The organism is Pelomonas sp. BJYL3, from assembly GCF_027257975.1.
In the GTDB taxonomy this organism is placed as follows: domain Bacteria; phylum Pseudomonadota; class Gammaproteobacteria; order Burkholderiales; family Burkholderiaceae_C; genus Roseateles_B; species Roseateles_B flavus.
Map to the genome: position 1 here is coordinate 55,685 of NZ_JANZKX010000007.1, position 54,904 is coordinate 110,588.

General features: G+C 69.6%; 51 protein-coding genes and 1 tRNA gene (2 of these 52 cut by a window edge). 34 read left to right on the forward strand and 18 right to left on the reverse strand.

Features of this window, described 5'->3' with window-relative positions:
- Nucleotides 1-39 carry the end of a hypothetical protein gene (locus O9Y01_RS19575; RefSeq protein WP_269633301.1) on the forward strand. 249 nt of this gene lie to the left of the window's left edge, so the window shows 39 of its 288 coding nt (coding positions 250-288); its start codon lies off the left edge, out of view; its stop codon occupies nt 37-39.
- A 136-nt stretch (nt 40-175) separates the two neighbouring features.
- Here the strand turns inward: O9Y01_RS19575 and fnr are convergent, their stop codons facing one another.
- A complete protein-coding gene (gene fnr, locus O9Y01_RS19580; protein WP_269633302.1) occupies nt 176-913 on the reverse strand; it encodes a fumarate/nitrate reduction transcriptional regulator Fnr in 738 nt (245 codons plus the stop codon).
- A 178-nt stretch (nt 914-1,091) separates the two neighbouring features.
- Here fnr and hemN point away from each other — a divergent pair, with 178 nt between their 5' ends.
- From hemN to icd, 3 genes are all read left to right on the forward strand, one after another.
- Complete coding sequence (hemN, locus tag O9Y01_RS19585) at nt 1,092-2,501, forward strand: oxygen-independent coproporphyrinogen III oxidase (protein ID WP_269633303.1); 1,410 nt, start codon at nt 1,092-1,094, stop codon at nt 2,499-2,501.
- A gap of 16 nt (nt 2,502-2,517) precedes the next feature.
- The gene (locus tag O9Y01_RS19590; RefSeq protein WP_269633304.1) at nt 2,518-3,237 is read left to right on the forward strand and encodes a sulfite exporter TauE/SafE family protein; all 720 of its coding nucleotides are present in this window, start codon (nt 2,518-2,520) and stop codon (nt 3,235-3,237) included.
- Nucleotides 3,238-3,485: 248 nt separating this feature from the next.
- Nucleotides 3,486-4,739: an NADP-dependent isocitrate dehydrogenase gene (gene icd, locus O9Y01_RS19595; RefSeq protein ID WP_269633305.1), complete on the forward strand. Its 1,254-nt coding sequence runs from the start codon at nt 3,486-3,488 to the stop codon at nt 4,737-4,739.
- Nucleotides 4,740-5,204: 465 nt separating this feature from the next.
- Here icd and O9Y01_RS19600 read toward each other — a convergent pair whose 3' ends face one another.
- On the reverse strand, nt 5,205-5,429 hold the full coding sequence (locus O9Y01_RS19600; protein ID WP_183104138.1) for a cold-shock protein: 225 nt from the start codon (nt 5,427-5,429) through the stop codon (nt 5,205-5,207).
- Between the two features lie 235 nt (nt 5,430-5,664).
- Between O9Y01_RS19600 and clpS the strand changes: the two genes are divergently transcribed.
- Nucleotides 5,665-6,033 carry an ATP-dependent Clp protease adapter ClpS gene (gene clpS, locus O9Y01_RS19605; RefSeq protein ID WP_269633306.1) on the forward strand — a complete coding sequence of 123 codons (369 nt, stop codon included), beginning with the start codon at nt 5,665-5,667 and terminating at the stop codon, nt 6,031-6,033.
- Nucleotides 6,030-8,363 (forward strand): ATP-dependent Clp protease ATP-binding subunit ClpA, encoded by a 2,334-nt coding sequence (gene clpA / locus O9Y01_RS19610; RefSeq protein WP_269633307.1) that lies wholly within the window; start codon nt 6,030-6,032, stop codon nt 8,361-8,363. The genes clpS and clpA overlap by 4 nt, the downstream gene beginning before the upstream one ends.
- 101 nt (nt 8,364-8,464) lie before the next feature.
- On the opposite strand, the gene O9Y01_RS19615 is transcribed toward clpA, so the two are convergent.
- A complete protein-coding gene (locus O9Y01_RS19615; RefSeq protein WP_269633308.1) occupies nt 8,465-9,133 on the reverse strand; it encodes an XRE family transcriptional regulator in 669 nt (222 codons plus the stop codon).
- Nucleotides 9,134-9,329: 196 nt separating this feature from the next.
- Here O9Y01_RS19615 and O9Y01_RS19620 point away from each other — a divergent pair, with 196 nt between their 5' ends.
- Together O9Y01_RS19620 and O9Y01_RS19625 are read left to right on the forward strand one after the other, a co-directional pair.
- Nucleotides 9,330-9,572, forward strand: coding sequence for a DNA-binding protein (locus O9Y01_RS19620; protein WP_332108761.1), 243 nt, complete (start codon nt 9,330-9,332; stop codon nt 9,570-9,572).
- A gap of 2 nt (nt 9,573-9,574) precedes the next feature.
- Nucleotides 9,575-9,820: a hypothetical protein gene (locus O9Y01_RS19625; RefSeq protein ID WP_269633310.1), complete on the forward strand. Its 246-nt coding sequence runs from the start codon at nt 9,575-9,577 to the stop codon at nt 9,818-9,820.
- Nucleotides 9,821-10,095: 275 nt separating this feature from the next.
- On the opposite strand, the gene O9Y01_RS19630 is transcribed toward O9Y01_RS19625, so the two are convergent.
- The 5 genes from O9Y01_RS19630 to O9Y01_RS19650 all read right to left on the reverse strand — a co-directional run bounded on the left by O9Y01_RS19630 (nt 10,096) and on the right by O9Y01_RS19650 (nt 13,393).
- Nucleotides 10,096-10,878, reverse strand: a complete 783-nt coding sequence (locus O9Y01_RS19630; protein ID WP_269633311.1) for a zinc-dependent peptidase — start codon at nt 10,876-10,878, stop codon at nt 10,096-10,098.
- Between the two features lie 2 nt (nt 10,879-10,880).
- Entirely contained in the window at nt 10,881-11,696 is an 816-nt protein-coding gene (locus O9Y01_RS19635; RefSeq protein ID WP_442952781.1) for a UDP-2,3-diacylglucosamine diphosphatase, read from the reverse strand.
- A complete protein-coding gene (locus O9Y01_RS19640; protein ID WP_269633313.1) occupies nt 11,677-12,183 on the reverse strand; it encodes a peptidylprolyl isomerase in 507 nt (168 codons plus the stop codon). Before O9Y01_RS19640 ends, O9Y01_RS19635 begins: the two co-directional genes overlap by 20 nt.
- A complete protein-coding gene (locus O9Y01_RS19645; RefSeq protein WP_269633314.1) occupies nt 12,180-12,767 on the reverse strand; it encodes a peptidylprolyl isomerase in 588 nt (195 codons plus the stop codon). Before O9Y01_RS19645 ends, O9Y01_RS19640 begins: the two co-directional genes overlap by 4 nt.
- An 80-nt stretch (nt 12,768-12,847) precedes the next feature.
- On the reverse strand, nt 12,848-13,393 hold the full coding sequence (locus O9Y01_RS19650) for a tetratricopeptide repeat protein (protein WP_269633315.1): 546 nt from the start codon (nt 13,391-13,393) through the stop codon (nt 12,848-12,850).
- Between the two features lie 125 nt (nt 13,394-13,518).
- Here O9Y01_RS19650 and cysS point away from each other — a divergent pair, with 125 nt between their 5' ends.
- The 7 genes from cysS to map all read left to right on the forward strand — a co-directional run bounded on the left by cysS (nt 13,519) and on the right by map (nt 20,578).
- The gene (gene cysS / locus O9Y01_RS19655) at nt 13,519-14,892 is read left to right on the forward strand and encodes a cysteine--tRNA ligase (RefSeq protein WP_269633316.1); all 1,374 of its coding nucleotides are present in this window, start codon (nt 13,519-13,521) and stop codon (nt 14,890-14,892) included.
- Complete coding sequence (locus O9Y01_RS19660) at nt 14,892-15,545, forward strand: DNA-3-methyladenine glycosylase family protein (RefSeq protein ID WP_269633317.1); 654 nt, start codon at nt 14,892-14,894, stop codon at nt 15,543-15,545. Before cysS ends, O9Y01_RS19660 begins: the two co-directional genes overlap by 1 nt.
- Nucleotides 15,546-15,663: 118 nt before the next feature.
- On the forward strand, nt 15,664-16,635 hold the full coding sequence (locus O9Y01_RS19665) for an acetyl-CoA carboxylase carboxyltransferase subunit alpha (protein ID WP_269633318.1): 972 nt from the start codon (nt 15,664-15,666) through the stop codon (nt 16,633-16,635).
- Between the two features lie 28 nt (nt 16,636-16,663).
- The gene (gene tilS / locus O9Y01_RS19670; RefSeq protein WP_269633319.1) at nt 16,664-17,998 is read left to right on the forward strand and encodes a tRNA lysidine(34) synthetase TilS; all 1,335 of its coding nucleotides are present in this window, start codon (nt 16,664-16,666) and stop codon (nt 17,996-17,998) included.
- 125 nt (nt 17,999-18,123) lie between these two features.
- Complete coding sequence (locus O9Y01_RS19675; protein WP_269633320.1) at nt 18,124-19,392, forward strand: aspartate kinase; 1,269 nt, start codon at nt 18,124-18,126, stop codon at nt 19,390-19,392.
- Between the two features lie 72 nt (nt 19,393-19,464).
- Nucleotides 19,465-19,557: transfer RNA gene (locus O9Y01_RS19680), tRNA-Ser, on the forward strand.
- Between the two features lie 226 nt (nt 19,558-19,783).
- On the forward strand, nt 19,784-20,578 hold the full coding sequence (gene map / locus O9Y01_RS19685; protein WP_269633321.1) for a type I methionyl aminopeptidase: 795 nt from the start codon (nt 19,784-19,786) through the stop codon (nt 20,576-20,578).
- Nucleotides 20,579-20,636: 58 nt separating this feature from the next.
- Here the strand turns inward: map and O9Y01_RS19690 are convergent, their stop codons facing one another.
- Both O9Y01_RS19690 and pdxR read right to left on the reverse strand, forming a co-directional pair.
- On the reverse strand, nt 20,637-21,938 hold the full coding sequence (locus O9Y01_RS19690; protein WP_332108762.1) for a sensor domain-containing phosphodiesterase: 1,302 nt from the start codon (nt 21,936-21,938) through the stop codon (nt 20,637-20,639).
- Nucleotides 21,939-22,231: 293 nt separating this feature from the next.
- Entirely contained in the window at nt 22,232-23,737 is a 1,506-nt protein-coding gene (gene pdxR / locus O9Y01_RS19695; protein ID WP_269633323.1) for a MocR-like pyridoxine biosynthesis transcription factor PdxR, read from the reverse strand.
- A gap of 99 nt (nt 23,738-23,836) precedes the next feature.
- Here pdxR and O9Y01_RS19700 point away from each other — a divergent pair, with 99 nt between their 5' ends.
- Together O9Y01_RS19700 and O9Y01_RS19705 are read left to right on the forward strand one after the other, a co-directional pair.
- Complete coding sequence (locus O9Y01_RS19700; protein WP_269633324.1) at nt 23,837-24,454, forward strand: FMN-binding negative transcriptional regulator; 618 nt, start codon at nt 23,837-23,839, stop codon at nt 24,452-24,454.
- 39 nt (nt 24,455-24,493) lie between these two features.
- Entirely contained in the window at nt 24,494-25,090 is a 597-nt protein-coding gene (locus O9Y01_RS19705; protein ID WP_269633325.1) for a GNAT family N-acetyltransferase, read from the forward strand.
- Between the two features lie 91 nt (nt 25,091-25,181).
- On the opposite strand, the gene O9Y01_RS19710 is transcribed toward O9Y01_RS19705, so the two are convergent.
- Nucleotides 25,182-26,867 carry an electron transfer flavoprotein-ubiquinone oxidoreductase gene (locus O9Y01_RS19710; RefSeq protein WP_269633327.1) on the reverse strand — a complete coding sequence of 562 codons (1,686 nt, stop codon included), beginning with the start codon at nt 26,865-26,867 and terminating at the stop codon, nt 25,182-25,184.
- A gap of 273 nt (nt 26,868-27,140) precedes the next feature.
- Here O9Y01_RS19710 and O9Y01_RS19715 point away from each other — a divergent pair, with 273 nt between their 5' ends.
- The 3 genes from O9Y01_RS19715 to O9Y01_RS19725 all read left to right on the forward strand — a co-directional run bounded on the left by O9Y01_RS19715 (nt 27,141) and on the right by O9Y01_RS19725 (nt 29,842).
- Nucleotides 27,141-27,923 carry an SDR family oxidoreductase gene (locus O9Y01_RS19715; RefSeq protein WP_269633328.1) on the forward strand — a complete coding sequence of 261 codons (783 nt, stop codon included), beginning with the start codon at nt 27,141-27,143 and terminating at the stop codon, nt 27,921-27,923.
- Nucleotides 27,924-27,926: 3 nt separating this feature from the next.
- Nucleotides 27,927-28,556 (forward strand): YceH family protein, encoded by a 630-nt coding sequence (locus O9Y01_RS19720; RefSeq protein WP_269633329.1) that lies wholly within the window; start codon nt 27,927-27,929, stop codon nt 28,554-28,556.
- Between the two features lie 152 nt (nt 28,557-28,708).
- A complete protein-coding gene (locus O9Y01_RS19725) occupies nt 28,709-29,842 on the forward strand; it encodes a PLP-dependent cysteine synthase family protein (protein ID WP_269633331.1) in 1,134 nt (377 codons plus the stop codon).
- Nucleotides 29,843-29,928: 86 nt separating this feature from the next.
- Here O9Y01_RS19725 and O9Y01_RS19730 read toward each other — a convergent pair whose 3' ends face one another.
- Nucleotides 29,929-31,188 carry an alpha/beta hydrolase family protein gene (locus tag O9Y01_RS19730; RefSeq protein ID WP_269633332.1) on the reverse strand — a complete coding sequence of 420 codons (1,260 nt, stop codon included), beginning with the start codon at nt 31,186-31,188 and terminating at the stop codon, nt 29,929-29,931.
- Nucleotides 31,189-31,535: 347 nt separating this feature from the next.
- Between O9Y01_RS19730 and O9Y01_RS19735 the strand changes: the two genes are divergently transcribed.
- Nucleotides 31,536-33,686 (forward strand): alpha-amylase family glycosyl hydrolase, encoded by a 2,151-nt coding sequence (locus O9Y01_RS19735; RefSeq protein WP_269633333.1) that lies wholly within the window; start codon nt 31,536-31,538, stop codon nt 33,684-33,686.
- Between the two features lie 99 nt (nt 33,687-33,785).
- Here the strand turns inward: O9Y01_RS19735 and O9Y01_RS19740 are convergent, their stop codons facing one another.
- From O9Y01_RS19740 to O9Y01_RS19755, 4 genes are all read right to left on the reverse strand, one after another.
- Entirely contained in the window at nt 33,786-34,811 is a 1,026-nt protein-coding gene (locus O9Y01_RS19740) for a hypothetical protein (protein ID WP_269633334.1), read from the reverse strand.
- Nucleotides 34,812-34,923: 112 nt separating this feature from the next.
- Nucleotides 34,924-35,319, reverse strand: a complete 396-nt coding sequence (locus O9Y01_RS19745; protein ID WP_269633336.1) for a hypothetical protein — start codon at nt 35,317-35,319, stop codon at nt 34,924-34,926.
- A gap of 69 nt (nt 35,320-35,388) precedes the next feature.
- Nucleotides 35,389-37,254: a B12-binding domain-containing radical SAM protein gene (locus O9Y01_RS19750; protein ID WP_269633599.1), complete on the reverse strand. Its 1,866-nt coding sequence runs from the start codon at nt 37,252-37,254 to the stop codon at nt 35,389-35,391.
- 199 nt (nt 37,255-37,453) lie between these two features.
- Nucleotides 37,454-37,810 carry an HU family DNA-binding protein gene (locus O9Y01_RS19755; RefSeq protein WP_269633337.1) on the reverse strand — a complete coding sequence of 119 codons (357 nt, stop codon included), beginning with the start codon at nt 37,808-37,810 and terminating at the stop codon, nt 37,454-37,456.
- 417 nt (nt 37,811-38,227) lie between these two features.
- On the opposite strand from O9Y01_RS19755, the gene O9Y01_RS19760 reads away from it, so the two are divergent.
- The 6 genes from O9Y01_RS19760 (at nt 38,228) to O9Y01_RS19785 (ending at nt 44,244) form a co-directional block, all read left to right on the forward strand.
- Nucleotides 38,228-39,184 carry a hypothetical protein gene (locus tag O9Y01_RS19760; RefSeq protein ID WP_269633338.1) on the forward strand — a complete coding sequence of 319 codons (957 nt, stop codon included), beginning with the start codon at nt 38,228-38,230 and terminating at the stop codon, nt 39,182-39,184.
- A 167-nt stretch (nt 39,185-39,351) separates the two neighbouring features.
- Nucleotides 39,352-40,611, forward strand: a complete 1,260-nt coding sequence (locus O9Y01_RS19765; RefSeq protein WP_269633339.1) for a glycosyltransferase — start codon at nt 39,352-39,354, stop codon at nt 40,609-40,611.
- 12 nt (nt 40,612-40,623) lie between these two features.
- Nucleotides 40,624-41,664, forward strand: a complete 1,041-nt coding sequence (locus O9Y01_RS19770; protein WP_269633340.1) for an amidohydrolase family protein — start codon at nt 40,624-40,626, stop codon at nt 41,662-41,664.
- Nucleotides 41,665-41,676: 12 nt separating this feature from the next.
- Nucleotides 41,677-42,873 carry a glycosyltransferase family 4 protein gene (locus tag O9Y01_RS19775; RefSeq protein WP_269633341.1) on the forward strand — a complete coding sequence of 399 codons (1,197 nt, stop codon included), beginning with the start codon at nt 41,677-41,679 and terminating at the stop codon, nt 42,871-42,873.
- An 83-nt stretch (nt 42,874-42,956) separates the two neighbouring features.
- Nucleotides 42,957-43,358, forward strand: a complete 402-nt coding sequence (locus tag O9Y01_RS19780) for a DUF4398 domain-containing protein (RefSeq protein ID WP_269633342.1) — start codon at nt 42,957-42,959, stop codon at nt 43,356-43,358.
- A 40-nt stretch (nt 43,359-43,398) separates the two neighbouring features.
- On the forward strand, nt 43,399-44,244 hold the full coding sequence (locus tag O9Y01_RS19785; RefSeq protein WP_269633343.1) for an OmpA family protein: 846 nt from the start codon (nt 43,399-43,401) through the stop codon (nt 44,242-44,244).
- 97 nt (nt 44,245-44,341) lie between these two features.
- Here the strand turns inward: O9Y01_RS19785 and O9Y01_RS19790 are convergent, their stop codons facing one another.
- Complete coding sequence (locus O9Y01_RS19790; protein WP_269633344.1) at nt 44,342-45,196, reverse strand: outer membrane protein; 855 nt, start codon at nt 45,194-45,196, stop codon at nt 44,342-44,344.
- A 319-nt stretch (nt 45,197-45,515) separates the two neighbouring features.
- Here O9Y01_RS19790 and O9Y01_RS19795 point away from each other — a divergent pair, with 319 nt between their 5' ends.
- From O9Y01_RS19795 to O9Y01_RS19825, 7 genes are read left to right on the forward strand one after another with little or no spacing between them, the layout of a single operon-like run.
- Nucleotides 45,516-46,886, forward strand: coding sequence for a glycosyltransferase (locus tag O9Y01_RS19795; RefSeq protein ID WP_269633346.1), 1,371 nt, complete (start codon nt 45,516-45,518; stop codon nt 46,884-46,886).
- A gap of 8 nt (nt 46,887-46,894) precedes the next feature.
- Nucleotides 46,895-47,485 (forward strand): hypothetical protein, encoded by a 591-nt coding sequence (locus O9Y01_RS19800; RefSeq protein ID WP_269633347.1) that lies wholly within the window; start codon nt 46,895-46,897, stop codon nt 47,483-47,485.
- Nucleotides 47,482-48,612, forward strand: a complete 1,131-nt coding sequence (locus O9Y01_RS19805; protein ID WP_269633348.1) for a glycosyltransferase family 9 protein — start codon at nt 47,482-47,484, stop codon at nt 48,610-48,612. Before O9Y01_RS19800 ends, O9Y01_RS19805 begins: the two co-directional genes overlap by 4 nt.
- A gap of 5 nt (nt 48,613-48,617) precedes the next feature.
- Entirely contained in the window at nt 48,618-49,616 is a 999-nt protein-coding gene (locus O9Y01_RS19810; RefSeq protein WP_269633600.1) for a glycosyltransferase family 2 protein, read from the forward strand.
- Nucleotides 49,613-50,788, forward strand: coding sequence for a glycosyltransferase family 9 protein (locus O9Y01_RS19815; protein ID WP_269633349.1), 1,176 nt, complete (start codon nt 49,613-49,615; stop codon nt 50,786-50,788). The genes O9Y01_RS19810 and O9Y01_RS19815 overlap by 4 nt, the downstream gene beginning before the upstream one ends.
- Nucleotides 50,712-51,662: a glycosyltransferase gene (locus tag O9Y01_RS19820; RefSeq protein ID WP_269633350.1), complete on the forward strand. Its 951-nt coding sequence runs from the start codon at nt 50,712-50,714 to the stop codon at nt 51,660-51,662. The genes O9Y01_RS19815 and O9Y01_RS19820 overlap by 77 nt, the downstream gene beginning before the upstream one ends.
- Nucleotides 51,659-52,699 carry an NAD-dependent epimerase/dehydratase family protein gene (locus O9Y01_RS19825; protein ID WP_269633351.1) on the forward strand — a complete coding sequence of 347 codons (1,041 nt, stop codon included), beginning with the start codon at nt 51,659-51,661 and terminating at the stop codon, nt 52,697-52,699. The genes O9Y01_RS19820 and O9Y01_RS19825 overlap by 4 nt, the downstream gene beginning before the upstream one ends.
- Here the strand turns inward: O9Y01_RS19825 and O9Y01_RS19830 are convergent.
- Nucleotides 52,639-54,904, reverse strand: the 3' portion of a protein-coding gene (locus O9Y01_RS19830; RefSeq protein WP_269633352.1) for a hypothetical protein. 338 nt of this gene lie beyond the right edge of the window; 2,266 of the gene's 2,604 nt are visible here — the last part of the coding sequence; its start codon lies beyond the right edge, outside the window; the stop codon is at nt 52,639-52,641. The two genes, O9Y01_RS19825 and O9Y01_RS19830, sit on opposite strands and share 61 nt — an antisense overlap.

The following is a 54,904-nucleotide window of genomic DNA, read 5'->3' on the forward strand; positions in this document are numbered from 1 at the left end:
GAGCCGGCACCTGGCCAGCCGCGGCGCTGGCCGCACTGAGGGTCAGGTCTTGCCTTTGCAAAGGCGCTGACCGGCCGCCGTCCGGCGCCATTGGCCGCACCAGAAGCAAAAAGCCCGCTGCGTAGCGGGCTTTGCCATCATCGAGCAGGCGCAGGGCCGCTCAAGTGAAGTGCACTCAGGTGCAGTGCGCGGTGTTCACCAGCTTCTGCAGGCCGTCCTGGTTCAGGATGCGGATCTGGCGCTGCTTGACCTCCAGCAGACCTTCGTCCTGGAACTTCGAGAAGGTGCGGCTCACCGTTTCCAGCTTGAGGCCCAGATAGCTGCCGATCTCTTCGCGCGTCATGCGCAGCACCAGGGCCGAGGCGGAGAAGCCGCGGGCCTGCAGGCGCTGCGTGAGGTTCAGCAGGAAGGCGGCCAGGCGTTCCTCGGCGCGCATGGAGCCCAGCAGCAGCATCACGCCGTGATCGCGCACGATCTCGCGGCTCATGATCTTGTGGAACTGGTGCTGCAGGTCGGTGAACTCGCGGGAGAGTTCCTCGAGCTGGCTGTAGGGAATCACGCAGACCTGGCTGTCTTCCAGGGCGACGGCGTCGCAGGAATGGCGGTCGTTGCTGATGCCGTCCAGGCCCAGCAGCTCACCGGCCATCTGGAAACCGGTGACCTGGTCACGACCGTCCTCCGAAGACACGCAGGTCTTGAAGAAGCCCGTGCGGACCGCGTACAGCGACTGGAAGGCATCGCCGGTGCGGAACAGGGTGTCCCCGCGGGAGACGTTGCGGCGCGTGGCCACAAGGCTGTCCAGCTGGTTCAGGTCCGACTCTGACAACCCGACGGGCAGGCACAGCTCGCGCAGATTGCAGCTGGAGCAGGCGACCTTGAAGGGCTCGATCTTGATCGGGGTCTGGGTGTTCATAGGGCTCATTATGGGCTGGGACTGCCGGGGCGGCGAGGAGATGTCAATGGCCGTCTCTGCTTCAGGGCAAAGGACTGCCCTGACGCTCCTCAAGGCTGTAGCCATTGTTTACCCGCGTCAGTTGATCAAGCTTGACACAGGTCAATCAGTGCTTGTGCAGGCTTGGCACAGTGGCGGCATGGAAACCATCAATACTGCCGCCCTGCCGGGCATCACCGAGGATGTGTTGCGCCGCTTCGATGTGTCCGGTCCGCGCTACACGTCCTACCCGACGGCCGACCGATTCGTCGAGGCCTTCTCTGTCGAGCAGTACAAGCAGGCCCTGAACCAGCGGGCCGACGGCGGTGTGGTGGGCGGGGGCGCGCCCCTTTCCCTGTATATCCACATCCCCTTCTGCGAGTCGGTCTGCTACTACTGCGCCTGCAACAAGGTCATCACCAAGCACCATGAGCGCGCGGCGGAGTACCTGGAGGTGCTGGTCCAGGAAATGGACCTGACAGTGGCCGAGCTGCGCCGGCCGCAGTCCATTTCTCAGCTGCATTTCGGCGGCGGCTCCCCGACCTTCCTCAACGACGACGAGCTCACCGGGCTGATGGACGCCATCAAGCAGCGCTTCAAGCTTGCGCCAGGCGCCGAGGTGTCCATCGAGGTCGATCCGCGCACCGTCACCGAGGCCCGCCTGAAGCACCTGCGCCAGCTGGGCTTCAACCGCCTGAGCTTCGGCGTCCAGGACTTCGACCCGGAAGTGCAGAAGGCCGTTCATCGCGTGCAGAGCTACGAGATGGTCGAGAGCCTGATGCAGCAGGCCCGCGCCTTGGGTTTCGAGTCGACCAACGTGGACCTGATCTACGGGCTGCCGCAGCAGACGCCGGAGAGCTTTCTGCGCACCATCCAGCAGGTCGCGACGCTGCGTCCGGACCGCATCGCGCTGTACGGCTACGCTCACCTGCCCACGCGCTTCAAGCCGCAGCGCCGCATCGACGCCAGCCAGCTGCCGGTGGCCGCGTCCAAGCTGACCATGCTGTCCACTGCCCTGAGCGGTTTCGTGGGCCATGGCTACGCCTACATCGGCATGGACCACTTCGCGCTGCCCAATGACTCGCTGGCCGTGGCCAAGCGCCAGGGCCGCCTGCACCGCAATTTCCAGGGCTACAGCACGCAGCCGGACTGCGACCTGATCGGCCTGGGCGTCTCGGCCATCGGCCGCGTGGGTGCCACTTACAGCCAGAATGCCAAGACCCTGCCCGAATACTACGACGCCATCCGCCAGGGCCAGCTGCCCATCCAGCGCGGTCTGGCGCTGAGCCGCGACGATCTGGTTCGCCGGGCCATGATCATGGCGCTGATGTGCCAGGGGCGGGTGGAGTTCGAGTCCATCGAGCTGGCCCACCTGATCAAGGTGCGCGAGTACTTCCGTGCCGAGTTGGAGCAGCTGGTGTCCATGCAGGAGACGGGTCTGGTCGTGGTGGAGCCCGAGGCCATCCAGGTGACGCCGCTGGGCTGGTACTTCGTGCGTGCCGTGGCCATGGTCTTTGACCGCTACCTGCAGGCCGACCGCACCCGCGCGCAGTTCTCGCGCATCATCTGAGGCTACAGTCCTCCCCATGGAAGCAGCCCTCGTCGGTTCAGCCCTGCTGATGGGCTTGGCCGGCACCCCGCACTGTGCCGTGATGTGCGGCGCGCCCTGTGCCGCACTGAGCCAGGGCTCGCCGCGCACGGCCGCGCATCTCGGCTTCCAGCTGGGTCGCCTGCTCAGCTATGGAGCGGCCGGTGCGGTGGCGGCGTCCAGTGTGTCGCTGATGGCGTACTGGGGGCAGACGGTGGCCCTGCTGCGGCCCCTGTGGCTGCTGCTGCACCTGGGCGCCCTGGCGCTGGGGATCTACCTGCTGTGGAAGGCTCGGCAGCCGGCCTGGCTGTCGGCCCTGGGTCGCGAAGGCAGCCGCGACGGTGCCATCCCGCTGGCGGCGCTGGCGGCAGGAGGTCCGGCGTTGAGCGCGCCGCAGCGTCCGCGCTGGCGTGCCGCGCTGGCGGGGCTGGGCTGGGTGGCCTGGCCCTGCGGCCTGCTGCAATCGGCCCTGCTGCTGGCCGCCCTGGCCAATGGCGCGCTTGGCGGTGCCGCGGTGATGGGCGCCTTCGCCGTCAGCTCAGGCCTGGGCCTGGCCCTGGGGCCGGCCATCCTGTGGAAGCTGCTGGGGCTGGGGCAGGTGGAGGAGGGCCGCGGCATGCGCTGGGCGACCCGCCTGGGCGGCCTCGGTCTGGTGCTCAGCGCTGGCTGGGCCCTGGGGCATGGGGTCTGGGCGCAGATCCAGGCCTACTGCGCCTGAATGCGGGCATGCGCATCAAACAAGGCGTATCTGCACGCATCTTGCGCGCAGGGCGGCCGATGGGCGGCCTCGTGCAGCGCCGGTGCCGGCTTGCGCGGCGGCCTCCAGCCTCACTGCGGGTGAAACCGCATTGAAACGCCAGACTGCAAGGCGTATCAGGCCCATGAAAGCTCTGCTGGCATAGAATCGATTTCTTTATGGCGGCACCCCGCCGCATCCAACCTCGCGACTAGCGGAGACGACTACACATGTACCAACACATCAAGGTGCCCGAAGGCGGGCAGAAGATCACGGTCAACGCCGACTTCTCCCTGAATGTGCCCGACCAGCCGATCATTCCCTACATCGAGGGTGACGGCACGGGGTTTGACATCACCCCGGTGATGATCAAGGTCGTCGACGCAGCCGTGGCCAAGGCCTACGGCGGCAAGAAGAAGATCCACTGGATGGAGATCTACGCCGGCGAGAAGTCGACCAAGGTCTACGGCCCGGACGTCTGGCTGCCCGAAGAGACCCTGCAGGTCCTGAAGGACTACGTGGTCTCCATCAAGGGCCCGCTGACCACCCCCGTCGGTGGAGGCATCCGCTCGCTGAACGTGGCCCTGCGCCAGGAGCTGGACCTCTACGTCTGCCTGCGCCCGGTGCGCTACTTCAAGGGCGTGCCTTCCCCCGTGAAGGAACCGCACAAGACCGACATGGTCATCTTCCGCGAGAACTCGGAAGACATCTACGCCGGCATCGAATTCGAAGCCCAGAGCGACAAGGCCAAGAAGCTGATCGCCTTCCTGCAGAACGAGTTCGGCGTCAAGAAGATCCGCTTCCCCGAGACCTCGGGCATCGGCATCAAGCCGGTCTCCAAGGAAGGTACGGAGCGTCTGGTCCGCAAGGCCATCCAGTACGCCATCGACAATGACAAGCCCAGCGTGACCATCGTTCACAAGGGCAACATCATGAAGTTCACCGAAGGCGGCTTCCGTGACTGGGCCTATGCCCTGGCACAGAAGGAATTCGGCGCTGAGTTGATCGACGGCGGCCCGTGGTGCAAGTTCAAGAACCCGAAGACCGGCAAGGACATCGTGGTGAAGGACTCCATCGCCGATGCCTTCCTGCAGCAGATCCTGCTGCGCCCCGCCGAGTACTCGGTGATCGCCACGCTGAACCTGAACGGCGATTACGTGTCTGACGCCCTGGCTGCGCAGGTTGGCGGCATCGGCATCGCCCCGGGTGCGAACCTGAGCGACTCCGTCGCCATGTTCGAAGCCACCCATGGCACCGCCCCCAAGTACGCCGGCAAGGACTATGTGAACCCCGGTTCCGAAATCCTGTCCGCTGAAATGATGCTGCGCCACATGGGCTGGCTGGAAGCCGCTGACCTGATCATCTCCTCGATGGAAAAGTCCATCCTGTCGAAGAAGGTCACCTATGACTTCGCCCGCCTGCTGGACGGCGCCACGCAAGTGTCGTGCTCCGGTTTTGGTCAAGTCATGATTGACCACATGTGATGGCTGCGGCGCTCGCGCCGCATGTGACATCAAGGCACCTTCGGGTGCCTTTTTCATGGGTGGTACGCGCGAGGCCCTGGCCTGTAGCGGGGCGGTAGCGAGGGCCGTCCCTGATGCGGCCAGGGGCGCGCTCCTGGCGTCGCATGGGGCGGCGGACAAGCACCGCTAGCGCGCTCCTGGGGCCAGGGCGCGCTGTGGTGGCTTGAGGGCCGGTCTAAGAAATTGACCAACGAGGCTCGCCAAGGAGCTCACCTATGAGCTCACCAACGAATTCCACCGCCGGATATCACCCACGAACAGGCCAACGAACAAGCCAACTAGGCGGCCAACGAGCCAGCCCGTTAAATCGGCCGACGAACCTGCCTCAGAGGCGGCAGGGTGCCGTGCTGCGACGCTGGCGGCTCGGTGTGTCGGGCCTGCCGCCCGGCGCGAGCCGGGCGTGGCGCAGGTGTTGGATCGAGTGAATCAGCCGGCTGCCGCCTCTCCGCCGATGGGCGTGATGTTCTGGGCCAGCTGACCCTTGGGGCCGGCGACCAGCTCGAAGCTGACCTTGCTGCCCTGCTTGAGGGTGCGGAAACCCTCCATCTGGATCGCCGAGAAATGGGCGAACACGTCTTCGCCGCCTTGTTCCGGTTCAATGAAGCCAAAGCCCTTGGCATCGTTGAACCACTTTACGGTTCCTTGTTGCATTTTCCTTCTCCATCCCGGTGTCTATCGCACCGAGGCGGATTCTCAAAGCTCTGTCGCCTGCGTGTCAATTCGGGGCCTCCCCCGAGGTGCTGAGGGTCTGAAACGGGGGCGGCCGTGGCATTTGGCGCGAATATGGGGGGCAGGGCCCCGCACATCACTTTTTCAAGCCGGGGTCCTTGAATCATGATCAAGCCAGCGCCATGTGTGGCCATATGGCTCTCTATAGAATCGGTCCATGCCAGATCTTCCCAACCAGCCCCCTGTGCCGCCGGGCCAGCCACCCGGCGCGGTGCCGGGCCGTGACGATGCGGACGGGACCGTCATCCTCGAACGAGTTCCCCAGAAAACCGAGCCGCCGCGCCTCTACCAGGTGCTGCTGCTCAACGACGATTTCACCCCCATGGAGTTTGTCGTGATGGTGTTGCAGGAGTTCTTCCGCCATGACCTGGATACGGCCACCCAGATCATGCTCAAGATCCATCACGAAGGCCGCGGCGTCTGCGGTGTCTTCACCAAGGACGTAGCTGCGACCAAGGTCGAACTGGTGCTGGCCGCCTCCCGGCGTGCCGGCCATCCCTTGCAGTGCATTATGGAGGCCGCATGATTGCCCAAGAACTTGAAGTCAGCCTGCACATGGCCTTCGTCGAGGCGCGCCAGCAGCGCCACGAATTCATCACCGTCGAGCACTTGCTGCAGGCGCTGCTGGACAACCCGTCCGCCGCGGAAGTGCTGCGTGCGTGCTCTGCCAACATCGACGATCTGCGCAAGAGTCTCTCGCAGTTCATCAAGGACAACACGCCCACGGTCGGTGGCACCGAAGAGGTGGACACCCAGCCCACGCTGGGCTTCCAGCGCGTGATCCAGCGCGCCATCATGCACGTGCAGTCCACGGGCAGCGGCAAGAAGGAGGTGACCGGTGCCAACGTGCTGGTCGCCATCTTCGGCGAGAAGGATTCGCACGCCGTCTACTACCTGCACCAGCAGGGGGTGACGCGCCTGGACGTGGTCAACTACATCGCCCACGGCATCAAGAAGAGCGAGCCGCCCGAGCCTCCCAAGGGTCAGGAGGGGCAGGGTGGCGGCAGCGAGACCGAACGCGAAGAGGGCGAAGGCGCCGGCGCGGGCGGCAAGGGCTCGCCGCTGGAGCAGTTCACCCAGAACCTCAACCAGCAGGCCAAGGACGGCAAGATCGATCCCCTGATCGGCCGCGAAGCCGAGGTCGAGCGCGTGGTGCAGGTCCTGTGCCGCCGTCGCAAGAACAACCCGCTGCTCGTGGGTGAAGCCGGTGTGGGCAAGACGGCCATCGCCGAGGGCCTCGCCTGGCGCATCACCGAGGGCGACGTGCCCGACGTGCTGGCCGAGGCCCAGGTCTACGCCCTGGACATGGGCGCTCTGCTGGCCGGCACCAAGTACCGCGGCGACTTCGAGCAGCGCCTGAAAGCTGTGCTCAAGCAGCTCAAGGACCAGCCCAACGCCATCCTCTTCATCGACGAGATCCACACCCTGATCGGTGCCGGTGCGGCCTCGGGCGGCACGCTGGACGCCAGCAACCTGCTCAAGCCCGCGCTGAGCTCCGGCGCGATGAAGTGCATCGGCGCGACCACCTTCAGCGAGTACCGCGGCATCTTCGAGAAGGACGCCGCGCTGTCCCGCCGCTTCCAGAAGGTCGATGTGGCCGAGCCCTCGGTGGAGCAGACCATCGAGATCCTCAAGGGCCTGAAGTCCCGCTTCGAGGAGCACCACAGCGTGAAGTACGCGCTGGGTGCCCTGCAGGCGGCGGCCGAGCTCTCGGCCAAGTACATCAATGACCGCCACCTGCCGGACAAGGCCATCGACGTGATCGACGAGGCCGGTGCCGCCCAGCGCATCCTGCCCAAGAGCAAGCAGAAGAAGACCATCACCCGCGCCGAGGTCGAGGACATCGTCGCCAAGATCGCCCGCATTCCGCCGGCCAGCGTGTCCAGCGATGACCGTGGCAAGCTCAAGAGCCTGGACCGCGATCTCAAGAGCGTGGTCTTCGGGCAGGACCCTGCCATCGATGCGCTGGCCGCCGCCATCAAGATGGCGCGTTCCGGCCTGGGCAAGCCGGACAAGCCCATTGGCAGCTTCCTCTTCTCGGGTCCCACCGGCGTGGGCAAGACCGAAGTGGCCAAGCAGCTCGCCTACATCCTGGGCATCGAGCTGATCCGCTTCGACATGTCCGAGTACATGGAGCGTCATGCGGTGAGCCGCCTGATCGGCGCGCCTCCGGGCTATGTGGGCTTTGACCAGGGCGGCCTGCTGACCGAGGCCGTCACCAAGAAGCCGCACAGCGTGCTGCTGCTGGACGAGATCGAGAAGGCCCATCCGGACGTCTTCAACGTGCTGCTGCAGGTCATGGACCACGGCTCGCTGACGGACAACAACGGGCGCAAGGCCGACTTCCGCAACGTCATCATCATCATGACGACGAACGCGGGCGCCGAGATCATGAACAAGTCCACCATCGGCTTCACCACCCAGCGCCAGCAGGGTGACGAGATGGCCGACATCAAGCGCCTGTTCACGCCCGAGTTCCGCAACCGGCTGGACGCCATCGTGTCCTTCCGCGCGCTGGACGAGGAGATCATCCTGCGCGTGGTGGACAAGTTCCTGCTGCAACTCGAAAGCCAGCTGGCCGAGAAGAAGGTGGAGGTCACCTTCACCGACGCGCTGCGCAAGCAGCTGGCCAAGAAGGGCTTCGACCCGCTCATGGGCGCGCGCCCCATGCAGCGCCTGATCCAGGACACCATCCGTCGTGCGCTGGCGGACGAACTGCTCTTCGGCCGTCTGGTCGATGGCGGCCGCCTGACGGTGGACGTGGATGCAGTCGGCGAAGTGCAGCTGGACATCCTGCCCAATGGGAAGAAGTCGGACAGCAAGCCGCCCAAGGCCGAGGCGGCGACGGCGGGCTGAGCCCCGCCGGGATTCCGCCGCGGCAAGAACGCGCCCCTCGGGGCGCGTTTTTCATTGGGCGAGCCGGTCTGTCGGTGCCAGTGCCGGGGCCGCCGCCGGCCTCACCATTCGTGCAGGGAGGCCACGACGCGGCCGATGACCTCCAGCTCCGGCGTGCGGGCCAGGTCCACGTCATAGGCTGCAAAGGAAGGGTTGGCGCTGGTCACGCGGAGGATGCCCGCGGGCAGCATCTGGCAGTACTTCACCAGCAGCTCCTGACCCTGGCGCAGCACGTAGACGAAACCGCTGCGCGGCCGGCGATCCTGCTGGTCGACCAGGACCAGGTCGCCGTCGAAAAGCACGCTTTCCATCGACGAGCCCCGCACCGTGACGACGCTCAGCTGCGGCGCGGAGAGATGGCGCGCCTCGAGCCAGTCCTGGCTGAAGCACAGACCGGTGGCCTCGTAGGGTGCGCCATCTTCCTTGAGCGGTGCCGTGCCATCGCGGCCCTGGGCCTCCAGCGCAGGGATGCGGACAGGGCGGTCCGCACTGCTGTCTTCCCGGCTGCCCGTGACCACGTGCAGCAGGTCCATGCCAAGGGCAGCCGCCTTGCGCAGATAGCGGGCGTCCGGCATGCGGTCGCCGGCCTCGTAGTTGAACTGCGTGGTCTTGCTGACACCCACGGCCGCGCCGAAGTCTGCCTGCACATAGCCCAGGCGTTGGCGTTCCGCGCGGAGGCGTTCGCCAATGCCAACATTTGTGGAGTCCTGGTCGGCGTCGGTGTTTTTCACTGTGATTTGACGGTGAATGGTTTGCGGCAGTGTCGCATCAACAAACGAGGATGACCAGCTGTCATTGTTTCCTCAATTGAGGGGATACATCGTCCATTGATTTCACAGATGGAAACATGTACTCGCGTTTATGCCTAGCAATTTCTATTCGTTGAAATACCATAGACCTCCATTCAACAAGGTTTCATTGGCCATCATGGACGATCCACAAACGGATGGCCTGGGTGCGGAAGGTGGAAAGCGGTATCTGCACGCCCAGGCCTCGCCTGCAGCTGCCAAGCGCACGCTTCAGCGGGAAGGTCTCACCCTCAGCGAATTCGCCCGCATGCACGGCTTCAAGTACCGCACGGTGTCGGAGGTCATCCGGGGGGTCAACAAGGGCCTGTACGGCGAAGGGCACCGCGTGGCCCTGGCGCTGGGCCTGAAGCAGGAGCGCTGACCATGGACACCTGCCCCTTGCCGGCCACCCAGCCCTTGCGGATCGACCGGCAGGTGCTGCGTGTGGCGCATGCCTATGACGTCCTGCCCTTCGAGGTCTTCCAGCATCTGCGCTGCGTGCTGGCAGGCGACCACAACATCGCACAGGCCCTGGAGACGGCGCGCGAAGTGGTGGCGGTGCTGTCGCCCGAGGACCTGGCCTTTGTCCTGGCGCGTCTGCTGGTCTGCACGTCGGATACGCTTGACTAGTCCCGTCGGGCGGCCCCGGCTGGGTCTGGGGTGCCGTGAGGGGGCAGTGGGGGAGTATGTGCCGCGACGTCCAGGTGGCCCTGGCGTGGTCTCTGCGGCCGGGATGGAGGTGCGCGCCTGTGCCTGTCCAGAGGAGGGCTGAGCAATGGTGAGAGGGTCTGGTGCCAGCGCGCGTACCTCCATCCCGGTCGCCGGAGCCCCCGTGGGGGCGGGTGGTCTCGGCAATGAATGGCGCGGAGCCTGGAGGCGCCCCGGGTGCGCGTGACGCGCGCGGCTCAGCCCGCTGCCGGGTCCTGGCGGTAGTAGCTTGTGAAGAGCGCATACAGCGCCGGGTGCTCCTGCCGCATGCGGACGGCCTCCACGAAAAAAGCCTCCGAGGCCACAGCGAAGAACTCGTCCACCGACTCGACGCCGTAGGGATCGATCAGCGTGTCCTCGCCGGCCTCGACACGCTCGCAGAACTGCTCCCAGGCGGGGTCGATGACCTCGATCCAGGCCTGAGTGGCCTCTGCGGACGGCAGGGCGGGGATGCCATCGATGGCGCCATTGCTCATGTCCAGCACATGGGCGAACTCGTGGATCACCACGTTGTAGACCGGGCCGGCGCCCAGTGCGGGGTCAGGCTGGAGTTCGCTCCAGGCCAGCATCAGCGGGCCGCCCTCCATGGCCTCGCCGGCCAGTTCCTCCTCATAGTGATGGACCACCCCGTCCTCATCCATGAACTCGCGCGTGGCCCTGACCTGGGACTCGTGCATCACGATGCCCACGAAGCCGTCATAGACCTCCAGGCCCAGGGCCAGGACGGGCAGGCAGGCCTGCGCGGCGACGGCCACGGCGACCTCGTCGCTCACCTCGAAACCGCCCGCACCGTGGAATTCCTTACGGGCCAGGAACAGTGAGCTGAGGCGTCGCAAGGTGCTGAGGTCGGCGCTGCTGCGGCGGGCGATGAAGGGGTAGCGCGCCAGCGTGAGCGCCCACAGGGCATCGGGAATGGCGTGGCGCGCCAGTTGGCGGCGCTCGCGCCTGTCCTGCCAGGCCTGCAGCAGTCGGTGCAGCATGCTCAGGTGCAGGCGGCGGCCAGGGGCCATCGCTGCAGGCCCCGGGCGTCCAGGCGCAGCACTTCGGCGCGAGGCGCCGGTGCCTCCAGGTCCCAGTCGCTCAGGACCTCGCGGCTCAGGCCCTCGCCCAGCGCGTGTGCCGCCGGGCGGTGGGTGTGGCCGTGGATCAGGATCTGGCAGGCCTGCGCGCGCAGCGCGGCGCGCACGCTGTCGGCATCCAGGTCCGCCCACAGCTCGGGGCGATCCGCATGCCCCGCCTTCTGCGCCATGCTGCGTTCGCGCAGGCCGCGGGCGATGTCCCGACGCTCCTGCAGCGGCCTGTCAAGGAAGGCCTGCTGCCAGGCCGGGCCGCGAACCTGGGCGCGGAAAGCCTGATAGTCGCGGTCCTCCAGGCACCAGGCGTCACCGTGGCTGAGCAGGTAGCGCTGACCGAAGGCCTGCAGCACGCAGGGGTCGGCGAGTCGGGTGAATCCGGCTTCGCGGGCCATGGCGGCGCCCAGCAGGAAGTCGCGGTTGCCGGCCATGAAGAAGAGGGCGGTACGGGTCGAGGCCTGCGCGAACATCGCCAGCAGGCCGGCTTCAAAGGGCTGGTGCCGGGCGTCGTCGCCGATCCAGACCTCGAAGATGTCGCCCAACAGGAAGACGGCATCGGCCGGCGTGTGGCTCAGGTAGTGAGCCAGCGCCGCGCGTGTGCCGGGGGTGTTCTCGGCCAGGTGCAAGTCCGAGATGAGGTCGACCGCCCGCCACGTGGGCGGGGCGATCCACTCGCCTGGCAGGGCATCCAGGCAGGGCAGGGGGTCAGCCCTGGACTTCAACAGCCTTCTCGATGACCACGGCTTCCTTGGGCACGTCGCCATGGCCGTTCTTGTTGCCGGTGGCGACCTTCTCGATCTCGGCCACCACCTCGGCGCCCGCGACCACCTTGCCGAACACGGCGTAGCCCCAGCCGGAGGGCGACTCGGACTTGAAGTCCAGGAAGTCGTTGTTCACGGTGTTGATGAAGAACTGGGCCGAGGCCGAGTGCGGCGCGTTGGTACGGGCCATCGCGATGGTGTACTGGGCGTTCTTCAGGCCGTTGTTGGCTTCGTTCTGGATGGGCGCATCGGTAGGCTTCTGGTCCATGTCGGCGGTGAAGCCGCCGCCCTGGATCATGAAGCGCTTGATCACGCGGTGGAAGATGGTGCCGTCGTAATGGCCCTTGTTGACGTAGTTCAGGAAGTTCGCAACGGTGACGGGGGCCTTGACCTCGTCCAGTTCGAGGCGGATCACGCCCTTGTTGGTGGTCATTTCGACAAACTTGCTCATGGCTTGGACTCCACAGTGGCCTTGTTGATGAAGATGGGGGTGGTCGGCAGGTGCTGGAACATGCCCTGGGCGGCGACCGGCGTGGCGCGGATCTTGTCCACGACCTCCATGCCCTCGATGACGCGCCCGAACACGGCGTAGCCGCGGCCGTCGCGGGTGTTCTCGGCATCCAGGCCGCTGTTGTCGGCCACATTGATGAAGAACTGCGCGGTGGCTGAATCCGGGAAGGCGGCGCGGGCCATGGAAATGGTGCCGCGTTCGTTCTTCAGGCCGGACTTGTCTTCCAGGGGGATGGCAGGGCGGGTGGGCTTCTGCACCAGCTTCTCGGTGAAGCCGCCGGTCTGGATCATGAAGCCGTCGATCACGCGGTGAAAGATCACGCCGTTGTAATGGCCGGCCTTCACATACTGCAGGAAGTTGGCGACGGTCTTGGGCGCCTTCTCGGCATCCAGCTCGATGCGGATGTCTCCCTGGCTGGTGGCCAGCTTGACGACCTGGGCCTGGACGCCCACGGCGGCCAGCAGAAGGGTGCAGGCGGCGAGCAGCCGGCGCGGATGGGAACGAAGCGGGGTGGCAAAGGCCATGGTGGCAGGACTCCCTTGACGAGCTTCCAGGGTGGAGAGGACCAGGGCCGCCCATGGGCGGCCAACCGGCGCATTCTCGCTCAGCGGGCGGGGGTGTTCAGACCGCGCAGCAGTTCCTGCGTGCGGCGCAGCTTCAGGCCGGCATTGACCGAGCTCTGCGGGCCCGGCTTTGCCGCGACGGCGTAGGCGCGCGCGGCCAGCTGCAGCAGCACATCCCCCAGGTTCTCCTGGGCCTGGACATGCTCGGGCTGCAGGCTCACCGCGCGTTGGAGGGCCTCCTGGGCCGCGTCGATGTCACCGCGAGCGGCCAGGATGACCGCCAGGTTGTTGAAGGGATCCGCCAGGTCGGGGAAATCTTCGGTGAGGCGTCGCAGCTGCGTCTCGGCCTGCGCCGTCTCGCCGGATTCCATGCGCATCAGCGCGAGGGCAAAGCGCATGCGGGCGTTGTTGGGGTCCTCGACCAGGGCCGTCTCGAGGGTCTTCTTGGCCTCGGCCTGATGGCCCTGCAGCCATTGCTGCTGGGCCTTCTCCAGCTCGCCGGCTGCCAATGCCGGGGTGCTCCAGGCGAGGCCGGCGGCCATCAGGAGGGCGAGGAGTCGGGGCAGGGCGGGGTGGCAGGACTTCATGTGTTGGGGCGGAGGTGGCGGGAGCCCAATCGGTATACTGAACGATTCTATAAGCTGGCCCTGCACAGCCTTGCACCTCCCGGTGAAGGCCCTGTCCGGCGTCAACTCTTTCGCCCTGCGAGTCCATGTCCCTGCGCATCTACAACACCCTGACCCGCGCGGTCGAGCCCTTCGCCCCCCTCGAGCCTGGCCATGTGCGCATGTATGTGTGCGGCATGACCATCTACGACCTCTGCCATGTGGGCCATGCCCGCATGATGATGGCCTTCGACGTGGTCCAGCGCTGGCTCAAGGCTTCGGGCTTTCGGGTGACCTATGTCCGCAACATCACGGACATCGAGGACAAGATCATCAAGCGGGCACTGGAGCGCGGCATCACCATCCGCCAGTTGACGGACGAAATGATCGCCGCCATGCACCGCGACATCGGTGCCCTGGGCGTCGAGCGCCCCACGCACGAGCCTCGCGCCACCGAGTACGTGGGCCAGATGCTGGACATGATCGGCCTGCTGGAGGAAAAGGGCCTGGCCTACCAGGCCGCCAACGGCGATGTGAACTACGCCGTGCGCAAGTTCGAGGGCTACGGCAAACTGTCCCGCCGCAACCTGGACGAGCTGCGCGCCGGCGAGCGCGTGGCCGTGGATGAAGGCAAGCATGATCCGCTTGACTTCGTCCTCTGGAAGGCCGCCAAGGCCGACGAACCTGCCGATGCTAAGTACGATGGCCGCTACGGCCCTGGCCGCCCCGGTTGGCACATCGAGTGCTCGGCCATGAGCTGCGCCGTGCTGGGCGAGACCTTCGACATCCACGGCGGCGGCCTGGACCTGCAGTTCCCTCACCATGAGAACGAGATCGCCCAGAGCGAGGGCGCCCTGGGCAAGCCCTTCGTGCGCTACTGGATGCACAACGGCTTCCTGAATGTCGACAACGAGAAGATGTCCAAGTCCCTGGGCAACTTCTTCACCATCCAGGACGTCCTCAAGAGCTACGACGGCGAGACGGTGCGCTTCTTCATGCTGCGCACCCATTACCGCAGCCCGATCAACTACAGCGACGCCGCCCTGGACGACGCCCGCCAGGCCCTGCGCCGCCTGTACACGGCCCTGGACGGGGTCGATGCGTCCAATGGCGCCATCGACTGGGCCCATCCGGCCGCCGCAGCCTTCAAGGCGGCCATGGACGAGGACTTCAATGCGCCCGCGGCCCTGGCCGTGCTCTTTGACCTGGCCTCCAGCGTCAACCGCAGCCGTTCCCCCGAGGAAGCGGGTCTGCTGAAGGCCCTGGCCGCCACGCTGGGCCTGCTGCAGCAGGCGCCGCGCGCCTACCTGCAGGCCGGCAGCACCCTCGACGAAGCGGCCATCCAGGCCCAGATCGAGGCCCGTGCTGCGGCCAAGGCTGCCAAGGACTTCGCTGAAGCCGACCGCATCCGCAAGGCCTTGCTGGATGCTGGCATCGTGCTCCAGGACTCGCCCTCCGGCACGAGCTGGATGAAGGCCTGATGGCGCGCTCGTCTGCCGCCGGGGTCACCCCGGACTACTGGGACGAGGCCTGCAAGCACCTGGTCAAGCGTGACCGGGTGATGAAGAAGCTCATCCCGCAGTTCGGCGAGGCCCGCCTGCAGAGCAAGGCTGATGCCTTCACCACGCTCGCGCGCTCCATCGTGGGCCAGCAGATCTCGGTGAAGGCGGCGCAGTCGGTCTGGGACAAGTTTTTGGCCCTCGTGACCGGACCCGTCCACCGCATCCAGCCGGCCGCCGTGCTGGCCCTGGAGGTGACGGCGCTGCGGGGTGCCGGCCTGTCCGCCCGCAAGGTGGAGTACCTGCGGGACCTGGCCGAGCACTTCGAGGCCGGCCGCGTGCATGTGCGCCAATGGACGCAGATGGACGACGAAGCCATCATCGAGGAGCTTGTTGCCATCCGTGGCATCGGCCGCTGGACGGCCGAGATGTTCCTCATCTTCCATCTGATGCGCCCCAATGTCATGCCCCTGGACGACCTGGGTCTGCTCAAGGGCATCAGCGAGAACTACTTCTCCGGCGAGCCTGTTTCGCGAGCCGAGGCGCGGGAAGTCGGGGAGGCCTGGGCACCCTACCGTTCGGTAGCCACATGGTACATTTGGCGAAGTCTCGATCCGCTACCGGTGGAGTACTAGCCCATCCCGTACCGGCTGCGCCAGCCCCCAACAAGGGGTAGCCGCAGCCCCGGCCCAGGTGCCGCCCAGGCTTGCAGCCCGGGCTTGCGCGATGGGCTTTTTGAAATCAGGACGACTGATGAGCAAGAAACATTTCCTCGAATTCGAGCAGCCCATTGCCGAGCTCGAAACCAAGATCGAAGAGCTGCGCTACGTGCAGAGCGAGTCCGCCGTCGACATCTCCGAAGAGATCGACCGGCTCTCCAAGAAGAGCCAGCAGCTCACCAAGGACATCTACTCCAGCGTCGCGCCCTGGCAGACCTACCAGGTGGCCCGCCATCCGCAGCGCCCGCAGACCCTGGACTACTGCAAGGATGTCTTCACCGAGTTCCAGGAACTCCACGGTGACCGCCACTACGCCGACGACGCCGCCATCGTGGGCGGCATCGCCCGCTTCAACGGCCAGCCCTGCGTGGTCGTGGGTCACCAGCGCGGCGCCGACGCCAAGGAGCGCACCCTGCGCAACTTCGGCATGCCGCGCCCCGAGGGCTATCGCAAGGCCCTGCGCCTGATGAAGCTGGCCGAGAAATTCGGCCTGCCCGTCTTCACCTTCATTGACACCATGGGTGCCTATCCCGGCATCGGGGCCGAGGAGCGTGGCCAGTCCGAGGCCATCGGCCGCAACATCTTCGAGATGGCGCAGCTGGAAGTGCCCGTGATCGCCACCGTGATCGGTGAGGGCGGCTCCGGCGGTGCTCTGGCCATCGGCGTGGCCGACCAGGTGCTGATGCTGCAGTTCTCGGCCTACTCGGTGATCTCGCCGGAAGGCTGCGCCTCCATCCTGTGGAAGACCTCCGAGCGCGCACCTGACGCGGCCGATGCCCTGGGCATCACGGCTCACCGTCTGAAGGCCCTGGGCCTGATCGACAAGATCGTGAACGAGCCCGTCGGCGGTGCCCATCGTGACCCGAAGCAGATGTGCTCCAACCTCAAGCGCGCCCTGTCCGATGCCCTGCGCCAGGTCTCCGACCTCAAGCCCAAGGAGCTGCTGGACCGCCGCTACGAGCGCCTGCAGGCCTATGGCCGATTCAGCGACACCAAGAACCGCTGAGCCCGAACCTGGCGCCAACGGCGCCTGCGTGGCCGTTGCCTGGAGCGGCGGCCGCGACTCCACCGCCCTCATGCATGCCACGGCGCGCTGCGCGCAGGCCCTGGCGCATGAGGGTTTTGCTTTGCGGGTGCTGGGCCTGCACGTGCACCATGGCCTGAGCCCGCAGGCGGACGCCTGGCTGGCGCAGCTGCAGCGGCAGGTGGCGGACTGGGCGGAGGAGGGCTTGCCGGTCGCGCTGCGCTGGCATCGGCTGGCTGGATCGCCGGGCCCGGGGGACAGCGTCGAGGCCTGGGCGCGTGAGGGCCGCCATGCCGCGCTGCAGGCCATGGCGCAGGAGGCGGGAGCCTCCCTGCTGCTGCTGGCCCATCACCGGCGAGATCAAGCCGAGACCTGGCTGCTGCAGGCCCTGCGGGGTGCCGGCCTCGCGGGCCAGGCCGCCATGCCCCGGCAGCAGCTGCGCGAGGGTCTGGTGTGGGCGCGTCCCTGGCTGGATCAGCCGCGGGAGCGCATCGAGCACTATGTGCAGGCCCTCGCTCTCCAGCATGTGGAGGATGAGAGCAATGCCGACCCGCGCTTTGCCCGCAACCGCCTGCGCCTGCAGCTGTGGCCCCTGCTGAACGCCGGCTTTCCCGGTGGCGAGGCCGCACTGGCCCAATCAGCCCGCTGGGCGCAGGAGGCCGGGGACCTGCTCGACGAGCTTGCCGGACAGGATCTTGAGGCCTGGACGCAGCCGCCTGCCGGGCTGGATCTCTCGGCCTGGGCGGCGCTGACCCGCCCGCGGCTCAGCAATCTGCTGCGGCACTGGCTGCGCGAGCGCCTGGGGCGGCCGGCGCCGGCCAGCCTGGTGGAGCGGCTGCTCGGTGAAGCGCCGCAGGCGCCCGCTGGGGCGTCGTGGCCAGCTGGCAGCCGGGTGATCCAGAAGCACCGGGGAGCCTTGCTGGTCCTGTCGGCGCCGGTGCAGGAGGTGCCGCGAGCGGCCGCCTCCCGGATGGACCTCAGCCGGCCCGGCCTGCATGCCTGCCCGGCCTGGCGTGGGAGTTTCCAGGTCGATGTGGTGAATGAGCCTTCGTCAGAAGCTGTAGGCTCATCGCTATTGCGCAATGTGATCTTGCGTCAGCGCGAAGGCAGCGAGCAATTCCAGCGGGCGCGCGGCACGCCGCCGCGATCCCTGAAGAAGTCCTGGCAGGCCGCGGGCGTCCCTGCGTTGGCGCGCGGCGGGCCCCTTGTCTTTCTGGATTTCCCTGGGAAAGCGGGGCTGGAGGCGCCGCTGCTGTGGGCGCCTGCGCTGGGCCTGGACGCGCGTTTCGCGGGGCAGGGCGAAGGGCCCTGGCTGCGCCTGAGCTGGCGGCCGGACGCTCCCTGACGAGGGGCTGAAGCCCAGGCCGCTGGCCGGGCGGGGCTTCGTGCTTCGCCAAGGCCAACCGTAGAATCGGCCACTGCGACCGCGGCGCAAGAAACCCCCCTCCAACTCCGCGCAATTTCACAACCATGGCATTGATCGTTCACAAGTACGGCGGCACCTCGATGGGCTCGACCGACCGTATTCGCAACGTGGCCAAGCGCGTCGCCAAGTGGGCGCGTGCAGGTCATCAGATGGTGGTGGTGCCCTCGGCCATGAGCGGCGAGACCAACCGCCTGCTGGGCCTGGCCAAGGAGCTCTCGCCCGCCAGCAGCAGCCCGGCGCTGATGCGCGAGCTGGACATGATCGCCGCCACCGGCGAACAGGTCTCGGTGGGCCTGCTGGCCATCGCGCTGCAGGCGGAAGGCCTGGAGTCCGTCAGCTATACCGGCTGGCAGGTGCCCGTGGCCACGGACTCGTCCTATACCAAGGCCCGCATCGAAAGCATCGATGACAAGCGCGTGCGCGCCGACCTGGCCGCCGGCAAGGTGGTGGTCATCACAGGCTTCCAGGGCATCGACGAGCACAAGAACATCACCACCCTGGGCCGTGGTGGTTCCGACACCTCGGCCGTGGCCATCGCCGCCGCGATGAAGGCCGACGAGTGCCTGATCTACACCGACGTCGACGGCGTCTACACCACCGACCCGCGCGTGGTGCCCGAGGCGCGCCGCCTCAAGAGCATCAGCTTCGAGGAAATGCTCGAGATGGCTTCGCTGGGCTCCAAGGTGCTGCAGATCCGCTCCGTGGAATTCGCGGGCAAGTACCGTGTGCCGCTGCGCGTGCTGTCCAGCTTCACACCCTGGGACATCGACATCAACGAGGAAGCCAAGTCCGGCACCCTGATCACTTTTGAAGAGGACGAAAACATGGAACAAGCCGTCGTGTCGGGCATTGCCTTCAACCGCGACGAGGCCAAGGTGACGCTGCTGGGCGTGCCTGACAAGCCTGGCATCGCCTTCCAGATCCTCGGTCCCGTGGCGGAAGCCAATATCGACATTGACGTCATCATCCAGAACGTCTCGCACGACGGGAAGACCGACTTCAGCTTCACCGTGCACCGCAACGACTACCAGCGCACCATGGAGCTGCTGGAGAAGACCGTGGCCCCGGCCACCGGTGCGGCCAAGGTGCTGGGCGATCCGCGCATCTGCAAGGTCTCCATCGTGGGCATCGGCATGCGTTCCCACGTGGGCGTGGCGTCCAAGATGTTCCGCTCACTGAGCGAGGAAGGCATCAACATCCAGATGATCTCCACCAGCGAGATCAAGACCAGCGTCGTCATCGACGAGAAGTACATGGAGCTGGCCGTGCGCGCCCTGCACCGTGCCTTTGATCTGGACCAGGACGCCGCCTGAAAGCCGCCTGATAAAAAATCAGGAATTTGTAGCGGAGCCTGAAAAAGCACTGCTATACTGCGAGGCTCTGCTGGAGACGTGACCGAGTGGCCGAAGGTGCTCCCCTGCTAAGGGAGTATGTGGGCAAAACCTGCATCGAGGGTTCGAATCCCTCCGTCTCCGCCAGACAGTATTGAGAAACCCGCCCAAGCGTGCTTGTGGCGGGTTTTTTCATGGGCCGCCGCTTGTTCTGCATGGGCCTGTCCCGCAGTCATCGGTCATGGGCTCCGCGGCCTGAAGCCCTCGGTATGGCCTGCTTTCGGGCCTTTCATCCATCCGTGATGGCCCGAGCCGCGGCCGTTCAATTGCACATCAGAATGCACGTGGACCAACACGTGGGGAGCCTGCCGTCATGAATCCGCCTGTGAAGATCCGCAATGCCGAGGAGATTGCCAAGGCCCGCGAGGCTGCCGGCCTGGTGGCGCAGGTGCTGGCCATGATCGGCGAGCATGTGAAGCCCGGCGTCAGCACCGAGGACCTGGACCGGATCTGCCATGACTTCATCGTCAATGAGCTCAAGGTGATTCCGGCGAACGTGGGCTACCACGGCTTTCCCAAGACCATCTGCAGCTCGGTCAACGAGGTGGTCTGCCATGGCATCCCCACGCCGTCCAAGATCCTGAAGAACGGTGACATCGTCAATATCGACGTGGCCATCATCAAGGATGGCTGGTTCGGCGACAGCAGCCGCATGTTCTTCGCGGGCGAGCCCAAGCTCCATGCGCGCCGGCTCGTGAACACCTGCTACGAGGCCCTGTGCGCCGGCATCCGCCAGGTCAAGCCCGGCGCCACGCTGGGCGACATCGGCCATGCCATCCAGAGCATCGCCTTCCGCGATGGCTACAGCGTGGTGCGCGAGTACGGCGGCCACGGCATCGGGGACATCTACCACGACGCCCCTCACGTCAATCACTTCGGCCGCCCGGGCGAAGGCCTCAAGCTGCAGCCGGGGATGATCTTCACCATCGAGCCCATGATCAATGCCGGGCGCCGCGAGGTGAAGGAGATGAAGGACGGCTGGACCGTCGTCACCAAAGACCGCTCGCTCTCGGCGCAGTGGGAGCACATGGTGCTGGTCACCGAGACCGGCTTCGAGGTGCTGACGACCTGGCCGGACGGCCTGGGCCACTACCCGGCCATCGCCTGAGCCATGCTCAAGTTCGCTTGAACTTCGCCTGAGCGCGACCGCGCTGCCGGGGCAGGCCTCAGTGAGGCCGGCGCCCCACCAGGCTCTGCGCCTGCTCCAGCGGCATCGGCCGGCCCAGGTGGTAGCCCTGCGCGCGGCCAATGCCCAGGCGGCGAATGGTCTCCAGCTCCGCCGTCGTCTCGACGCCCTCGGCCACGATGTGGCAGCCCGTTTCCGAGGCAAAGCCATGCATGGCCGCCGCCAGCGCGCGGCGCGAGCGATCGGAATCGATGCAGTGGGTGATGCTGTAGTCCATCTTCACGATGTTCGGATGCAGGTTCAGGATGTGCCTGAAGCTCGCATAGCCCGCGCCTGCATCGTCGATCGCCACCCGCAGGCCTTGCGACTGCAGGGGCAGCATGACGGCGGCGATGTCCTCGTAGCGTTCGACCACCTGGTGTTCAGTGACCTCCACGACGATGCGCTCGAGCGGGTATCCCTGCAGCACCGAGGCGAAGTGCCCGTTGACGATGGTCTCGGGTGAGGTGTTCACCGTCACGTAGATGTCGGGCGGCAGCTGTGTCAGTGCCTCCAGGGCCAGGCGGATGGCCTTGGTCTCCATCTCGACGGCCCGGCCCACATGCGCCGCCTCGGCAAACCAGACATCGGGCGAGCGCAGCGGCTGCAGCGAAAAACGCGCCAGCGACTCGAAGCCGCCGACCCGCGCGTTGCGCACATCGACGATGGGCTGGTAGACCATCTTCAGGCCATCGGCATTGCAGACGGCTTCGATCCTGTCCTCCACGAGGCGGCGGGCCTCCTGGGCGGCCAGGGCGTCCTGGATCTCCTCGGCTGCCATCTGCGCGAAGACCCGCATCATGTCCAGGTCCCTGCGCGTGAGGGTGTGGTCGGCCGAGCGGCTGAAGCAGCAGAAGGTGCCGTAGAGCTGGCCGTCCGCCAGCCGGATGGGAACGCTCAGGTGCGCGCCCACGGGCAGGGCCCGCGTCGCAGGCAGGCTCAGCGCCTCGGTGTTGAGACAGGCATCGGTGATCAGCTCCGGCAGGCGGCCGTCCACGACGCGCTGGCAATAGCTTTCTTCCAGCGGGTCGGAAGCGCCGACCTTGACCGGCCCCTCTGCCGCCTCGGCGTCCACATGCCTGAAGACACGGCGCCCGTCGATGAACTCCGAGATGAAGGCGACCTCCATGCCCAGGTGCCGACGGATGGCCTGGAGGCCGCGCTCGAGCGGGGGCCGGGTGCTGTACCTAGAGGGCGACCCCGATGAAGACGCCGAAAACGCCGAAGGCGCCGAAGGCGACACCGGTGACGTCGAAGATCGCTGCACAAGGGCCAGAGCGGCCGAGGTGAGTACATCTTTCACTGCAACCTCCGAGAACTGCAGTTGCTCCGGCGCTCCGGAGACTTACGGGTGCCCGCTTCGCGGTGCTGTGGATGATGCTCTCACAAGACGTCTGCCTTGACCAGCATCGCCCCGCAGGCCGCTCAGGTGCGGAGCCAGGCGCCTGGTCGTCGGCCTTGCCGGGCCCTCTGGCGGCTGAGGTGCCCGTGCTAGTGCCCACAGGGAGCGGCAAGCGGATCGGAGGGCAGGATGCCGGCATGACCTGCCGGGATGACCTGCCGGAGAACCCGCGATGGGCTGTCTTGCGCAGGCGCTCAGCCGAGGACGGGGCGCCAGGCCTGGGCCAGCGTCTGCACAGCGCGCCGGGTGGCCGCCGGTGGGAGCGCGGCAAAGCCCAGGACCAGGCCCGCGCGTGCCGAGGCCTCGGGCAGGCCGCCCACGTGCCGCATCGCGCCGACCTCCAGCTGCGCCGCGGTGGCGGCCTCGGTCAGGCGGCGTTCCAGCCCGGCTTCCGGCAGGGGCAGGTAGGCATGCAGGCCGGCTTCGGGCGCGGGCAAGGGCAGGCCCAGAGGCTCGATGTGCCGGGCCCAGGCGCCCAGCAGGGCGTCGCGGCGCTCCCGGGCCGCTCGCCGCATGCGGCGCACATGGCGCAGGAAATGGCCCTGGGCGATGAAGTCGGCCATGACCTGCTGGTCCATGCAGGCACTGTGGCGGTCCAGCACGGCCCGCAGCCGCGCCAGCGTCGGCAGCCAGCCGGGTGGCGCCACCAGATAGCCCAGGCGCAGTCCCGGGAACATCAGCTTGGACAGGCTGCCCACGTAGAGCGTGCGGCCGGCGCTGTCCAGGCTGGACAGCGGGGCCAGGGGCAGGCCGACGTGGCGGTACTCGCTGTCGTAGTCGTCCTCGAGGATCCAGGCCTGCTGCCGGCGCGCCCAGGCCAGCAGGTCCATGCGGCGCTGCAGGCTCATGGCGACCCCGGTGGGAAACTGGTGCGACGGCGTCACGTAAAGCAGGCGGCAACGCGGCCCCAGGGCCTCCAGCGCGCCGGGCCGCAGGCCTTCGGCGTCCACCGGGACCGGGTGCACCTTGGTGGCGGCCAGGGCCAGGGCGGCGGCGGCGGAGCGGTAGCCGGGCGACTCCAGGGCGGCCTCGTCCCCCGGCCCCAGCAGGGCCATGGCGGCGAGGGTGATGCCTTGCTGCGCGCCCGCCGTGATCAGGATCTGCCCGGCATTGCAGGCCAGGCCGCGGGCGCTGCACAGGTAGTCGGCCAGCCACTCGCGCAGCGCGGGCAGGCCGGCTGGATCGCCATAGGCCAGCTCGCGCGTGTCATGGCGGCGCCAGGCCTGGGACTGCAGGCGGGACCACAGCGCGGCGGGGAACAGGTCCATGGCCGGACTGCCCCACCGGAAGGCCCGCACCGGGCCGGCCGGCGTGCGCGAAGGCGTGAACGCCTGCAGGCCCAGCCAGCGCGGTGTCTGCGGCAGAGGGGCTGCCGATGGCGCAGCGGGCCCCGCGCCTGCCGGGCTCATCTGTGCCAGCGGCGGCGTCACATAGCTGCCGTCGCCGACGCGGCTCTTGATCAGCCCTTCGTCCAGCAGGTGTTCGTAGGCCCGCACCACCGTGTTGCGAGACAGGCCCAGCGCGCCCGCCAGCTCGCGCGTGGTGGGCATGCGCGCGCCGGCGGGAAGGCGGCCCTGCAGCATGCGCAGGCGCAGCTGTTCCACCAGCTGCCGGGTCAGCGACCCCGAGCCGTCCAGGCGGATGCCGGCGATGTCGAAGGGCAGGGCGGGCCTGCCGGCCATGCCGTGGCGGTCAGTCATGGCATTGGTCTCATTGCATTGCACGGAATTGGATCTTTCATCGTACCAATTGAGCTTCTATGCTGAAGCCTCCCTGCCGCATGAACCGCCCGTCACCGCATGTACACCCCCAAGCATTTCCTGCTCGACGATCCCGCACTGCAGCGCCAGCTGGTCGCGGAGCATCCTCTCGCCCTGCTGGTCGCCGCCAACGCGCAGGACCCCGCAGCGCCGCCGCTGGCCTTTCACCTGCCCATGGTGTGGGTGGAGGACGGGGGGCAGTCGTGGCTGGAGGGGCATCTGGCCCGCGGCAATCCGCATCTGGCCAGCCTGTCTGAGGGGCAGGCGCTGCGTCTGGTCTTCACTGGTCCGGACGCCTATGTGTCACCCGCCCACTACGACAGCCCGCTCAACGTTCCGACCTGGAACTACCTGGCCCTGGAGGTCGAGGGCCGCTTGCAGTTCGTGGATGAGCCCATGGCCAAGGACCGCCTGCTCAAGCGCCTGATCCAGCCGCGCGATCCGGCCTACATCCCGCAGTGGCTGGGCTTGCCGGAGGATTTCCAGCAGCGGCTGCTCTCGGCCATCGTCGGGCTGCGGGTTGAGCTGACGTCCGTCCGGGCCAAGGCCAAGCTGAGCCAGAACCGGGCGGCCGGCGAGCGGGAGCGCCTGATCGAGCATTTCGACGCCGGCGCCTCGCCCGCCATGGCTCGCTGGATGCGCCAGCTGGGCCTCTGATCCGCACCGATTCAACCCTGACCCTCCCTGATTCCCGCCATGACAAGACCTGACCCTCTGGACGTTCGCCCCGTCACCCTCACCGGCCGCCTGGTGCAGCTGGAGCCCCTGAGCCTCGACCATGTGGACGGCCTGTGCGAACAGGGCCTGGACCCGGCGCTGTGGCGCTGGATCCCCACCGGCGTCAGCACGCCGGCCGAGATGCAGGCCTATGTGGAGGCGGCGCTGGCGGACCAGGCGCGGGGTCAGGCCTTGCCTTTCGTGATCCGCGAGCTCAGCAGTGGCCGCATCGTGGGCAACACCCGCTTCGGCAACATCTCGGCCGCGGACCGGCGTCTGGAGATCGGCTGGACCTGGGTGGCCGCCAGCCATCAGCGCACGGGCGTCAACACCGAGGCCAAGACCTTGCTCCTCACCCATGCCTTCGAGACCCTCGGCGCGCATCGCGTGGAGCTCAAGACCGATGCGCTCAACGAGAAGTCCCGCAACGCCATCGCCCGCATCGGCGCGGTGCAGGAGGGCATCTTCCGCCGACACATGGTCTGTGCCTCGGGGCGGGTGCGCGACACCGTCTACTTCTCCATCATCGACAGCGAATGGCCCGCCGTGAAGGCCAGGCTCGCCGCCATGGCCTGAAGGCTCCAGCCAGGGCGAGATACCCCCGGCGGAGCGGCCAAGAAGCAGAAAGCCCGCATCAGCGGGCTTTCCTCTTGCGGACGGAACAGGCTTACATGCCCGCGTAGTTCGGCCCGCCGCCGCCTTCCGGCGTGATCCAGACGATGTTCTGCGTCGGGTCCTTGATGTCGCAGGTCTTGCAGTGCACGCAGTTCTGGGCGTTGATCTGCAGGCGCTCGCTGTTGTCCTCGTTCTTCACGAACTCGTAGACGCCGGCCGGGCAGTAGCGGCTCTCCGGGCCGGCAAAGCGGGCGAGGTTGACCTGGACCGGCACCGAGTCGTCCTTGAGCGTCAGGTGCACCGGCTGGTCTTCGGCGTGGTTGGTGTTGGAGATGAACACCGAGGAGAGGCGGTCGAAGGTCAGCTTGCCATCGGGCTTGGGGTAGTCGATCTTGGCGCTTTCGGCGGCCGGGCGCAGGTAGACGTGGTCCGGCAGCTCGCGGTGGATGGTCCAGGGCGGGCTCTTGAAGCCCAGCTTGGGCAGCAGCCACTGCTCGATGCCCGTCATCAGGGTGCCGACGGTATTGCCCTTCTTGAACCACTGCTTGAAGTTGCGCGAGCGGTCCAGCTCTTCGTGCAGCCAGCTCTTCTCGAAGGCGGCGGGGTAGGCGCTCAGCTCGTCGTGCTGGCGGCCCGCGGCGATGGCCTCGAAGGCGGCCTCGGCGGCCATCATGCCGGTCTTGATCGCGGCGTGGCTGCCCTTGATGCGGGCGGCGTTGAGATAGCCGGCATCGCAGCCGACCAGCGCACCGCCGGGGAAGACCTGCTTGGGCAGGGACAGCAGCCCGCCGGCCGTGATGGCTCGGGCGCCGTAGCCGATGCGCTTGCCGCCCTCGATGTGCTTGCGGATGCTGGGGTGCGTCTTCCAGCGCTGCATTTCCTCGAAGGGCGAGAGCCAGGGGTTCTTGTAGTCCAGGCCGACCACATAGCCCAGCGTGACCTTGTTGCCTTCCAGGTGGTAGAGGAAGCCACCGCCGTAGGTCTCGTGGTCGGCCGGCCAGCCGGCGGTGTGCACCACCAGGCCCGGCTTGGCCTGGCCTTCGGGCACTTCCCACAGCTCCTTGATGCCGATGGCATAGGACTGCGGATCCTTGCCGGCGTCCAGCTTGAACTTGGCGATCAGCTGCTTGCCCAGGTGGCCGCGGGCACCCTCGGCAAAGATGGTGTACTTGCCCAGCAGCTCCATGCCCAGCTGGAAGCCGTCGTGTGGCTCGCCATTGCGGCCCACGCCCACATTGCCGGTGGCCACGCCACGCACGCTGCCATCGTCACCGTAGACGATCTCGGCGGCGGCGAAGCCGGGGAAGATCTCCACGCCCAGGCCTTCCGCCTGCTCGCCCAGCCACTTGGTGACCGCGCCCAGCGCGACCACGTAGTTGCCGTGGTTGTGGAAGCACTCGGGGATGAGCCACTGCGGCGTGTCGCGCGCGCCGTCCTTGGACAGGAATAGCACCTCGTCGGCCGACACCGGCTGGTTCAGCGGCGCGCCCAGTTCCTTCCAGTTCGGGAAGAGCTCGGTGATGGCGCGCGGGTCCATCACGGCCCCCGAGAGGATGTGGGCGCCGGGCTCCGAGCCCTTCTCCAGCACGACCACGGAAAGCTCCTGGCCCTTGGCGTTGGCCAGCTGCTTCAGACGGATCGCGGTGGACAGGCCGGCCGGGCCGCCGCCCACCACGACCACGTCGTATTCCATGTTCTCGCGCGGGCCGAACTGGGCCAGAAGTTCTTCGCTGGTCATCGGGTGTCCTTCAGGATTTGTAATGGGCTTTGCCGCCACCGGGGCTCGCCCGGTTTCGGCACAATTGCGGCGCATTCTACTGGGGTGCTCTGAAAATAGAACGATCGTGCTATTTTTGTGGCGCCAGACCCTAGAGACGCCGCTCTAGCCGGGTGTTGTCCCCGATGTTGTCGCGCAGGGCTGGCCGTACGTCTGCCTCCGTGGCAATGCAGGCGCCATGGGGCCGTCGCCAGGGCTTAACATCCCCCGGACATTGCATGAAGGACGCAAGCCATGAGCTACAGCATTGATCTGGAAGGGCGCGTGGCCCTGGTGACGGGGGCCAGCAGCGGCCTGGGGGCGCAGTTCGCGCGCACGCTGGCCCGGGCCGGTGCGGGCGTGGTGCTGGCCGGGCGCCGCATCGAGCGCCTCAAGGACCTGCGGGCCGAGATCGAGGGCGCGGGCGGTGACGCCCACGTCGTGGCACTGGACGTCACCGACCTCGACTCCATCAAGGCCGCCGTCGCCCATGCCGAGACCGAAATGGGCACCATCGACATCCTGGTCAACAACTCCGGCGTGAGCACCACGCAGAAGCTCACCGATGTCACCGTCAACGACTACGACTTCGTGATGGACACCAATGTGCGCGGCGCCTTCTTCGTTGCACAGGAGGTGGGCAAGCGCATGCTGGCGCGGGCCCGCGGCGCGGCGCCGGGCACCTTCACCGGCGGGCGCATCGTCAACATCGCCTCCATGGCCGGCCTGCGCGTGCTGAGCCAGATCGGCGTCTACTCCATGAGCAAGGCCGCCGTCATCCACATGACCCGTGCCATGGCGCTGGAGTGGGGCAAGTTCGGCATCAACGTCAACGCCATCTGCCCCGGCTACATCGACACCGAGATCAACCACCACCACTGGAGCACCGAGCAGGGCAAGAAGCTCATCGAGCTGCTGCCGCGCAAGCGCGTGGGCCACCCCCAGGACCTGGACACCACCCTGCTGATGCTGTGCGCCAACGAGAGCCATTTCATCAACGGTGCCGTGATCCAGGCGGACGACGGTTTCGGGGTCTGATCGATGAGCTTGCGTGACCTGAGCGCCGCCGAGGCGCGCGTGCTGGCCGTGCTGGTGGAGAAGCAGCACACCGTGCCAGACAGCTATCCCCTGTCCCTCAATGCCCTGACCCAGGGCTGCAACCAGAAGACCGCGCGCGAGCCGGTCATGAACCTCAGCGAGGCCGAGGTGCTGGAGGCCTTGAACGAGCTCAAGGGCATGAGCCTGGTGCAGGAGGTGAGCGGCAGCCGCGTCGTGCGCTTCGAGCACAACCTGCGGCGCGTCTACGGCGTGCCCGGGCAGGCCGAGGCCCTGCTGACCGTGCTGATGCTGCGTGGTCCGCAGACCGCCGCCGAGCTGCGCCTCAATTGCGAGCGCCTGCACCGCTTCGCCGACATCTCCTCCGTCGAAGGCTTCCTGGACGAGCTGGCCGAGCGCCAGCCGCCGTTGGCCGTCAAGCTGCCGCGGGCCCCTGGCGCGCGCGAGCAGCGCTGGGCGCACCTGCTGGCCGGCCCGGTGGCCATGGAGGCGGCACCCGCCGGCAGCGGCGGCGAGCCGCCACGGCGCGACGAGGAGCTGCACGCCCTGCGCGCCGAGGTCGACCTGCTCAAGGCGCAGGTGGCGCGCCTCATGGCGGAGCTGGGCCTCGGCTGAGCCGGTTGCGGCGTCGGCGGCCGGGGCGTGCGCCGCGTGGCTTGACGGCAGCCGGGCGTCCTCCCGTGTCTGGTCTGACCCGCCTCAAGGGCCTGCCTCGCTGAGCGCCGCAACACCGCTGACTTCAAGCCCTGCGCTGCTACAGTGCCCGCATGCATGCCGCCCTCACCACCGCCTCCCCTCAGGACTGGGTGCGCCAGGCCGTCGCCCGCATCGAGGCCGACTTCCAGCGCTCCGCCGACACCCACCTGATCGCCCTGTCGCTGCCGGGCTTCGCGGGCATCGACCTGTACCTCAAGGACGAATCCAGCCACCCCACCGGCAGCCTCAAGCACCGCCTGGCGCGCTCGCTGTTCCTGTACGCGCTGTGCAATGGCTGGCTGCATGAGGGCAGCACGGTGGTGGAGTCCTCCAGCGGCTCCACGGCGGTGTCCGAGGCCTACTTCGCACGTCTGCTGGGCCTGCCCTTCGTTGCGGTGATGCCGGCCACGGTGTCCACCGAGAAGATCCGTGCCATCGAGTTCCAGGGCGGCCGCTGCCACCTGGTGCAGGACCCGACGCAGATCTATGTGGAGTCCCAGCGCCTCGCACGCGAGCTGGACGGCCACTACATGGACCAGTTCACCTACGCCGAGCGGGCCACCGACTGGCGCAGCAACAACAACATCGCCGAATCCATCTTCGAGCAGATGAAGAAGGAGGCCCACCCGGTGCCGCGCTGGATCGTCTGCTCCGCGGGCACGGGCGGCACGCTGGCCACCATGGGGCGCTTCGTGCGCTACTCGCGGCACGCCACCCTGGTCTGCGGGGCCGATGCCGAGCGTTCGGTCTTCTACGAGCACTACCTCAGCCGCGACCCGGCGCTGCGCATCGAGCAGGGCTCGCGCATCGAGGGCATCGGGCGTCCGCGCGTGGAGGCCAGCTTCCTGCCCTCGGTCATCGATGCCATGGTGAAGCTCCCCGACGTCTGGTCCCTGGCGGCCACGCTGGCCCTCAGCGAGCACCTGGGCCGTCCCGTGGGCCCCTCGACCGGCACCAATCTCCTTGCGGCCCTGGCCTGCGCACAGCAGATGCTTGAGCGCGGCGAGCAGGGCTCGGTCGTGACGCTGCTGTGCGACAGCGGCGAACGCTACCGCCACAGCTACCACGACGCCGGCTGGCGCCAGGCCCAGGGCCTGGCCTGCGAGGCCGAGGCGCAGGCCATGACGCGCCTGCTGCTGCAGGGGCAGTGGCCCGAGGCCCTGCTGGAGGGCTGGGGGCTGGCCGGGGCGCTGTCGCGACCTTGAAGCGGCCCTGAAGCGGGTCTGAAGCGGGTCTGAACCGGCCCTGAAGCGGCCCGCCAGCGAGGGGCGTGAACCGCCCCCGTCTCAGCTCACAGATCCTTGGCCACCGTGCCGAACTTCTGCAGCATGAAGTTCCAGAAGGGCTGCACGCAGTCCAGGTGGCCCGGGGGCTGGGCCGGGCAGTCGGTCAGGCTCACGAGGCTGCCGGCGCCGCGCTGCTGCATGGCGGTCAGCGTGTCGGTGGAGGCGCGGTAAGTCACGGTGGCGTCCTGGCGGCCGTGGTAGAGCCACAGCGGCAGGGCGGGCTTCCAGTCGTAGACATTGCTGCGGGCCTCGATGCCGGCCACGTCATCCATGAGGTAGAGGTCCAGGAAGGTCGGGTCGAAGGTCACGTCGGCATCCTCGCCCACGGCCTTGCTCAGCAGGAGGTCGCGTACTTTGCGGCGGTCGCCGTCACCCAGCAGCTTGAGGAAGCCGGGGTTGAGCAGCAGGCCCAGCACCTTGTTCTCATCCTTGACCTTGGCCAGCAGGTCGTCGAGCACGCGGTCCACCTCATAGGGGCCGGCGCCGGCCACGGTCATCTGCAGCTGGGCCTTGTGCACGCTGGCGCCGGACTGCAGGGCCCGGTAGGCCGCCACGCTGGCATAGCCGCCTTCGGAGTAGCCCCCCAGGAAGAGCTGCTGGTTGTCCTTGATGCCCTGGGTGTAGCGCCAGTAGCGCGCGGCCGTGAGCAGGTCGTTCACTGCCGCAGCCGTGGGCGCGGACTGCAGGTAGGGGTGGGGGCGGCCCTTGCTGACGCCATAGCCCACGTAGTCGGCAGCCAGCACCACATAGCCGGCCGAGGCCATGACCACGGCGGCTTCGTCGGCGGTGGCGTGGTTGCTGGGGGCCTCGGCGTCCTTGATGGTCGTGCCGTGCTGGTAGCTCAGCACCGGGCTGCGGCTGCCCGCGGGCTTGACGGGCACGCAGACCAGGGCCGACGCCTCCACGCTGGCGCCGCTGCCGTCCACGGTCAGGTAGGTCAGGCGCCAGGTCTGCACGGCATAGCGTGGCACCAGACTGGGCGCGTTGGGGCCCGCGGCGGTGATGGCCGCCTGGATGTCCTGGCTGCTGATCAGCTGCAGGGCCTTGGCGGACTTCAGCTCGCCGGGGCCGCTCACCGGCAGGACCGGCGGCTCGGGCTGCACAGGCGGCTCCGGGGGCTTTTCGGGGCTCGTGCCGCCGCCACCACCGCCACTGCCGCCGCAGGCCGACAGCAGCAGGCCGGCGGCGAGGGCCAGGCTGGCCAGGGCCTGGGCGTGGCCAGCGAGCCGCTCAGGCGGCGGGGTCAGGTCTTGTCTTCGAGTCATGGGGCGCTCCCTGTGTTTTTGGAGCGATTGTCCCGTGCTCCGGCCTCCTGCAGCGCAGCGCCCGAGCGGCGCGGGCGTAAGCCGCCCGCTTTCATCGTTGGTGTGTATCAAAAATACATATTTTGACGATAGGAGTGCCGCGATACTTTCCCAATCTGAGGCAGGCTTGTCGAAGTTTCAGGCAGGTTTCAAGGCGTTGTCCTGGTGTTCGTACGGATTTGCTGCCGTGATGATGTAGCAATACTACGAAAACAAACCCGGCGCCCACAGGGCGATCGGGGGCGTGAGGGATCCCTCATCCAACGCAAGGACGGGCCGGCACAGGCCCGACACAGGAGACAAGAGACATGCCTACCCCCCATGCCGGCCGCCTGCGGCCCGGGCTCCGCCTGAGCCTGTTCACCGTGGCCGCGCTGACGGCCCTCGCCGCTGCTGCCAGCCCGGACACCCACGTGTCCAACAAGCAGAGCTTTGCCACCGACGTGGTCTACCAGATCGTCACCGACCGCTTCAAGGATGGTGACGCCGCCAACAACCCCACGGGCGCGGCCTTCAGCGCCGGCTGCACCCAGCTCAAGCTCTACTGCGGCGGTGACTGGAAGGGCATCACCCAGAAGATCAGCGACGGCTACCTCACCGGCATGGGCATCACCGCCCTGTGGATCTCGCAGCCGGTGGAGAACATCAGCGCCGTCATCAACTACTCGGGCACCAACAGCACGTCCTATCACGGCTACTGGGCGCGCGACTTCAAGAGGGCCAACACCGCCTTCGGTTCCATCGCCGACTTCCAGGCGCTGATCACCGCCGCGCACAACGCCGGCATCAAGGTGATCATCGACTTCGCGCCCAACCACAGCTCGCCCGCCGACCCGGCCAACAGCGCCTTCGCCGAGAACGGCCGGCTCTACGACAACGGCACGCTGCTGGCCAGCTACAGCAGCGACCCCAACGGCCTCTTCCACCACAACGGCGGCACGACCTTCTCCTCGCTCGAGGACGGCATCTACCGCAACCTCTTCGACCTGGCCGACCTCAACCACAACAAGGCCACGGTGGACGCCTACTTCAAGTCCGCCATCCAGGGCTGGCTGGACCTGGGCGTGGACGGCCTGCGGGTCGACGCCGTCAAGCACATGCCCATGGGCTGGCAGAAGAACTGGATGGCCCACATCCACGGCTACAAGCCCGTCTTCACCTTCGGCGAGTGGTTCCTGGGCGTCAACGAGGTGGACCCCGCCAACCACGCCTTCGCCAACGGCAGCGGCATGAGCCTGCTGGACTTCCAGTACGCCCAGCGCGTGCGCCAGGTGCTGCGCGACGGCAGCAAGACCATGCAGGACCTGCACCAGACCATCGTCGACACCGCGGGCCAGTATGGCCAGGTGATCGACCAGGTCACCTTCGTGGACAACCACGACATGGACCGCTTCCATCAGGCCGGCGCTCCGCAGCGCCGGCTGGAGCAGGCCCTGGCCATCACCCTCACCTCGCGCGGCGTGCCGGCCATCTACTACGGCAGCGAGCAGTACATGGCGGGCAACGGGGACCCGAACAACCGCGCGATGATGAGCGGCTTCGGCACCGGCACCACCGCCTATCAGCTGATCAAGAAGCTGGCCGCCCTACGCAAGAGCAATGCCGCCCTGGCCTACGGCACGCAGCAGGAGCGCTGGCTGAGCCCGGACGTCTACCTCTACGAGCGCAAGTTCGGTTCGCAGGTGGTGCTGGTGGCCGTGAACCGCAGCGCCACGAGCGCCACCACCATCAGCGGACTCGTGACGGCGTTGCCGGCGGGCAGCTACACCGACATGCTCGGCGGCCTGCTGGGCGGCGGCTCCCTGAGCGTGGGCAGCAGCGGCGCGGTCCCCAACTTCGTGCTGGGTGCAGGCGCCGTGGCCGTGTGGCAGGCCGCCCCCGCCATCAGCACGCCGACGCTGGGTCATGTAGGCCCCATGATGGGCAAGCCGGGCAATGTGCTGACGATCGATGGCCGCGGCTTCGGCGCGACCAAGGGCTCGGTCTTCTTCGGCAGCACGGCGGTGACCGGCGCGAGCATCCTCAGCTGGGAAGACACGCAGATCAAGGTCAGCGTGCCTGCCATCGCCGCGGGCCCCTACGCCATCAAGGTGCGCAACGCCAGCGCCGTGGACAGCAATGCCTATGCCGGCTACCAGCTCCTGAGCGGCCCGCAGGTCACGGTGCGCTTCATCGTCACCAATGCCACGACGGCGCTGGGCGAGAACGTCTACCTGACCGGCGACCGCTTCGAGCTCAGCAACTGGAGCAGCAGCACGCCGGTGGGGCCGGCCTTCAACCAGGTCGTCACCAGCTACCCGAACTGGTACTACGACGTCAGCGTGCCGGCCAGCACCACGCTGCAGTTCAAGTTCATCAAGAAGAACGGCAGCGCGGTCACCTGGGAAGGCGGCGCCAATCACACCTTCACCACGCCGGCCAGCGGCACGGCGACGGTGACGGTGAACTGGCAGCCCTGAGTGGCGTCCGGCGGCGTCCACCCCGCCTGAGAAGAACGCCGCCCCGCGTGTCCGGCAGGACAGCGGGGCGGCGTTGTACCGGGGCCGGCGGGCCGGGGCTCAGTCGATGAGCTCGCGCCGCAGCGTGGCTTCGTCCCAGTCGCCGTTCTTGCGGCGGGTCTGCTTGCCGCCCTCGATCACGAGGTAGGTGGGCAGGCCGTTCACACCCAGCTGCTGGCCCACGGGGCTCTGGCCCACGCTCTGCCAGGGCTGGAAGCTCATGCGCAGGAACACCGTGCCCTCGGGCACCGGCCGGCTGGACAGCGCGGCGTAGACCGGGTTGGCGCGGATGCAGTGGACGCAGTTGGCATCGAAGCTGGTCACCTGCAGCACCACGCGCTGCCGGGGGTGCTCGGCCAGCCACTTCTCCAGGTCCTTGGGGGCGATGTCGACGATCTTCGGCGGGCCGGCGGGCGGTTCCGCCACGGGCGCCGCCGCAGCGCTGCGCTGAAGCGGCGGCGGCAGGGCGGCGCTGGACGCCGGCGCCTGCTGCTGGGCGATCCAGGCCTTCAGCGGGCCCAGGTCCAGGCTGGCCGACTGCACCAGCTTGACCGTGGACACGGGGCGCTCGCCGAACAGGCCCACGCGCACGGCCGCGACGGCATCGGGCTTGTAGGCCATGAAGTAGAGGCCGTGGTGGCCGAAGCGGTAGAGGTCCAGCTTCTTGCCGAGCATGTCGAATTCGTTGCGCCAGCTCTGGGAGCTGTCATCACTGCCATCCGGTGCCTGGCAGGGGATGTCGCAGATGGTCACCAGCTCGTAGCCCTGGGCCTTCAGCTGCCCGGCGTAGTGGCGGGCGATCAGCAGGGGGCTGTCGTCGTTCTTGTGGTCGTACTGGACCACGCTGACGGCGCCTTCATAGTTCATGCGCCAGCGGCTCTGCCGGCCGCCGCCGGACTTGCGCTCCGGCGGCGAGATGGGCAGCGTGCCCTGTTCCAGCGGATTGATGTGCCGCACGTACTCGCTGGCGCGAGGGAAGGGTGTGAGGGTGGCTGCGGCCTGCGCCTGGGCGGCCTGCCCGGCGCCGGCCATCAGCAGGGCCAGGCCTGTGCCGGCCAGGCGGCCGCGCGTGGAAGAAGAAGTCATGTCACTCCCCGAATCGTCTTGTCATGGGCGGGCAGCCGGGCCCCGGCCACCATCGCGCGCGAATTTTTTCATGGGGCGCCGGAGACCCGGCCGGCGTCGGGGCCCGAAATTGTCAATGTTTGTGAACGTCGCCCGGCACCGGCAAGGCCGGCCTGCACAGCTGGACGATCTGGCACAGCCAGGCGGCCGCGCCGAGGAAGGGCAGGGGCAGCAGCAGCAGGCCGAGCAGCAGGCCGAGGCCGAGGCTGTTGGCGTCCGCCATGAGCGGGCTGGAGGTGGCCAGCAGGAGCAGGACGGCCGCCACCGTCAGCGCATGGCCGCACCAGCACAGGGCCCGCACGCCGCGCAGGGGCTGCAGGAGCCCGCGCCATGCACTGCGCCGCCACAGCAGCAGGACCAGGACCAGCGCGACCGGCGTCCACCACGAGACCAACGGGCTGCGCACCGGCGCGAGGCCGAAGACCAGTCCTGCCATGAGCCACAGCCAGGCCAGGCTCAGGTGCCACATGTCAGGTGCCACATGTCAGGTGCCACGTCTCAAGTGCCACATTTCCCCGGTGCCACACGCCCGCGCTCCTCAATCCCGCTGTGCCAGCGCCCGCGCGATGTGCCCGCGCTTGACCGTGGGCTTGGGCACGCGCACGTCGAACCAGCGGCGCACGTCTTCGTCCACGCCGATGCCGTGCATGAAGTTGTAGAGGCCCTTCTTCAGCGCGCGGCCCATGGCGTCGTGGTCGGTGCCGGTGGGGTCGATGAAGCCGACATCGTTCTTCGCGAAGCGGCCCTCGGGCAGGGGCAGCAGCTGCACGCCGAACTGCTCGGGATTCAGGCCCACGGGCGAATGCACGGTGCAGGCGAAGCGGTGGAAGAAGCCGCTGTGGATGCAGCCGTTCTCGAAGAGCTGGCGCACGTATTCCAGCGCGTCCACCGTGTCCTGCACGGTCTGCGTGGGGAAGCCGTACATCAGGTAGGCATGGACCAGCACGCCGGCATCGGCGAAGGCCTTGGTGACGCGCGCCACCTGCTCCACGCTCACGCCCTTGTTCATCAGCTTCAGCAGGCGGTCCGAGGCCACCTCCAGCCCGCCGGAGATGGCGATGCAGCCGCTGTCGGCCAGCTGCTGGCACAGCTCGGGGGTGAAGGTCTTCTCGAAGCGCACATTGCCCCACCAGCTGATGGCCGTGCCGCGCGCCTGCAGCTCGGCGGCCAGCGCCTTCAGCGACTTGGGCGGCGCGGCTTCGTCGACGAAATGGAAGCCGGTCTGCCCCGTCTCCTTCACGATGGCCTCGATGCGGTCGACCAGCGTGGCCGCGGTGGCGCCCTCGTAGCGGGAGATGTAGTCCAGCGAGACATCGCAGAAGCTGCACTTCTTCCAGTAGCAGCCGTGGGCCACGGTGAGCTTGTTCCAGCGCCCGTCGGACCAGAGCCGGTTCATGGGGTTGAGCATGTCCAGCAGAGACAGGTAGCGCTCGATGGGCAGGCCGTCCCAGGTGGGCGTGCCCACCTCCTCGAAGGGGATGTCCGGCTCGGCCAGGTGGCGCCAGCGCACCTCGCCGTCCTCGCGCACGAAGGTGCGCACCAGGCGCTGCGCCGAGCGCTGTCCGGCCAGGTGTTCCAGCAGGGCCAGCAGGGGGCGCTCGCCGCCGTCCAGGGTGATGAAGTCGACGTAGTCGAAGAGCCGCGGCTCGGCGAGCTCGCGCAGCTCGGTGTTGACGAAGCCGCCGCCCAGCACCAGGGTCACCCCGGGCCGATGCGCCTTGATGGCCTGCCCCATGCGCAGGGCCGCATAGACCGCGCCGGGGAAGGGGACGGACAGCAGGACGACGTCCGGCTTCGTCTCGTCCACCGCGGCGAGGGTCAGGTCTTGCAGGGTGCGGGCGATCAGGTTGGGCGGCGCGGCCAGCGCCTCGGCCAGCGGATCGAAGTGCGGCTGTGCGGTGGCCAGGCTCTCGGCATAGCGCACGAACTCGAAGCGGGGGTCGACGGCGTCGCGCAGCACGTCGGCCAGGTCATTGAGGTACAGCGTGGCCAGGTGGCGGGCGCGGTCCTGCAGCCCGAGGGCGCCGAAGGCCCAGGCCAGGGGGTCTTCGCCCTCGTCGGCCAGGTAGTGGTCGATGGTGGCGAAGCGCGCGCCCTCGGGCAGGAACTGCCGGGTGTTGATGCGGTGCGCCAGCGTGGGGTCGCGCCCCTGCAGGAAGCCGATCACGCGGTCCACGGTGGCCTCGTAGGCCGGGTACTGCCCGGCGAAGCTGCGGGTCTGGTCCGTCTGCTGCTTCGGGGGCAGCGCCTCCACGGCCTCAAGCATCTGCCGCAAGCCGGCCCGCGAGAAGAGCTGCAGCACCAGGGCCAGGGCGAGGTCGCGCTGTTCGCAGTGCAGACCGCGCGAGCGCAGGAAGCCGGTCAGGTAGGCGGTGGAGGGATAGGGCGTGTTCAGCTGCGTCATCGGGGGGATGAGCGCGAGCACACGCAGGTCGGTCACGGCGGGCACGATGGCGGGGCGGGGCAGGGTGGAGCGGGGCGCTGATGGCTGAACTGTACGCGGCCATGCAGCCGGCGGCATCCCAATGAGAAAGCCCGCGTGGCACGTTGTGCGCCACAGCGGGCTTGGGCGTCACGACGCAGGCACGCGGCCTGCGTGGTGATTACTTCTTCTTCTTGGCGACGGGCTTGGCAGCCTTGGCAGCCGGCTTGGCTTCAGCCTTGGCAGCCTTGCGGGCAGCGGCCTTGGGGTCCACGGCGGCCTTGAAGCCAGCGCCCGGGGTGAACTTGGGCAGCTTGGCAGCGGCGATCTTGATCTTCTCGCCGGTGCTGGGGTTCACGCCGGTGCGGGCAGCGCGGGCGTGTTGCTTGAAGGAGCCAAAGCCGGGGATGGACACGGTGCCACCCTTCTTCACCGTGGTGACCACGGCATCCAGCAGGGTTTCGACGATGCGGCCGGCTTCGGCCTTGGTCAGCTCGTGCTTGGAAGCCAGATGTTCGATCAGTTCGGTCTTGTTCATTCGTATGAAGTTTGGTTGAGCCCGAACAGGCTCGGGCGGCGCGGATTGTGCCCGATAAACACGGGCCCGCAAGCGTGGTTTCTCGCAAAAGTCCCAAGGGCAGGGGGCTCTGGGGCGGCGAGCTCGGGAAAGTCCCATGCCTACGGGGTGCGCGGGCGGCCTGCTACCGGCGGCAGGAGGCCCGTCAGCTGACGGCTGTCTGACGCCAGCCCCCGTGCGCGCCGCCGCCCCTGGCGGCAAAAACTGCCTGCTGCCGGCACGGCGCCGCGGGTATGGCGATTGCCTTGCAAGGGCAGACCGGTCACGCCAGCGCGGCCCCCCGGGGCGGCCTGGCAGGCCACGTCTGCCCGTGCGGGCCCGGCGCCCCGCGGGAGACCGGTCACCGATGAATTCTGAACATTCGCGAAAGGATGCACTATGAACCAGCAGGGTCGAAATCAGGGCCGCCACGAGGACCAGGGCCAGCGCAGCCGCAGTGGCAGCAACTACGGCGATTGGTCGAGCAACCGACCCCAGGGCCAGGAGCAGTTCCAGGGCGGTGGCCAGGGCTCGCAGCAGGGTGGCTATCAAGGCAGCTACCAGGGCGGCTCCCAGGGCGGCGGCATGGGCTCGCAGCACTTCGGCAGTGGCCATGACAACGGCGGGCACCAGGGCGGCTACGGCTCGCAGGGTGGCTGGCAGGGCGGTGCCCAGGGCATGTACGGCGAGCACGGCGGCTACGGCAACCAGCAGTTCGGCGGCGGCTACGGCGGCAGCTATGGCCACAACTACCCCGGCGCAGGCAGCGGCTTTGGCAGCCAGCCGGGGCAGGGCCACTATGGGCAGCCCGGCCACTTTGGCCCGGGCGGCGGCCAGTCCATGCAGGGGCAGCCGTACGGCTCCGGGGGCACGGGCTTTGGCGGCAGCAACGGCGGGGGCTACGGCGGCCTCGGTGGCCAGGGCGGCATGGGCAGTGGCCACAGCGGCTACGGCAACGCGGGCGGCATGAGCGGCAGCTATGGCGGCAGCTACGGCAGCGGCCAAGGCGGCATGGGCGGGAGCTACGGGCAGCAAGGGGGCCAGCAGGGCCACTTCGATCCCGACTACCACCAGTGGCGCGAGGAGCAGATGCGCACTCTGGACAACGACTACCACTCCTGGCGCCAGGACCGCTACAAGAAGTTCTCCGACGAGTTCAACCAGTGGCGCAGCCAGCGGCCTCAGCAAGGCAGCGGCAGCCACGCCAGCGGCTCGGACGAGAACAGCGAAAGCGGCAGCCACGGCGCCTCGGGCAGCGGCAGTTCCGGCAGCTCGTCCGGCAGCGGCACCTCGAGCACCGGCACCTCGAGCACCGGCACCGCGAGCACCGGCACCGCGAGCAGCCGCACCAAGTAAGGCCGCGCCCGCCTCGTCCGGACGAGGCCTTGCGATGCCCGCCGGCTCCGCCCTCATGGCCGGAGCCGGCCCAGCAAGGCCCGTCCGCCTTGTGCCCAGGCCTGTGCCGGGCGGCCGGATGCCCACGGCAGGCGTCCGCGGCCCCTGGCGCGGGCATCAGGACCTCCATGTCACCTCTCGTCGTCTTCAGTCATCTGCGCTGGTCCTTCGTCTACCAGCGCCCCCAGCACCTGATGTCCCGCCTGGCCCGGCACCGTCCGGTGCTCTTCATCGAGGAGCCGGTCCATGACCCCGGTCCCGCTCGGCTGGACAGCAGCTGGCAGGGCCGCCACCTCGAAGTGCTGACGCCCTGCACGCCCTTGCCTTCACAGGGCTTTGATGCGGAGCAGGCCCTCTTTCTGCGACCCCTGTTGCGCCGCGCGCTGCAGGAGCGCGGCCTGCGTTCCCCCATGGCCTGGCTCTACACGCCCATGGCCCTGCCGGTGGCTCGGGCCCTGGATCCCGCGCTGTGGATCTACGACTGCATGGACGAGCTGTCCGCCTTCAAGGGCGCGCCGCCTGAGCTCCCCGAGCGCGAGCGCGAGCTGATGGAGCTCGCCGACCTGGTGCTCACCGGCGGCCCGGCGCTCTACGAAGCCAAGCGCGCGCTGCATCCCCATGTGCACTGCATGCCCAGCGCGGTCGACGTGGCGCATTTCCAGCCGGCCGTTCAGGACCCGGAAGCCACGCGCTGCGCCGAGACCCTGCAGGGCGCCTTGCCCCGGCCCCGGCTGGGCTTCTTCGGTGTCATCGACGAGCGCATGGACCTGGACCTGCTCGCCCATCTGGCCGATGCCCGCCCGCAATGGCAGATCGTGATGGTGGGCCCCGTGGTCAAGATCGATCCCGCCAGCCTCCCGCGACGCCCCAACATCCACTGGCTGGGCATGCAGAGCTACCAGGTCCTGCCCGCCCTCATGGCCGGCTGGGACGTCTGCCTCATGCCCTTTGCCCTCAACGAATCCACCCGCTTCATCAGCCCCACCAAGACCCTGGAATATCTGGCCGGCGAGAAGCCCGTGGTCAGCACGCCCGTGCCTGATGTGCAGCGGCTGTATGGCGCCGTGGTCCGCATCGCCCGCACGGCCGAGGCCTTTGTGGAGGCCTGCGAGCAAGCCCTGCACGAGAGCCCCGGCCAGCGCCGCCAGCGCCTGACGCATGCGATGGACGTGGTGGCCTCCTATTCCTGGGACAGCAGTGCACAGGTGGTGCACGAGCTGCTGGAGGAGGCGCTGGAGTCCCGCCTGATGGGCGGGAGCGCCCCGCTCGCCACGCGGGGGGGGCCGCTGCCGGCGATGCAGGCGCGCGCAGAGTCCACGCCGGCGGCAGCCTCGGCCGCCCGGACCCAGGCCGCCGCGCTGGCAGCCGCACGGGCCGGCCGCCGCTGAGGCGCGTCCGCCATGAAGATCATCGACGCCCACCTGCACTGCAGTGGTCGCGAGGACAGCGGGGGCGTGCTCCGCGCCCTGGACGAGGCCGGCATCGAGCGGGGCGTGCTGCTGGCGCCCTTCCTGAGCCCGGGCCATGCGCTGGGCGATGCGGCCTCGCTGAGGCGCGGCAATGCCCACCTCGCGCGTCTGGTGCGCGGCCACGAGGACCGCCTCACCGGCTTTGCCGTGGTGGACCCTCGCGACGACCATGCCGCGCAGGATCTGCGCCATGCCATCGAGGACCTCGGCCTGCGCGGCGTCAAGATGGTGCCCACCGGCTGGTACCCCTTCGAGGAGCGGGCGCGTGGGGTGTACGAGGTGGCCTCCTCGCTGCGGCTGCCCGTGCTCTTTCACAGCGGCATCTTCATCGACGGCCGCTCCGGCCGCTTCTGCCGCCCGGTCTACTTCGAGGCCCTGCGCGACCATCCCGGCGCCCGGGTGGCCCTGGCCCACATGGGCTGGCCCTGGACCGACGAGGCCCTGGCCGTGGCGTTGATCGACCGCATCCACCAGGTGCCGCCCGAGCGTGCGCAGTTCCGCCTGGACATCTCCTTCGGCCCGCCGCCGCCCTACCGCCGGGACGTGCTGGCCCGCATGCTGGAGGTGCTGGGGCCGGGCTCGCTGCAGTTCGGCAGCGACTGCTTCCTTCCCTGCAGCGGCGCCCACCTGCGCGAGCGCCGCGACTGGGTGCAGGACCTGATGGACCTGCTGGGTCTGGACGACGCGGCCCGCGAACACATCTGGTGGGGCACGGCGGCGGCCTGGCTGGGGCTGGATGCCTCCGGCCGCCTGCCCGCCGGGTCCGGGACTGAAGCGTCGGGGACTGCCGCGGGCGCTAGGTCTGGCGCTGTGTCTGGCGCTGTGTCCGGCGCTGTGTCCGGCGCTGAGGGTCAGGTCTTGCGCCCGGCCGCGGCCACGCCACCTCCGGCTGGCGATCCGGAGTCCACCGGCCTCGCCCAGCGCCTGCGCGCCGGCAGTCCGGGCTGGGGCTGGATGCCCCGTTGTTGCTGACACAGGAAGCCTATGGACAGAAAGACCGTCGCCGTGGCCCGGCCTGGCGCTGCAGCGGCTGCCGGGCGTCGCCTCCACGTGCTGGAGTGCGTGGGCAATGCCATCGTGGGCGGCATGGAGCGCTGGGTCGAGCGCCTGGTCGGGCAGCTGCCGCGGGACCGCTTCCGCGTCAGCCTGCTGTGCCCCTACGAGGGCCGATTCAGTGCCACCCTGCGCGCCCTGGGCGCCGAGGTCTTCTGCGTGCCCATGCCCGAGGACCCCTGCTGGAGCGCCGTGCAGGTGGTGCAGGCCCTGGTGCGCAGCTCGGGCGTGGACCTGCTGCACGCCCACCTGCCCAATGCCCACGCGCTGGCGGGCCTGGTCTCCAGGCTCACCGACGTGCCCCTGCTGAGCACCATCCATGGCCGCCAGCTGACCCTGCTGGACCTGGAGGTGCACCGCGCCGTCCACAGCCACCTGAGCGTGGTCTGCCGCCACAGCTACTACCACGCGCTGGGCCTGGGCGTGGACATGCGCCGCCTCAGCTGCGAGCCCAATGGCGTGGATACGCACGGCTTCCACCCGGGCCCGCGGCCCGCGCAGGGCCTGCGTGCGCGACTGGGCCTGGCGCAGGAAGCGCCCCTGGTGGGCTTCGTCGGGCGGTTGTCGCCGGAGAAGGGGCCGGAGCAGTTTCTGCGCGCCGTCTCGCTGCTGCAGGAAGGACTGCCCGAGGCCACACGCTTCGTGATGGTCGGCGAAGGGCCGATGCAGGCCGCTCTGGAGGCCGAGCAGGCGCGCCTGGGCCTGGGGCAGCGCGTGATGCTGACTGGCCACTGGGACGACATGCCCGGCCTGTACCGGGAGCTCGACCTGCTGGTGTCCACCTCCCACTCCGAGGCCATGCCCCTGGCCCTGATGGAGGGCATGGCCAGCGGCCTGCCCGTGGTGGCGACGCGTGTGGGCGGCATCCCGGAGATCGTGCAGCACGGCCTCAGCGGCTGGCTGGTGGCGGCGCGGGACATCGAGGACATCGCCGGGCGCGTGCGCCAGATGCTGGCCCAGCCCGGGCTGCGTCAGCGCATGGGCGCCGCGGCGCGCCAGGACATGGTGGAGCGCCTGGACCTCGGGCCCAGCCTGGACCGGGTGGCAACGCTGATGCAGGCCCTGGCCCGCCCCGCCCATGAGCCCCATCGCCTGGAAGACGTCAGCGTCCTCGGGCGCGCCTCCTGAGGCCGCGCGGGCGGCATCGCGCGGCAAATCCGGCGGGCATGAAAGCTGCCCCGGGGCCGGGCCCCAGAACACAAAGGAATGCCATGACATCTTCTTCTGCACGGCGGCTGCGTGCCGCGTCCCTGATCCCCGGCCTGCTGGTCCTGGCCGCCTGCGCGACGCCCGAGGGGCCGCCGGCCTCCATCGCCGCGGCCCAGCGCGCCGTCGATGCGGCCAGCAGCGATGGCGCCACCGAGCTCGCCGGCGCCGACCTGGCCCGGGCGCGCGGCAAGCTGGAGCGCGCGCGCCAGATCGCGCCCACCGACCGCCTGCGTGCCCACCGGCTGGCGGAGGAGGCGGCAGCCGATGCCGATCTCGCCCGCGCACGCAGCACGCAGCAGCGCTCTCAGCGCGCCCTGGCCGAGGTCAACCAGTCCCTGCAGACGCTGCGCGACGAGCTGCAGCGGCGCAGCGCCCAGCCCTCCAGCCCCGCGGCCTCGCGCTGATGCGCCGGCCCACCGCCCCTTCCCTGATGCAGGAGTCCCCATGCAAGAACTCAAGACCATCCTGACGGCGGCCGCACTGGCCGTCCTGGCCGGATGCCAGACCTTGCCCGCCCAGGATCCGGCCCTGGACGCCGCCGAGCGCGAGTACCGCGAGGCTGCCGCCGATCCCCTGGTGCAGCGCCATGGCGCGGCCGAGCTGGAGCAGGTCCGCAGCCTGCTCACGCGTGCCCAGCGCTACTACAAGGACGAGCGCAATCTGGAGCAGACCCGCCACCTGGCCTACCTGGCCAGCGCGCAGCTCTCCACCCTGCGCGTGCGCTCGTCCGCCCGTGACGCGGACTTGCAGGTGCAGCAGTCCGGCGCCGAGCGCGAGCGCCTGCGACTGCAGGGCCGCGATGCCGAGCTGGAGCGCGCCCGCAGCGGCGAGGAGGCCGCGCGCCGCGCCGCCGCCCAGGCCCAGGACCGCGCCGCGGGTCTGCAGCGCGACCTTGCCGAGCTGAGTGCCCAGAACACGCAGCGGGGCGTGATGGTCACCCTGCGCGACATGCTCTTCGCCACCGGCCGTGCCGAGCTGCAGCCCGGCGTGCGCCGCTCCATCGAGCGCCTGGCCGAGGTGCTGCGCCAGCACCCCGAGCGCCGGGTGCTGATCGAGGGCTTCGCCGACAGCACCGGCGGCAGCGCGATGAACCTGCGGCTCTCGCAACGCCGCGCCGAGGCCGTGCGCAGCGCGCTGGTGCGGGCCGGCGTCGCTCCCCAGCGTCTGGAGGTGCGCGCCTTCGGCGAGGAGTACCCGGTGGCCGACAACGCCACCGCCGAGGGCCGGCAGCAGAACCGCCGCGTCGAGCTGCTCTTCTCCGACGAGCAGGGCCGGCTGAACTACCGCTGAAGCCACCGCCACGGCCGCCTGGCAAGACAGAAGAGGCCCCGCGGGGCCTCTCTTCGTTGGGCCTTGATCAGCGCCCTCGGGCGCTGCCCGGGCGGGGTCAGAATCGGTACTTCAGCGCCAGGGCCGTGCTCTGCACATAGGTCTTGGCGCCGCCGGGCAGCTTGAAGCGGTCGCGGCTGCGCTCGATGGAGACGGTGAAGTTGCGGTTGAAGTTGAAGCCCAGCCCGATGGTGGCCGTGGGCCCCCAGCCGTTCTCGGTGCCGGTGGTGACGCCGGACAGGGCATCGGCCGTGATCTTGGTGTGGCCGTAGAGGGCGCCCGCCTTGGCATAGAAGCTCACGTTCTCCATGTCCACCATGCCCACCAGGCTGAGGTTGGCACCATAGGCCCGGGCCTCGCCGCCGGCGCGGTCGGCCTTGCCGAAATGGCGCAGGCCCAGCTCCAGACCGAGGAAGTCGTTGAACATGCCGCCGGTGTAGATCGCGAAGGAACGGTCGCGGCTGTCACAGCTGAGCGGGGCCAGGCCGCAGGGCGTGTCGTAGTCCGAGTTGCCCAGGCTGATGCCCACGTAGCCGCGGCGGGTGTAGGGAATCCAGGAGTAGTCGCTGCCGGCATAGCTGCTGGCGTAGCTGCCGCCCGTGCCGTGCTGGTCCTGGGCGGCCAGGCTGGGCTCCATCGCGCTGCCGCGCAGATTGCCCGCGGCGGGGGCTTCGCCGGCGCCGATCAGCGGCCTGTCCGGGCGCGGGTCCTGGGCGCTGCCCATGCCGCCGTTGCCCATGCTGTTGCCCATGGTGTTGCCGCTGTTGCTGCCGTTGTTGCTGCCAGTGCCGGTGCCGGTCTGTGCCTGGGCCGTGGCTGCGATCAGGCAGCTGCCCAGGGCCAGGCACAGGCCGGTGCGCCAGGAAAGGGCGCGTGCGGGTGCCGCGCAGGGGTGGCCGTGTCGTACATGCATCTTGAGGTCCTCTGTGCTGATGGTGAGTGGAAGACGAGCGCCCTGAGGCTGCGAGGCGCGCCGCGAGGGCGCGCCGCAACGGGAGCGCACACGTCTGGCAAGCCGAGGCCTGCCCGCGTGCCGCCTGATGGGCAGACGGCAAGCGCCATGCCATGGCCGGCCGCGCGTCTGTGGTGCCTCTGCCGCAGGGGCGACGGCAAGTTTTGCGGCAGCACGCAGGCCGCGCGGGCAGCCTCTGCGCACGGCAGGCACGCGGGGCGGGGAGGCGCTGCAGGCATTCCGATTGCCTTGCCCCGCCATCCCAGCTCACGGAGACGCCATGTCTGCCCCGTCCCTACGCATCGCCCTGATCAGCGAACACGCCTCACCCCTGGCCCTGGCAGGCAGCGTGGACTCGGGCGGGCAGAACGTCTACGTCGCCAAGGTGGCGACCGCGCTGGCGCGCCGCGGCCATCAGGTGCTGGTACTGACACGCCGGGACAGCCCCGACCTGCCGGCCCGGCAGACGCTGGGCCCGGGCGTGCAGGTCTGCCATCTGGACGCCGGCCCGCCCCGCTTCGTGCCCAAGGAACAGCTGCTGCCCTGGATGCCTGCCTTCGAGACCCAGGCCCGCGAGCTGCTGAGCGCGCGCGCGCCCTGCGACGTGGTGCATGCCAACTTCTTCATGTCGGGCCTGGTGGGCCTGCAGCTGCAGCGCCGCCTGGACCTGCCGCTGGTCGTCACCTTCCATGCGCTGGGCGCGGTGCGCCGCCTGCACCAGGCGGCCAGCGATGGCTTCCCGCCCGAGCGCCTGGCCATCGAGCGGCGCGTCGGCCATGCGGCGGACCGCGTCATCGCAGAATGTCCGCAGGACCGCCTGGACCTGCTGCAGCACTATGAGCTGCCTGCGCGCCGGATCGCCGAGGTGCCTTGCGGCGTGGACCTCCATGAGTTCCGGCCCGGCGACGCTCTCGCCGCGCGCACGCAGCTGGGCCTGGACCCGCAGGCGTTCATCGTGCTGCAGCTGGGCCGCATGGTGCCGCGAAAGGGCGTGGACAACGTCATCCAGGCCCTGGCCCGGCTGCCCGCGGGCGGCGGGCGGCGGCAGGCCCGGCTGCTGGTGGTGGGGGGCGAGTCCGAAGTGCCGGACGAGCGCCTGACGCCCGAGATCGGCCGCCTGCGCGAGCTGGCGCGGCAGCTGGGGGTGGAGGCGCGCGTGCAGTTCGTCGGCCGGCGTGGCCGTGCCGAGCTGGCGCGCTACTACCAGGCGGCCGATGTCTTCGTGAGCACGCCCTGGTATGAGCCCTTCGGCATCACGCCGCTGGAGAGCATGGCCTGCGCCCGGCCGGTGGTGGGCAGCGCCGTCGGGGGCATCCAGCACACGGTGGTCGACGGGGTCACGGGCTACCTGGTCCCGCCCAAGGATCCCGTCACCCTGGCCGAGCACCTGGACTGGCTGCGCACCCATCCGCAGCAGGCCGCCGCCATGGGGCGGGCCGGGTTGCTGCGCGTGCGGCGGATGTTCACCTGGGACCAGGTGGCGGCCCGGCTGGAGGCGGTCTACCGGCGGGTGCTGGTCGAGCGGCGCCAGCCCGAGGCCGGCGCGGCCCGCGGCCTGGGCTTGCTGAGGCCCCAGAGGGGGCCGCTGGGCGTGTTCGCGCCCCCGGTGCCTGATCAGCGTCCGGCAGCGGCCTGGGGGTACAAGGCGTGAGCGGCGTGGTGGAAGTCTTCGATCAGCGCATCGACCAGTTCGGCAAGCGTTCGCGCCGCCGGCGGCCGGCGCCGGGCCCGGCGGTCGTCTTCCTGGCCGAGGAGGCCTTGGTGACCCCGCACCCGCCCCTGGACGCCGAAGCCGAGACCCAGCCGTGGCGGGCCGGCGCCCTCGCGGCCCTGCATGCCTTCCAGGCGCACGGCTATCGGCTGCTGATCCAGGCCCTGCCGGGCGAGCGCCCTGCCCGCATCCAGCAGGGCCTGCTGCAGCGGCTTGGGCACGAGGCCGATGTTGAGGTCGAGGGCATGCTGCCGCATGTGGAGGTCGAGGACCTGCCGGCCCTGTTGCGCCAGGCCGCGGCCTCGCAAGGCCTGGACCTGCGCCGGGCCTGGTTCCTCAGCTGGGACGAGGCCCTGGGCGCGGTGGCCCGGCGCTCGGGCTGCCGCAGCGTGCGGCTGCTGGAGCCGGGCCGCCATGCGCGCCGGCGCTGGCCCCTGCTGCGGGGCCATGTGCCCATGCGGCTGATGGAGGCGGTGGTCTACGTCCTGCGCTGCGACGGTCACCTCGCTGCCGGGCAGTCCCTGCCGGACCCGGCATGAGCGCCGTCGCGAGTTCCCCGTCCACGCCGGCCTGGGACCAGGCGCGCCGCGTGCTGCTGCTGCGCCTGGATGGCCTGGGCGACGTGCTGATGAGCACGCCTGCCATGGCCGCTGTGCGGGAGAGCCTGCCGCAGGCCCGGCTGACCCTGCTGGCCTCGCCGGCCGGTGCAAGCCTGGCGCCGCACCTGCCCTGGCTGGATCAGGTGCTGAGCTACGAGGCGCCCTGGGTGAAGCCCGGCACCGCGGCGCCCGACCGCCCGGTGGGCGAGGCGGACGAAGCCCTGCTGCAGCGGCTCCGCCAGGAGCGCTTCGATGCCGCCATCATCTTCAGCACCTGCACGCAGAGCGCGCTGCCGGCGGCCCTCCTGTGCCGCCTGGCCGGCATCCCGCTGCGCCTGGCCCATGCCCGGGAGAACAGCTACGGCCTGCTGAGCCACCGGCTGGCGGAGCCCGACGCGCTGAGGCCGACCATGCGGCATGAGGTGCAGCGCCAGCTGGATCTGGTGGCCAGCGTGGGTCTGCACACGGCGGACCCGGGCCTGCGCTTCACCCTGCGCCCGGCCGACGTCCGGCGCGTGGCCGCGCAACTGGCCGAGGCCGGGCTGGTGCCCGGGCGGCCGTATGTGCTGGTGCATCCGGGCGCCAGCGCGCCCTCGCGGCGCTATCCCCCCGAAGCCTTTGCCGCGGCAGCGGCGGGCCTGGCCGGTGGTGATGATGGGCCCGGCCAGGGCGCCCTGGCCCTCGTGGCCTGCGCAGGCCCGGGCGAGGCAGGCCTGCTGCAGCGCCTCTGCGCAGCCCTGCCACACCCGCCGCTGCTGCTGCCGGGGGCGCAGAGCCTGGGCGAGCTGGCGGCGCTGATCGCGGGCGCCCGGCTGCTGATCGCCAACAACAGCGGGCCGGTGCACCTAGCCGCTGCGCTGGGCACGCCCGTGGTGACGCTGTATGCCCTGACCAATCCGCAGCACACGCCCTGGCGCGTGAGTGCGCGGGTGCTCAGCCACGAGGTGCCCTGCCGGGACTGCCTGCAGAGCGTCTGCCCCGAGGGCCACCAGCGCTGCCTCACCGGCGTGCCGCCCGAGGCCGTGGCCGGGGCCGCGCGGGAGCTGCTGGCGGAGGCCTCGCCATGAGGGGCGTGCCGGCGCCGCGCCAGCTGCCGCTGCTGGTGTCCGTGGTCCTGCCGACCTACCGCCGGCCGGTCCTGCTGGACCGCTGCCTGCAGGCGCTGATGCGCCAGAGCCTGGCCACCCACTGCTACGAGATCGTGGTGGTGGACGATGGGCATGAGGAGGCCACCCGGCAGCTCGTCGAGCGCCTGGCGGCCCTGCCGGATGCACCGGCCCTGCGCTACCTGCGGCCCGAGCGGGGGCGTGGGCCGGCCGTGGCGCGCAACTGTGGCTGGCGCGCCGCGTGGGCGCCCCTGGTGGCCTTTACCGACGACGACACCGTGGCCGATCCCCGCTGGCTTCAGCAGGGCCTGCTGGGCATGCGCAGCCAGTGGCTGGCCCTGGCCGGCCAGGTGCGGGTGCCGGCCCTCTACGAGCCCGGCCGCCGCCCCACCGACCATGAGCTGATGACCCAGGGCCTGGAGCACGCCGAGTTCGTCACCGCCAATGCCTTTGTGTGGCGGGCGGCGCTGGTCCTGGTGGGCGGCTTCGACGAGCGCTTCCGGCGCCCCTGGCGCGAGGACTCCGACCTGCAGTTCCGGCTCGAGGCCCTGGGCCCGGTGGGCCGTTGTGACGCCGCCCTGGTCTGGCACCCGGTGCGGCCCGAGCGCTGGGGCGTGGCCCTGCGCCAGCAGCGCAATGTCTTCTTCGATGCGCTGCTGTACCGCAAGCATCCGCAGCTGTACCGCGTGCGGGTGCGCCGGCGGCCGCCCTGGGACTACTACCTGATCGTGCTGCTGAGCCTGCTTTCCCTGGCCCTGGCCGTGAGCGGCCAGCCGACCGCCGCGCTGCTGGGGGGCGGGGCCGCAGCGGGCCTGGTGCTGGCCCTGGCCTGGCGGCGGCTGCGGCCCACGGCGCGCAATCCGGCGCATGTCTGCGAGGTGCTGCTGACCTCGGCGCTGATCCCCTTTCTGTCGGTCTACTGGCGCCTGCGCGGCGCTCTGCATTTCCGGGTCCTCTTCCTATGAACCATTCCCTGCTGCTGCCAGGGCCGGTGCAGCGCATCGTGGTGTTGCGGGCCCTGGGCCTGGGCGACCTCATCTGTGCCGGCCCGGCCCTGCGCTCGCTGCGCGCCACCTTTCCCGAGGCCGGCATCTCCCTGCTGGGCCAGCCCTGGGCGCAGGAGTTCGTGGCCCGCTTCGATGCCCTGGACCACTGGATCGGCTTCCCCGGCTGGCCGGGCCTGCGCGAGCAGGTGCTGCATGCCGAGCGGGTCCCCGCCTTCCTGGCCGACATGCAGCGCCAGCGCTTCGACCTGGCCCTGCAGCTGCACGGCAGCGGCGAGTCCAGCAACGGCCTGCTCGGCCTGCTGGGCGCACGCCTGTGCGCGGGCTTCCAGCGCCCCGGGGCCTGGGTGCCGCCGGGTCAGGAGGAACGCTTCTGCGCCTGGCCCGAGCAGGGCCATGAGAGCCAGCGCCTGCTGGCGCTGTGCCGGCACCTGGGGCTGCAGGCCGTGGACGAGTCCCTGGAGTTCCCGCTGCGGCCCACGGACCGCCAGACCCTGCTGCAGCTGTGTCCGGCGCTGGAGGAGGGCGCACCCTATGTCTGCCTGCATGCGGGCGCCCAGCTGGCCTCGCGCCGCTGGCCGGCCCAGCGCTTCGCTGCGGTGGCGGATGCGTTGCACGACGCCGGCTACCGCATCGTGCTCAGCGGCGGCCCGGCCGAGCAGGCGCTGGGCCAGCAACTGGCCGCCCTGATGAGCGTGCCCTGCATCAATCTGGTCGGTCTCACCAATCTCTGGACCCTGGGTGCGCTGATCGCCTCGGCCCGCTGCCTGATCGCCAACGACACCGGCGTGTCCCACATCGCGGCGGCGCTGCGCGTGCCCAGCCTCATCGTCTCCAGCGGGGGCGATGTGCAGCGCTGGGCGCCGCCGGACCGCCAGCTGAACCGCGTGCTCAGCAAGCCCGCGCCCTGCCGGCCCTGCGCCCACCAGGACTGCCCGACCGGCCATGGCTGCGCCCATGCGCTGACCGTCTACGAGGTGCTGGCGGCGCTGCAGCACCTGCTCGAGCTGCCGCCGCTCAGCGGCGGCTCCGGCCCCCTTGCGGAAGGAACCGAACATGACGCGTCGTCTGCGCATCCTCACCTGGCACGTCCATGGCAACTACCTCTACAACCTGTCCCAGGTCCCGCATGACTTCTACCTGCTGAAGGACGCCGCCGGCAGCCCGCAGCGCAGCGGCCGCTGCGGCCAGCTGCCCTGGAGCGACAACGTGCACGACGCACCGGTGGAGGCCTTGCCCGGCATGCGCTTCGATGCCGTGCTGTACCAGTCCCGCCAGGCCTGGGACGAGGACCGCCCGCGCTGGCTCAGCCCCGCCCAGCAGTCCCTGCCGCGCCTGGTGCTGGAGCACGACCCGCCCCAGCAGCATCCCACCAACACCGTGCACTGGGCGGACGACCCGGGCACCGTGCTGGTCCACGTGACGCCCTTCAATGCGCTGATGTGGGACCCGGGCCGCTGCCCGGTGCGCGTGATCGAGCACGGCGTGCGGCCCCTGGACGAGCAGGCCTGGCAGGGCGGCTGGTCGCGTGGCCTGGTGGTCGTCAACCACCTGGCGCGGCGCGGCCGCCGCCTGGGCTCGGACCTCTACCTGCAGCTGCAGCAGCGCCTGCCGCTGAGCCTGGCCGGCATGGGCAGCGAGACCCTTCCCGGGGGCCTGGGCGAGGTCGGCCAGCTGCAGCTGCCACGGCTGATGGCCGCCCATCGCTTCTTCTTCCATCCCGTGCGCTACACCAGCCTGGGCCTGGCCCTGATCGAGGCCCTGATGATGGGCATGCCGGTGGTGGGGCTGGCGACGACGGAGCTGTCCACCGTCATCCGTAGCGGCGACAACGGCTTCATCGACACCCGCCCCGAGCGCCTGGCCGAGGCCATGCAGGCCCTGCTGGAGGACCCCGCCCTGGCCGCGCGCTGGGGCCGCGCCGGCCAGCGGATGGCGCGTGAGCGCTTCGGCATCGGACGCTTCGTGGCGGACTGGCAGCAGCTGTTCCGAGAGGTCTGCGCATGAGCGCGGCGCCGCCCCTTGCCTTGCGGCCCGGCGAGCGCGTGCTGGTGTGCGGCGCCGCGGGCTTCCTGGGCAGCCATCTGTGCGAGCGTCTGCTGCAGCGCGGCTGCGCCGTGCTGGGCCTGGACAATCTCATCAGTGGCGATCTGCGCAATCTGGTGGCGCTGCAGGCGTCGGCGCGCTTCGAGTTCCTGCGCCACGACATCTGCAGCCCGCCCCCGCCGCAGGCCGAAGGCGTGAGCCGCATCTTCAACCTGGCCTGCCCGGCCAGCCCCGCACACTACCAGCGCATTCCCGTGCAGACGGTGCTGGCCAGCGCGCTGGGCGTCTGGCAGCTGCTGGAGCTGGCGCGCCGCAGCGGTGCCCGCCTGCTGCAGGCTTCCACCAGCGAGGTCTACGGCGATGCGCAGGAGCACCCGCAGCAGGAGTCGTACTGGGGGCATGTCAACCCGGTCGGCCCGCGTGCCTGCTATGACGAAGGCAAGCGCTGCGCCGAGGCCCTGATGGTGGCCTATGCCGAGCAGTACGGCACCGAGGTCTGCATTGCCCGGCTCTTCAACACCTACGGCCCGCGCCTGCGGCCGGGGGACGGCCGGGTGGTCAGCAACTTCATCGTGCAGGCGCTGCGCGGCGAGCCGCTGACGCTCTATGGCGATGGCCAGCAGACACGCAGCTTCTGCTATGTGGACGACACGGTGCGAGGCCTCTGCGCGCTGATGGAGAGCGGCTGGCGCGGGCCGGTGAACCTGGGCAATCCCTGTGAATGCCGCATGGTGGAGCTGGCCGAGCGCGTGCTGGCGGTGACCGGCAGCGCCTCCGCCCTGGTGCACCGGCCCTTGCCGCAGGACGATCCCCGCCGGCGCCGGCCTGACATCCGCCTGGCCCGTGAGCGACTGGGCTGGTGGCCCGAGGTCGGTCTGGACGAAGGCCTGGCTCATACCGTGAGCTACTTCCGCGAACGCCTGGGCCTCCCCCTGGCTCAGCGGCCGGCAGCGACGATGGCGAGGGGGGCCGCTGCCTCCAGAGGTGAGGCTGGCTGAGGCTGCAGCGCGGGCGGAGGCGGAGGCGGAGGCAGCAGGCCGGCGAAGGCCTGGCGCAGGGCGCGCTCCAGCGCCCGCGTGCGGCGGGCCTCGGCGGCCTGAGCGGCCTGCGCGGCCCGAGCGGCCTGAACGGCCCGAGCGGCCTGAACGACCCGAGCGGCCTGAACGACCCGAGCGGCCTGAACGGCCTGAGCGGCTTGCGGCCGTTTGAGAGGTCCTGAGCGATGTCCTGAGCGCGGGCCGGTGCGCGGCCATGCCAGCAGCGCGTCCACCTGCTGCGCCATGGCCTCCGCGGTGGCGGCGATGGTCAGGCCGGGGCAGGGCGGCAGGGCGCGCATCTCGGCCAGCGGGGTGCTGCACAGCGGCAGGCCGGCGCCGCGGGCCAGGATCGCCAGCTCGGGCCACAAGTGCTCCGTGGCTGCGTGGACGGGCGCCAGCACCAGCCCGGCATCCGCGGCCTGCAGCAGCGCAGGCAGCAGTTCGGGCGCGAGCTCGCCCAGGCCCCGGCAGGTCGCCGGCCAGCTGCCCTCGGCTGGCGCCTGGCTGCCCAGCATGAGGAACTGCCAGGCGGGGCGCAGGCGGGCCAGCGCCTCCAGCCATGCAGGATCCGGCGCTTGCTGCGGCCGGGCCATGACCAGCAGGCGCGGCCCGGTGGCCGGCCCCAGCAGGGCCCGGATCTCCTGTGCCTCGTAGCTGAGGGCGGGCGGTGGGCGCAGCGCGCGTGCGGGCAGGGCCAGCGGCAGGCGCAGCACCGGCACGCGTGCGACGGCCTCCTGCGCTGCGCCCTGTGCTGACCAGTGCGCGGCCTGCAGCGGGCCCTCGCACAGCAGCAGCGCGGCTTGCAGGGCCGAGGCGCTAAGGTCCGGGGGCAGGGCTTGCGCGTCGGGCTGGAGCAGCAGGGCGTCTCCTGGCAGGGTGCGGTGGGCCGGGGCCCGGACCTGGGCCCGGACCTGTGAAAGGGGCCAGCGCATCAGCCAGGTCAGCGTGCCGCCCTCGGGGCCGCGGCCCACCGCCGCGCGCAGCAGGGTCAGGTCTTGCCCGGGCGTGGCCCAGCCGGCGTGAGCGCCCGGCTCGTGCAGCACCAGCAGCTCCAGCGCCGGGCCCAGGCGGTGGCGGCGCTGCAGCGGTGGGCCGGCCGTGGGGCGGGGCGGCTCGACCAGCAGCACCGAGAAGCAGGCCTCGGGCGCAGGGCACGCGTCGCCCGGCATGGCCTCGCCGGCCAGGCGGCGCAGCAGCCGCTGAAGCGGCGCGTCCAGCCCTTCCCAGCGCACCGGGAGCAGCACCAGGAGGCGCCGGCCCGGCGCCTTCGGTGCTGCGGGCAGGCCCCGCCAGGCGCGCAGGGCGCGCGCATAGGCCTGCACGGGGACGCGCGAGTCCGGGCGTGTGCCGGCAGCGGGCGCTGGGGCCTCGCTGCCCGCCGGCTGCCACAGGCCGCAGCGGTGCCAGCGGCCGGTGTCGCACCAGTCCGGCCGGTCCAGCAGGGGGTAGAGGCAGATGCCCTGCAGCGGCAGGCCCAGGGCGCGTGCCTGCAGGGCCTCGCCGGCCATCTCGTGCAGCCAGGCGGCGCGGCCCATGCCCACATGGCCGGTCTCCGCAAGGACCAGGGGCCGCCGGTAGCGCTGGAAGGCCTCCAGCAGCAGGGTGGAGACCGGCAGGCGCCGCGGATCCCGCAGATGCCAGGCCAGGCGCTTCTCGGTCTGGGCCTCCCATTGGCTGCTGTGGTAGTGGTTGAAGCCCAGCCAGTCCAGCGCGCGCTCGTGGCCGCCCAGGCCGGGCTCGAGGCGGCCGCTCAGCAGGTCCAGGGCCTGCCATTGGTAGTCGCGGATCTGCCGCGCCAGGGCGTCCAGCTCGGGCCGGTCCGGCGGCGCGGCCACGTGGACCAGGGGCTCGATGTGAAGGAAGCGTGCCTGCGGATCCTCGGCGCGGATCGCGGCCATGCCCGCCAGCGCCGCGCGCACCAGCCGCCGCTTGACCTGGTAGCCGCTGCGCTCGCTGCTGCTGACGCCCTCGAGCGCCAGGCCGGAAGCCGCCTCGCCGGCTGCATCGAGGGGCGCATCGGCCTCGGTGGCCTGCAGCACGCCCCCGCAGCTGGCGGCCCAGGCCAGGAAGCTGATCTCGTTGACGGGTGTGTAGAAGCGCGGGGCCTCGCACAGCGGCCGCAGCGCGCGCGCCACCGCGCCGGCGAAGCGCGCGAAGCGCTCGATG

Coding starts and splice junctions, on each gene's coding strand:
- O9Y01_RS19740 (WP_269633334.1), bottom strand. CDS start 34,811: ATGACTTCTTCTTCCACGCGCGGCCGCCTGGCCGGCACAGGCCTGGCC.
- O9Y01_RS19755 (WP_269633337.1), bottom strand. CDS start 37,810: ATGAACAAGACCGAACTGATCGAACATCTGGCTTCCAAGCACGAGCTG.
- O9Y01_RS19790 (WP_269633344.1), bottom strand. CDS start 45,196: ATGCATGTACGACACGGCCACCCCTGCGCGGCACCCGCACGCGCCCTT.
- cysS (WP_269633316.1), top strand. CDS start 13,519: ATGTCCCTGCGCATCTACAACACCCTGACCCGCGCGGTCGAGCCCTTC.
- pdxR (WP_269633323.1), bottom strand. CDS start 23,737: ATGACTGACCGCCACGGCATGGCCGGCAGGCCCGCCCTGCCCTTCGAC.
- O9Y01_RS19765 (WP_269633339.1), top strand. CDS start 39,352: ATGTCACCTCTCGTCGTCTTCAGTCATCTGCGCTGGTCCTTCGTCTAC.
- O9Y01_RS19625 (WP_269633310.1), top strand. CDS start 9,575: ATGGACACCTGCCCCTTGCCGGCCACCCAGCCCTTGCGGATCGACCGG.
- hemN (WP_269633303.1), top strand. CDS start 1,092: ATGGAAACCATCAATACTGCCGCCCTGCCGGGCATCACCGAGGATGTG.
- fnr (WP_269633302.1), bottom strand. CDS start 913: ATGAACACCCAGACCCCGATCAAGATCGAGCCCTTCAAGGTCGCCTGC.
- O9Y01_RS19665 (WP_269633318.1), top strand. CDS start 15,664: ATGAGCAAGAAACATTTCCTCGAATTCGAGCAGCCCATTGCCGAGCTC.
- O9Y01_RS19775 (WP_269633341.1), top strand. CDS start 41,677: ATGGACAGAAAGACCGTCGCCGTGGCCCGGCCTGGCGCTGCAGCGGCT.
- O9Y01_RS19650 (WP_269633315.1), bottom strand. CDS start 13,393: ATGAAGTCCTGCCACCCCGCCCTGCCCCGACTCCTCGCCCTCCTGATG.
- O9Y01_RS19750 (WP_269633599.1), bottom strand. CDS start 37,254: ATGACGCAGCTGAACACGCCCTATCCCTCCACCGCCTACCTGACCGGC.
- O9Y01_RS19735 (WP_269633333.1), top strand. CDS start 31,536: ATGCCTACCCCCCATGCCGGCCGCCTGCGGCCCGGGCTCCGCCTGAGC.
- icd (WP_269633305.1), top strand. CDS start 3,486: ATGTACCAACACATCAAGGTGCCCGAAGGCGGGCAGAAGATCACGGTC.
- O9Y01_RS19700 (WP_269633324.1), top strand. CDS start 23,837: ATGTACACCCCCAAGCATTTCCTGCTCGACGATCCCGCACTGCAGCGC.
- O9Y01_RS19675 (WP_269633320.1), top strand. CDS start 18,124: ATGGCATTGATCGTTCACAAGTACGGCGGCACCTCGATGGGCTCGACC.
- O9Y01_RS19660 (WP_269633317.1), top strand. CDS start 14,892: ATGGCGCGCTCGTCTGCCGCCGGGGTCACCCCGGACTACTGGGACGAG.
- O9Y01_RS19725 (WP_269633331.1), top strand. CDS start 28,709: ATGCATGCCGCCCTCACCACCGCCTCCCCTCAGGACTGGGTGCGCCAG.
- O9Y01_RS19710 (WP_269633327.1), bottom strand. CDS start 26,867: ATGACCAGCGAAGAACTTCTGGCCCAGTTCGGCCCGCGCGAGAACATG.
- map (WP_269633321.1), top strand. CDS start 19,784: ATGAATCCGCCTGTGAAGATCCGCAATGCCGAGGAGATTGCCAAGGCC.
- O9Y01_RS19620 (WP_332108761.1), top strand. CDS start 9,330: ATGGACGATCCACAAACGGATGGCCTGGGTGCGGAAGGTGGAAAGCGG.
- O9Y01_RS19720 (WP_269633329.1), top strand. CDS start 27,927: ATGAGCTTGCGTGACCTGAGCGCCGCCGAGGCGCGCGTGCTGGCCGTG.
- O9Y01_RS19730 (WP_269633332.1), bottom strand. CDS start 31,188: ATGACTCGAAGACAAGACCTGACCCCGCCGCCTGAGCGGCTCGCTGGC.
- O9Y01_RS19825 (WP_269633351.1), top strand. CDS start 51,659: ATGAGCGCGGCGCCGCCCCTTGCCTTGCGGCCCGGCGAGCGCGTGCTG.
- O9Y01_RS19820 (WP_269633350.1), top strand. CDS start 50,712: ATGACGCGTCGTCTGCGCATCCTCACCTGGCACGTCCATGGCAACTAC.
- O9Y01_RS19785 (WP_269633343.1), top strand. CDS start 43,399: ATGCAAGAACTCAAGACCATCCTGACGGCGGCCGCACTGGCCGTCCTG.
- O9Y01_RS19780 (WP_269633342.1), top strand. CDS start 42,957: ATGACATCTTCTTCTGCACGGCGGCTGCGTGCCGCGTCCCTGATCCCC.
- O9Y01_RS19705 (WP_269633325.1), top strand. CDS start 24,494: ATGACAAGACCTGACCCTCTGGACGTTCGCCCCGTCACCCTCACCGGC.
- O9Y01_RS19600 (WP_183104138.1), bottom strand. CDS start 5,429: ATGCAACAAGGAACCGTAAAGTGGTTCAACGATGCCAAGGGCTTTGGC.
- clpA (WP_269633307.1), top strand. CDS start 6,030: ATGATTGCCCAAGAACTTGAAGTCAGCCTGCACATGGCCTTCGTCGAG.
- O9Y01_RS19770 (WP_269633340.1), top strand. CDS start 40,624: ATGAAGATCATCGACGCCCACCTGCACTGCAGTGGTCGCGAGGACAGC.
- O9Y01_RS19805 (WP_269633348.1), top strand. CDS start 47,482: ATGAGCGCCGTCGCGAGTTCCCCGTCCACGCCGGCCTGGGACCAGGCG.
- O9Y01_RS19640 (WP_269633313.1), bottom strand. CDS start 12,183: ATGAGCAAGTTTGTCGAAATGACCACCAACAAGGGCGTGATCCGCCTC.
- O9Y01_RS19630 (WP_269633311.1), bottom strand. CDS start 10,878: ATGCTGCACCGACTGCTGCAGGCCTGGCAGGACAGGCGCGAGCGCCGC.
- O9Y01_RS19645 (WP_269633314.1), bottom strand. CDS start 12,767: ATGGCCTTTGCCACCCCGCTTCGTTCCCATCCGCGCCGGCTGCTCGCC.
- O9Y01_RS19815 (WP_269633349.1), top strand. CDS start 49,613: ATGAACCATTCCCTGCTGCTGCCAGGGCCGGTGCAGCGCATCGTGGTG.
- O9Y01_RS19590 (WP_269633304.1), top strand. CDS start 2,518: ATGGAAGCAGCCCTCGTCGGTTCAGCCCTGCTGATGGGCTTGGCCGGC.
- O9Y01_RS19795 (WP_269633346.1), top strand. CDS start 45,516: ATGTCTGCCCCGTCCCTACGCATCGCCCTGATCAGCGAACACGCCTCA.
- clpS (WP_269633306.1), top strand. CDS start 5,665: ATGCCAGATCTTCCCAACCAGCCCCCTGTGCCGCCGGGCCAGCCACCC.
- O9Y01_RS19760 (WP_269633338.1), top strand. CDS start 38,228: ATGAACCAGCAGGGTCGAAATCAGGGCCGCCACGAGGACCAGGGCCAG.
- O9Y01_RS19745 (WP_269633336.1), bottom strand. CDS start 35,319: ATGTGGCACCTGAGCCTGGCCTGGCTGTGGCTCATGGCAGGACTGGTC.
- O9Y01_RS19715 (WP_269633328.1), top strand. CDS start 27,141: ATGAGCTACAGCATTGATCTGGAAGGGCGCGTGGCCCTGGTGACGGGG.